A 49,241-nucleotide genomic window follows, 5' to 3' on the forward strand; every position below is an offset into this window, starting at 1 on the left:
AACTGCGCAACAGCACCCCCACCCACCTCACGCCCGAACCCACCTCCCCCCAACCCACCCAGGGGCGCGGGGAACTGCGCAACAGCACCCCCACCCACCTCACGCCCGAACCCACCTCCCCCCAACCCACCCAGGGGCGCGGGGAACTGCGCAACAGCACCCCCACCCGCCTCACGCCCGAACCCACCTCCCCCCAACTCACCCAGGGGCGCGGGGAACTGCGCGACCAGCCACAATTCACCCGCACCCGCGAGACGACCGCACCCGGCACCCCCACACCGCACCCGGACCGCACACCCCCGACCGAACCACCCCCCGGTGGACCACCGCACCGCCCAGACGCCGCCCCGCGCCCGCCCGACCCAGGCGGTACCGCACGATTTCCGGCGCCGCCGCCACCGTTCCGCGCGGAAGTGTGCGCAGGCCGGGTGAGAACCTTGTGATTTCCCGCGCGCCGTCCTGTGATCAGCCCCTCCACAGCTGACGCATCCGCCGTGGACAAGGCAGACTGACGGGGTTGTAAACAGGCCCTAGGGGGACGGCGATGGACGGTGTACCGCGGGTGCCGGAGCAGAGGCGTCCCGGCTCCTCGGCGGGGGCCGGAGCAGAGGAGCCGGCGTCGCTGCGCTTCAGCGTGCTCGGCCCGGTGCGAGCCCGGCGCGGCGAGGAACTGCTGAACACCGGCTCCCCGCAGCAACGCGCCCTGCTCGCCGCCCTGTTGCTGCGCGAGGGCCGGACCGCGACCGCCGCCGAGCTGATCTCCGCACTGTGGGGCGAGGAGCCCCCGGACCAGGCTCTGGCCGCCGTGCGCACCTACGCCTCCCGGCTGCGGAAGGTCCTCGATCCCGGCATCCTGGTCAGCGAGTCCGGCGGCTACGCGATCCGCGGCCTGCACGAGACCGATCTGGACCTTGCCGCCGCCCAGGAACTCGCCACCGAGGCCGAGAAGGCCAGGAGCGCCGGGGACCTGTGCCACGCGCGTGAGGTCCTGTCCCGGGCGCTGGGCCTGTGGGACGGCGAGGTGCTCGCGGGGGTGCCGGGGCCGTACGCCGAGGCACAGCGGGTGCGGCTGGAGGAGTGGCGGCTGCAACTCCTCGAATCCCGCCTGGACATGGACCTGGAGCAGGGCTGCCACGCGGAGGCGGTCTCCGAACTGACCGCCCTCACCGCCGAACACCCCCTGCGTGAGCGCCTGCGCGAGCTGCTCATGCTGGCGCTGTACCGCTCCGGACGGCAGGCGGAGGCCCTCGCGGTCTACGCAGACACCCGCCGTCTGCTCGCCGACGAACTCGGCGTGGACCCGCGCCCCGGCCTGCGCGAGCTCCAGCAGCGGATCCTGCGGGCCGACCCCGGTCTCGCGGAACCCTCCTCCCCGCAGCCCGAACCGGTCGCCGCCCCGGTCCGTCCCGCACAACTCCCCGCGACGGTCCCGGACTTCACCGGCCGCGCGTCCTTCGTCACCGAACTGAGCGAGGTCCTCGCCTCCGGATCCGACGGCCGGGTGATGGCGGTCTCCGCGCTGGCCGGCATCGGCGGTGTCGGCAAGACCACCCTCGCCGTGCACGTGGCCCACAAGGCCCGCACCGCCTTCCCCGACGGGCAGCTCTACGTCGACCTGCAGGGCGCCGGCGGGCGGGCCGCCGATCCGGAGACGGTCCTCGGCGCCTTCCTCAGAGCCCTCGGCACCGCGGACTCGGCGATACCGGACTCCCTCCAGGAGCGGGCCGCGCTGTACCGCTCGGTCCTGGACGGCCGCCGGGTGCTGGTCCTCCTCGACAACGCGCGCGACGCCGCCCAGGTACGGCCCCTGCTGCCGGGCACGGAGGGCTGCGCGGCCCTGGTGACCTCCCGGGTCCGGATGGTCGACCTCGCGGGGGCGCACCTCGTGGACCTGGACGTGATGTCCCCCGAGGAGGCGCTCCAGCTGTTCACCAGGATCGTCGGTGAGGAGCGGGTCGCCGCCGAGCGCAAGGCCGCCCTGGACGTGGTCGCCGCCTGCGGCTTCCTCCCGCTCGCCATCCGCATCGCCGCCTCCCGGCTGGCGGCCCGCCGCACCTGGACGGTGTCCGTCCTCGCGGCGAAGCTCGCCGACGAACGCCGCCGCCTCGACGAACTCCAGGCCGGCGACCTCGCCGTGAAGGCGACCTTCGAACTCGGCTACGGCCAGCTGGAGCCCGCCCAGGCCCGCGCCTTCCGCCTGCTGGGCCTCGCCGACGGCCCGGACATCTCGCTGGCCGCCGCAGCGGCCGTACTCGACCTCCCGGCGGAGGACACCGAGGACCTGCTGGAGGCCCTGGTCGACACCTCGCTGCTGGAGTCGGCGGCGCCCGGCCGGTACCGGTTCCACGATCTCGTACGGCTCTACGCGCGTGCGTGTGCCGAACGGGACGAGTGGCCCCCTAGTGAGCGGGCTGCGGCCCTGTCCCGGCTCCTCGACTTCTACCTGGCCACCGTCGCCGGCGTGTACCTCATCGAACGGCCCGGCGACCGGCTGGTCGACCACCTGGCCACACCGGAGTACCCGGGGCTGGTCTTCGCCGACCGGCACGCGGCGCAGGACTGGCTGTACGCGGAGGCGGTGTCGCTGCTGGCGTGCGTGCGCCAGTCCGCGGGCTCCGGGTTCCTGCCGCGGGCGGTCGACCTCCTGTGGGCGGCCGTGGACCTCGCGGAGTCCGGCACCAACTCCAAGGCGTACGAAGGGGTCGCCTCCGCCCTGCGGGAGGCCGCGCGCGAGGCCGGTGACCCGACGGCGGAGGCCAGGGCCCTGATCACGCTGGCCTACGCCCACAGCCTCACGGGACGTTTCGACCTCGCCGGCGAGGAGGCCGCCCGCGCCCACGAACTCACCGTCGTCGCCGGGGACCCGCTGGCCGGCAGCTGGGCGACCAACATCCTCGGTGTGCTCGCGGTCTACCAGAACCGCAACGACGACGGGGAGGCCCACCTCACCCGGGCCATCGAGGGCTTCCGCGCCTGCGACGACCCGTCCGGCGAGGCGAGCGCCCTGTGCAACCTCTCGCGCATCCACCTGGCGGGCGGCCGGACCGAGAGTGCGGTCTCCCTGGCCCAGCAGGGCATGGAGATGTACGACGCGATGGGCCACGCCCTCAAGGGGGCCAACGCCCGGTACGCGCTGGGCCTCGCGCTCACCCAGCACGGCAGCCTGTCCGAGGCGACCGCCCGCCTCCAGGAGGCCCTGACGGTGTTCCAGGACAGCCGTCAGCGCCTGTGGGAGGGCATGTCCCTGTTCCGGCTGGCGGAGGCCGACCTGGCGGCCGTGCGACCGGCGCAGGCCGCGTCGAACGCCGAGACCGCACTGACCGTGCTGCGCGGCATCGGCGGCGACTGGCGCCGGGCCAACGTCCTCGTGGTCCTCGGGCACGCCCTGCGCGGCATCGGGCAGCCCGGCCGCTCACAGGTCTGCTGGCGGGAGGCCCTGGACCTCTTCGAGGCCCTCGACGCCCCGGAGGCCGAGTCGGTCAGGGTCCTGCTCGCCCCGCTGGCCCTGGCCTGAGGGCGGTTTCCGCGGGGGCGCGGGCGGACGTTCATCGTTCGTTTATCGCGGCCCGGCACTCTCGTCTTGTCGTCGCGTCGCGTCGGGGGGCAGACGGGACGACCTGGACCGTTGCACTACGGTGAGCGGTCGCGGAGTCGGCCCGGCGACCCTCGGGGGAGTCGCCGGGCCGGCCATCACACGAGGTATCCGAACTGTCAGGGGAGGCAGTCCATGAGCGACGAGAACACCACCGACAACATCCACGCCACCGACGTCGAGGACGAGACGTCCGTGGGCACGGACAACATCCACGCCACGAGCGAGCCGCTCAAGGCCGCCACGCTCAAGGCCGACAAGGGCACGGCCGAGGACGGCACGGACAACATCCACGCCACGGACGAGCCCGTCTGACAGGGCTCCTTTCCCGCACGGGGATCGGCCGCGGCGGCGCGGAGGGGGAGCCGTCGCGGCCGAGGCGTGTCCGGGGGCCGGCCGTTCAGGCCGGCCCCCGGCGCAGTTCGCCCTTGACCACCTTGCCGCTCGCGTTCCGCGGCAGCTCGGCCACGAACTCCACCGTCCTCGGCACCTTGTAGTTGGCCATCTCCCGGCGGGCCCAGGCGATCAGGTCGTCGGCGGTCAGGACCGAGTCCGGGCGGCGCACCACGTACGCCCGGCCGACCTCGCCCAGTCGGGTGTCGGGGACGCCGACGACCGCCACGTCGGCCACCGCCGGGTGCAGGCCGAGGAGTTGCTCTATCTCCGCCGGGTAGGCGTTGAAGCCGCCGACGATGAACATGTCCTTCAGCCGGTCGGTGATCCGCAGGTTGCCCGCCGCGTCCAGGACGCCGATGTCGCCGGTGCGCAGCCAGCCGTCCTCGCTCACCGCCTCCGCCGTGGCGGCCTCGTCCTCGTAGTAGCCGCGCATCACGTTGAAGCCGCGGACCAGGATTTCGCCGGGCTCGCCTGCCGGCGCCTCGATCCGTACCTCCGTCCCGGGGATGGCCCGCCCGGACGTCGAGGCGATCACCGGCAGCGGGTCGCCCTGTCTGCACATCGTCACGATGCCGCTCGCCTCCGAGAGGCCGTACGCGGTCAGGACCGTCTCCACGCCCAGCTCGCCGCGCAGTTGCTCCACCAGCCGCAGCGGTACCACCGCGGCTCCCGTCACCACCAGGCGCAGCGCGGACAGGTCGTGGGAATCCCGGGCCGGGTGGTCCAGGAGTGACTGGTGGAGGGTGGGCGGGCCCGGCAGCACCGAGACCCGTTCCGCGGCGATGTTGGCCAGCACGGTGTCGACGTCGAACACCGGCTGCGGGATCATCGTCGCGCCCCGCATCAGACAGGCGATCACCCCGGCCTTGTAACCGAAGGTGTGGAAGAACGGGTTGACGATGAGATAGCGGTCGCCGCGCCTGAGCCCGGCCAGTTCGCACCAGACGTCGTACGCCCGCAGCGTCTGTGCGTGGGTGATCACGGCGCCCTTGGGGCGGCCCGTGGTGCCGGAGGTGAAGACGATGTCCGAGGCCCAATCCGGGGAGACGGCCGCGGCCCGCGCCCGCACCCGCGCCTCCCCCACGGTGTCCCCGCTCGCCAGGAAGTCCTTCCAGGTGCGGTAGTCGGCGGGTGCGTCGTCCGACAGCACCACGACCTGGTCGAGGTCCGGAAGGCCGGGCCCCTCGGCGACGGCCCGGCGCAGGGACGCCACGTACGACGTGCCGAGGAAGGTGCCGGTGACGAACAGGAGTCGGGCCCCGCTCCTGCGCAGTACGTCGGCCGCCTCGGTGCCCTTGAAGCGGGTGTTGAGGGGGACCAGGACCGCGCCCGCCGACACCGCGCCGAGCGCCGAGACCATCCAGTCCAGGGAGTTGGGGGCCCAGATGCCCACCCGGTCGCCCTCTCGGACGCCGTTGGCGATGCAGGCCGCCGCCGCGCGTTCCACGCGGGAGCCCAACTCGCCGTAGGAGACCCGGTTCCGGCCTTCCACGACCGCCTCCGCGCGGGCGTAGCGCTGCGCCGCCCACCGGACCAGCTCCGGGATGCTCTGCCACTCCACATCGGCCTCCCCGAAAGCGGAAACGCATTAGCTGACTACCCGTCAGATTAGCTGTACCCTGACGGGCTGTCAGCAGGCCTCACAGTGTGTGGAGGTGCGTGCAGCGTGACCCTCAAGGACGCCACGGCGATCGTGGGTATCGGGCGGACCCCCTTCGCCAAACAGCTCGCCGAGGACGAGAGAACCCTGGCCTGCCGGGCCGTTCTCGCCGCCCTCGCCGACGCCGGGATCGCCCCCGGCGAGGTCGACGCCCTGGCCTCGTACACCATGGAGGAGACGGACGAGGTCGAACTCGCCAAGGCCGTCGGCTTCGGCGACCTCACCTTCTTCAGCAAGGCCGGCTACGGCGGCGGCGGTTCGTGCGCCACGGTCGCGCACCTCGCGGCGGCGATAGCGAGCGGCCAGGCCACGGTCGGTGTCGCCTGGCGGTCACGCAAGCGCGGCTCGGGGCCCCGCCCCTGGACCAACACCAGCGTCCAACTCCCCACGCCCGCCCAGTGGACCCGGCCCTTCGGACTGCTCCGGCCCGCCGACGAGATCGCGATGCTCACCCGCCGCTACATGCACGAGTACGGCGCCACCCGCGACCACCTCTTCAACGTCGCCCTGGCCTGCCGCAACCGCGCCAACCAGAACCCCGCCGCGATCATGTACGACCGCCCCCTGACCCGCGAGATGTACATGACCTCCCGCTGGATCAGCGAGCCGCTCTGCCTCTTCGACAACTGCCTGGAGACGGACGGGGCGTTGGCCTGCGTGGTCGTCAGCAGGGAGCGTGCCCGCGACTGCCCGAACACTCCCGTCTACGTCCACTCCGCCGCCCAGGGCCTGCCCGCCCAGCACCACGGCATGGTCAACTACTGGAACGACGACCCGCTCACCGGACCCGCCTGGACGGCCGCCCGGCACCTGTGGAAGAACGCCGACTTCACCCCGCAGGACGTCGACGTGGCCCAGATCTACGACGCGTTCACCGCCCTGGTCCCGCTCTCCCTGGAGGGCTACGGCTTCTGCGAGCGCGGCGAGGGCGGTTCCTTCACGGAGGGCGGGGCCCTGGAGATCGGCGGCCGCCTGCCGATCAACACCGGGGGCGGCGGGCTGTCCGAGGCCTACGTGCACGGCTTCAACCTCATCGACGAGGGCGTCCGGCAACTGCGCGGGACCAGCACCGCCCAGGTCCCGGACGCCGCCACCTGCCTCGTCACCGCCGGCGAGGGCGTCCCCACCTCCGCCCTGCTGCTGACCAACAGGAGCTGACATGCTCGAACCGGTGAAGGACGCCACGGGCGCCCCCTTCTGGCAGTACGCCGCCCAGGGCCAACTCCGCGTCCAGGCCTGCGCCGACTGCGGCGAACTCCGCTTCCCGCCCCGGCCCTGCTGCCCGCACTGCCAGTCCTTCGCCGAGGAGTGGCGCCCCGTCTCCGGCCGCGGCCGGATCTGGTCCTACGTCGTCCCGCACCCGCCGCTCCTGCCGGACTACGCGGCGCAGGCGCCGTACAACGTGATCGTGGTCGAGCTGGAGGAGGCGCCCCGGATACGGCTGGTCGGCAACCTGGTCAGTGCGGCCGGGGCGCCGCTCAACTCCCTCGATCCGGCCCGGATCCGCATCGGCGCCCGGGTGCACGTGGTGTTCTCCGACGGGCTTCCGCAGTGGGTGCGCTCGTGACGGCCCTGCGGGTCGCCGCCGACAAGGACACCGGCGTCGCCGTCGTCACCCTGGACCGCCCGCACCGGCTCAACGCCATCGACCTCGCCCTGCGGGACGAACTCATCGCCGCCTGGCGGGAGTTGCGCTTCGACGACACCGTACGGGCGATCGTGCTGACCGGAGCCGGGGAGCGGGCCTTCTGCACCGGCCTGGACCGGGACGCCGAGGTGCCGCAGCCGGACTCCCCCTACATGGCGGACGATCCGCTCCTGCACGTCGGCCCGAAGTCCAACGACCTCTGGAAGCCGGTGATCGCCGCCGTCAACGGCATGGCCTGCGGCGGGGCGTTCTACCTGCTCGGCGAGTGCGACTTCCTCGTCGCCGACCCGGCCGCCACCTTCTTCGACCCGCACACCACCTACGGCATGGTCAGCGCGTACGAGTCGGTGCTCATGGCGCAGGTCATGCCGCACGGGGAGGCCGCGCGCACGGCGCTCATGGGCAGCGCGGAACGGCTGTCCGCGGCACGTGCCCACACCATCGGGCTGGTCACCGAACTCACCGGGCCGGGCGGGTCGTTGGCGGCGGCCACGGCCGCCGCGTCGGTCATCGCCGGGCATCCGCCCCAGGGGGTGCAGGGCACGGTCCGGGCGCTCTGGGCCGCCAAGGAGGCCGCCGTGCGGCAGGGGTTCGCGCAGGCGCCGCACCTCGTCGCGCTGGGCAATCTCCCCCTGGACCGGCAGGCCGAACTGTTCCGTTCCCGGCAGTCCGAGTTCAGGTTGCGTTAGCAATGTCGATGCATCATACAGGCGTATGCTTACCCCATGGTTGAACATCGCACGGTCGACGTGAACGGCATCCGGCTGCACATCGCGGAGGAGGGCGAGGGGCCCCTCGTGGTGCTGCTGCACGGGTTCCCGGAGTCCTGGCACTCCTGGCGCCATCAGTTCGGCCCGCTGGCCGCGGCCGGATTCCGGGTGGTCGCCCCCGACCAGCGCGGCTACGGCGCCAGCGACCACCCCGAGGACGTGTCGGCGTACAGCATCCTCCACCTGGTCGGGGACGTCGTCGGGCTGATCCACGCGCTGGGCGAGGAGACGGCGTTCGTCGTCGGGCACGACTGGGGGGCGCCGGTGGCCTGGCACACCGCGCTGCTGCGCCCCGACGTGGTGCGCGGGGTGGCGGGGCTGAGCGTGCCGCCGCCGTTCCGGGGCGAGCGGCCGCCGCTGGAGACCATGCGGGAACGGTTCGACGGGCACTTCTACTGGAACTACTTCGAACAGCCGGGCCCGGCCGACGCCGAGTTCGGCGACGACCCCCGGTCCGCGCTGCGCAGGCTGCTGGTGGGCGCCTCGGGTGACGGCGTGGGCGGCGGCCGCTACGAGCAGGCCCTGGTGACCGACCTGGACCGCGGCTGGCTCGCCGACATGCCCGACCCCGAGGTGCTCCCCGACTGGCTCACCGAACAGGACCTCGACGAGCTCACCGAGAGCTACGCCAAGGGCTTCACCGGCGCCCTCAACTGGTACCGCAACCTGGACCGCAACTGGGAACTGACGGCCCCCTGGCACGGTGCGAGGGTCACCCCGCCCGCGCTCTACATGTACGGCGACCGCGACCTGGTCCCGGCGTTCCCCGGCACACCGGAACTGATCGAGGCGCTCCCGCGGCTGATGCCCAACCTGGTCCGCGACCCGGTCCTGCTCCCGGGCTGCGGCCACTGGACCCAGCAGGAACGCCCCGACGAGGTGAACGCCGCGCTCGTGGAGTTCCTTACGGCGCTGCGGGACTGACGGGACTGCGGGGCTGACGACCGGTCAGCTCACCACGTCCGCCTCCGGTGCGACCCGGCAGTGGCCGAGCTTCGCCAGGACGGCCCGACTCGCCTGCACCCGGACGTTCGACGTGCCGCTCGCGGGCACCGTGACCCTCTGCTCCGTGGAGCGCAGCGCCGTGCCCGCGGCGTCGTCGAAGGCGAAGTCGACCGTGAAGGTGGCCTGACGGCTGTTCGGGTTGCTGACCTCGACGGTGGCGTAGGGAATCGCCTGCGTCGCACAGCTCACCAGCACCGCCGTGCCGTCCCGGAGCGCGGAGCTGCTGCGGGTGCTGTTGCTCGTGGTGCGGGGTGTATAGCTGTCGTGCCGCTGGCGGGAGCTGCTGCACCCACCGCCGCTGTCACTGTCACCGTGACTGCTCTTGCTCTTGTGCCGACCGCTGCTGTGACCGTGACCGGTGGAGAATCCCGTCAGCGACAGAACCACCAGCACCGACACAGCCGTGAACTTGAGAACGCGCCCCCGTGAATGCATGCGATCACTCTAACGGGGGCCACCGACACCGCCGGACGGCAGCAGGCGACGCCGCTCACGTCGTCCGGGCCGTCCCCGTCCCCTTCTCCGCGTCCAGCGCGTACACGCAGCGGTCCTTGCTGCACGCGTACACCACGCCGTCCTTCACCACCGGCGACCCGGTGATCTCCCCGCCGGTCGCCAGCTTCCACCGCAGCCGGCCGTCGTCGGCCTTCAGCGTGTACAGCAGATGGTCGGTCGACCCGAAGTGGATCCGCCCCTCGGCGACCGCGGGCGCGCCCACGATGTCCCCGCCCGCCTGGAACCGCCACTTCGGCGTCCCGGTGACCGCGTCCAGCGTGTACAGGCCCTTGCCGCTGCCCACATGCACATGGCCCGCGGCGACGAGCACCGGCTCCACCGACGCCCGGGCCTCCGTGGCGATACGCCACCGGTCGCGGCCGTCGGCGGCGTCGAGGGCGTACACCGTGCCGAGGTAGTCGGCGAGGTACACCCCTCCGCCCGTCACCGCGGCGCCCGGCACGAAGGTCGGCGGGCACAGGAAGACCGCCGGGGCCTCGAAGTGCCAGCGCACCCGGCCGCTCGCCACGTCGAGGGCCATCACGCGGGTCCCGGCCGAGATGTACACGAACCCGTCGTGGGCCTGGGCCACCCGGACCGGCACCCCGCCGCAGGAGGACGCGTCGCCGATGGGGAACGCCCAGCGCTCGTCGCCGGTGCGGGCGTCCAGGGCACGCAGACGGCCGTCCTGCCAGACGTAGACCGTGCCCTCGTGGAGGGCGGGGCCCGCCTCGGAGGACTCGAAGTCGGTCTGGCAGCCGGAGAGCTCCCAGAGCTTGCGCCCGGTGGATGCCTCCCAGGCCTGGACGCCGCCACCGCGGGTGCCGGTGATGACCGTGCCCCGCTCGGCCTTGAGGGAGTACACCCAGGCGTCGGTGTTCAGCCGCCACTGGTCGCCGCCCTCGCGGGCGTCGAGGGCGAAGAGGGTGGGGCCGTCGGAGGCGTGGATACGGCCGTCCGCGACCGCCATCGACCAGGCCACGTCCCGCGTCTTGAAGCGGCGGCGGCCGGTGCCGACGTCGAGGGCGTGCACCTCGAAGGAGGTGACGTAGACGAGGTCACCGGCGACGGCGGGGGTGCCCCAGACGTCGTTGGACATGCGGAACCGCCAGGGCCGCCAGCCGGCCGCGGTCTCCGGGGGCGCGGCCTGGACCGCCGGGACCGCGGGGCCCACGGCGGGTTCCGTGCCGTTGACGCCGGGGCGGGGGCGGGACCAGGAGGCGACCAGGCCGGCCTCCGGCGGGGGCGCCTTCACGGCGGCGGCACGGGCGTCCGAGACGCGCGGTCCCGGTCCGATGGGCACCTGGGCGCCGGCCAGCCGGACGGGGCCGGTGCCGGGGCCGCCGACGGGGACGGCCGCGGGCGGCAGCGGGTCGTAGGCAGGCGGGGGCGGCAGCGCGGGAGTGGGGCGGCCGCCGCCGCTGCGGCCCCCGGAGGGCGGGGGCGGCGCCGCACGGCCACCGCGGCGGGTCTCGATGAGGGCGACCGCCTTCTCGGGCAGCCACGCCGACGCCGTACCGCTGTCGTCCGAGCCGGAGCCGTAGAGGTGGGGCGCCAGCTGGGCCTGGAGGTCGGCGGGGTTGGGACGCCCGGTGGCCTCCATCTGCATACAGGACTCGATGAGCGGACGCAGTTCGTCCGGGAGTCCTTCCAGGTCGGGGCCCTCGCGCAGCAGCATGAAGACCGTCTCGACCGGGTTGGCGCCGTGGAAGGGCGGGTGGCCGGTGGCGGCGAAGACCAGCATCGAGCCGAGCGAGAAGACGTCACTCGCGCCGGTGACGCTGCGGGAGTCCTTCGCCTGCTCGGGGGACATGTAGGCGGGGGTGCCGACGGCGACGTTCGTCATCGTCAAACGGGTGTTCGAAACGCCGGACGCGATGCCGAAGTCGATCACCCGGGGGCCGTCCTCGACGACCAGGACGTTGGAGGGCTTGAGGTCGCGGTGGACCAGACCGGCGCCGTGGATGGACTGCAGGGCCTCGGCGACGCCCGCGGCGAACCAGCGCACCGCCTGGGCCGGGAGCGGCCCGCACTCGTTCACTATCTCTTCGAGGGAGGGCGCGGGGACGTACGCGGTGGCCAGCCACGGCACGGCCGCACGCGGGTCCGCGTCGACCACGGCCGCCGTGTAGAAGCCGGAGACCGCCCGGGCCGCCTCCACCTCACGGGTGAAGCGGACGCGGAAGAGCTGGTCCTCGGCGAGCTCCGTACGGACCGTCTTGATCGCCACCCGCCGGCCCGAGGCCGAACGCGCGAGATAGACCAGCCCCATGCCGCCGGCACCCAGCCGTCCCAGTACCTCGAACGGCCCGATCCTGCGCGGATCGTGCTGCGTCAGCTGATCCACCACTCTGCCTGCCACCTCCCCGTACAAGCCGCGCCACCCACATATGTACGCGACCCCGTGCAGCGTCTCACCACCGCACCGCCATGGCGGCACGCGACCCTGATTCTTCCTGGCCGGAGGCCTGGTGGCGAACCCGGGGTCAAATGGGGTGTCTCACCTCAAAGCGGCACCCTTCTACCGCTCGGACCGCTCCAGGACGGCGAACGACGCCCCTTGATTGTCCGTGACGACGGCCACTTTCCCGTACGACGTCTCGAATGGCGGCGCCTGGACCCGTCCACCGAGACGGCTGACCGTCCCGAGCACGGACTCGCAGTCCTCGACGCCGAAGTGGACGAGGAAGTGGGGCGGCATCTCGGCGGGGAACACGTCGGAGACGAGGGCGCGGCCGAAGTCGGGGTGGGCCTCGGGGCCGAAGAGGGCGTCGTGGAAGAGCTCGCCGTAGAAGGTGTTGGCGGCCTCGGTGTCCCGGGCGTACAGCTCGGCCCAGGCGAAGGTGCCGGGCTCGTGCCGGATGCCGAAGCCCTGGTGGCCGCCCGGCTCCCAGAGCCCGAAGACGGCCCCCTCCACGTCGGTGACCAGCGCGGACGCGCCCAGCCCGGCCACCGGCACGGGTGCGGTGACGACCTGTCCGCCGGCCGCCCAGATCCGGTCGGCGAGCGCCTCGATGTCCGGGGTGGCGAAGTACACCGTCCACACGGTGGGCATGCGGCCGTCCGTCTTGCGGGCGAGCCCCGCGACGGGCTCACCCTTGCGGTGGGCCCACAGGGAGCCCTCCTGCGCCGTGGGCGCCTCCTCGAAGGTCCACCCGAAGAGCTCACCGTAGAACCGCCTCCCGGCGGCCACGTCGGGAAGCTGCGCGTCCACCCAGCAGGGGACGCCCTCGCCGTATCCCGTTCCGTCTGCGGATGCCCTGTTTTCGGCCATACCGTCAAAGTAACGGCGACTCACGCACCCCGCAGGACCAGGCACACCCGCCTCCCGGACCCCGCGCACCCCATTTGCAGTCGGCCGAATCGCGCTCCGATCACCCCTCGGTAAGCTGACGGCATGACAGGACAAGTGCGTACCGTCGACGGCCGTGTGGCCGGCCGGCGTGGGCAGGCGACCCGGCAGAAGCTGCTCGACTGCCTCAGCGAGATGCTCAGCTCCTCCCCTTACCGGGACGTCAAAGTCATCGATGTCGCCCGGAAGGCGGGCACTTCACCCGCGACCTTCTACCAGTACTTCCCGGACGTCGAAGGCGCCGTCCTGGAGATCGCGGAACAAATGGCCACCGAGGGCGGCCAGTTGACCCAGTTGCTCGACGGCCGGTCGTGGGTCGGCAAGGCCGGCTGGCAGACCGCGCAGGAACTCGTGGACGGCTTCCTGGAGTTCTGGCGCAGGAACGACGCGATCCTGCGTGTGGTCGACCTCGGTGCCGCCGAGGGCGACAAACGCTTCTACAAACTCCGTATGAAGATCCTCAACTCGGTGAACAACTCCCTTGCGGACGCGGTCTCCGAGCTCCAGTCCAAGGGCAGGGTCGACAAGGACGTCAACCCGGCGGCGGTCGCCGGTTCGCTCGTCGCGATGCTCGCGGCGGTGGCCTCGCACCAGAAGGGCTTCCAGGCATGGGGCGTCAAGCAGGCTGAACTCAAGCCGAACCTGGCGCTGTTGGTGCACCTGGGCGTGACGGGCAAGAAGCCGACGAAGTAGCGTCCCGATGCGAGTCCTGTCTGGCAGGCGGCTGTTCACACGGGTGAACGGCCGCCTGTGGTGCGTCTACTTCCGGACGATCCTGAAGAGCCGGATCTCCCGCTCGACCCGCGCCTGGTAGGTGGCGTACGGCGGCCAGAACGCCAGCGCCCGCTTCCACACGGCCGCCCGCTCCTCCCCCGTCAGCAGCGTCGCCGTGACCGGGATGTCCGCGCCCTTCCAGCTGACCTCGGCCTCGGGATGCGCGAGGAGGTTGGCGGTCCAGGCGGGATGGCCGTCACGGCCGAAGTTGGAGCCGATGAGGATCCAGGTACGGCCGGGATCCTCGGGCATACAGGCCAGCGGGGTACGGCGGACGAGTCCGCTCCTCGCGCCGGTCGAGGTGAGAACGACACCCGGCAGCATCTGCGCGCTGAGCAGGACCCTCCCCCGCGTGATCCGGTGAACGGCCCGGTCCAGCGCCGGAATCACATGCGGCGCGACCTTGGCGAAGCCGCGCGTGGACGACACCTTCTGCACGACCCTCTGTCCGATCACACCGACACCTCCGCCTTCTCGAAAAGCCGCGCCGCGTCGGCCGCGTGGGCCCTGAGCCGGTGCGCCGGGCCGAAGAGCAGTTCGTCACCGGTGGCGCGCTTGAAGTACAGATGCGCCTCGTGCTCCCAGGTGAAACCGATGCCCCCGTGCAGCTGGATGCCCTCACCTGCGGCGGTGCGCAGCGCTTCCAGGGCCTGCGCGAGGGCGAGTCCGCCGACCCGCTGCTCCCCCTGGCCGGTGGCCCAGGCGGCGTAGTAGGCCGCCGAGCGGGCCGCCTGGAGCTGGACGTACACATCGGCCAGCCGGTGCTGCACGGCCTGGAAGGACCCGATCACCCGCCCGAACTGCTCGCGCTGCTTGACGTACTCCACGGTCCGCTCCAGCACACGGTCGGCGGACCCGACGGCCTCGCAGGCGAGGACGGCGGCGGCGGTGTCTCCGGTGCGGGCGAGCGCGCCGAGCACATCACCCTCTTCCTCATCACCCAGCAACTCAGCCTCCACATCACGGAGTTGGATACGGGCCCGGGGCCGGGTGGAGTCCAGGGCGGTCTGCCGGGTGCGGACGACCCCGGGAGCGTCACCGGGGACGAGGAACAGCAGGGTACGGGAGCGGGCGAACCCTCCGACGTGAGCGGCCACCAGGAGGAGCCCGGCGCTGTGCCCGTCGAGAACCTGATCGACCTGCCCGTAAAGCCGCCAGGCCACCGGGGTACCGGGCCCGCCTGCGGTTCGCGGCCGCGCGGCGGGGGCGGACGTGGCCGCGGGGGCGGTCCCCGCATCGTTCTGGTCGTAGAGCCGCCGATCCGAGGTACGGGCCTCGCCTGCGGTTCGCGGCCGCGCGGTCGCCGGGGCGGACTTGGGCGCGGGGGCTCCCGCGGCAGGGGCGGGAATCACACCGCCACCGACGCGCCGGGCCTGTACCCCGCCCGCGCGTCCTCCCCCCGCCCAGTCGCCGGTGTTGCTCCCGGTCAGGGCGAGGGCTTCACCCGGCGGGACGGCGAGGGCCATGGTCAGAGCGCCGGAGGCGATGCGGGGCAGCAGACGGGCGCGCTGCTCCTCCGTGCCCAGCGCCAGTACGAGCGGCGCCGTGAGCACCGCCGTTCCCAGCAACGGCGTGGCCGCCAGCACCCGTCCCGTCTCCTCGCAGGCCAGCGCCAGTTCGGTCACCGAGCACCCCGCGCCCCCGTACTTCTCGGGCAACGCCAGCCCCGGCAGCCCCAGTTGTCCGGCGAGGACCTCCCACAGCGCGGGGTCGTGACCGGCCGGGGTGTCGACGGCGGCCCTCAGCTCCCGTGGCCCGCAGCGGTCCCGCAGCACCGCGCGGAGCGCCCCGCGGATCTCGTCCTGTTCGGCGGTGAAGCGAGCGTCCATGGCTCTTCCTCTTCCCTCCGGATCTGACGGTCCGTCATATTAGGAGCGCCCGCACCAGATGCCCAGAGGCAGGAGGCCCCTCATGCCCCCCGGGAGCCGGAAAGTCGCGATCATCGGCGTGGCCCTGTCCGACTGCGGCCGCGTCGACGACGCCACCCCCTACGCCCTGCACGCCCAGGCGGCCCGCCGCGCCCTCGCCGACGCCGGTCTGGACCGGGGGCTGGTCGACGGCCTGACCTCGGCCGGCACCGGCACCCTCGCCCCCGCCGAGATCGCCGAGTACCTGGGGCTGCGCCCCACCTGGGTCGACTCGACCGCCGTCGGCGGCTCCACCTGGGAGGTCATGGCGGCCCACGCGGCCGACGCGATCGCCGCCGGACACGCGAACGCGGTGCTGCTGGTCTACGGCTCCACGGCCCGCGCCGACATCAAGGCGGGCCGCCGCACCGGCACCCTCTCCTTCGGCGCCCGCGGCCCGCTCCAGTTCGAGGTGCCCTACGGCCACACCCTGATCGCCAAGTACGCGATGGCGGCCCGCCGCCACATGATCGAACACGGCACGACGATCGAGCAGTTGGCGGAAGTGGCGGTCCAGGCGCGTGCCAACGCCGCCCTCAACCCCGAGGCGATGTTCCGCGACCCGATCACGGTCGACGACGTCCTGTCGGGGCCGGTGATCGCGGACCCCTTCACCAAGCTGCACTGCTGCATCCGCTCCGACGGCGGCGCGGCGGTGCTGCTCGCGGCCGAGGAGTACGTACGGGACTGCCGTACCGCGCCCGTCTGGGTGCTCGGCACCGGCGAGTACGTCTCGCACGTCAGCATGTCCGAGTGGCCCGACTTCACGGTGTCCCCGGCGGCGGTCAGCGGCCGCCTGGCCTTCGAACGCGCCGGAGTCCGCCCCGAGGAGATCGAACTGGCCCAGATCTACGACGCGTTCACCTATATGACGCTGGTGACCCTGGAGGACCTCGGCTTCTGCGCGAAGGGCGAGGGCGGTTCCTTCGTGGAGAAGGGACGCCTGAAGGTCGAGGGCGGAGACCTGCCCGTGAACACCGACGGCGGCGGGCTGTCCGCCCAACACCCGGGAATGCGCGGGCTGTTCCTGCTCGTGGAGGCCGTACGGCAGCTGCGCGGGGAGGCCGGGGGCCGGCAGGTCAGACGCCGTGACGGCTCGGCACCCGGGCTCGCGGTGGCGTCCGGGACGGGAGGCTGGTTCTGCTCGTCGGGGACGGTGGTGCTGGGGCGGAACTGAGGACGGATCACAGGGCGACGCCCTGGGCGCACGGGCATGACTCGGACCTCGTACTGCGGGATCCGCTTGTCCCGCGTCACCAAGGTCATCCCCCTCGGTCTGCGCCTGGGCGACCAATATCCGGTCCTCCCTCGGAACCACGGCGAGGGGTGATCAGCCGACTGCGGCCCGAACGACGGCTGACGTGCGACCTCGGTACCGTCTGAGGCATGGCAACGGATCTTCACGAGCTGCTGAGGTCACTTCGGGTGTGGGACCCGCAGGTCACCACCCTGCCCTCCTTCGACCCCGGCACCGCGCCCGCGACCCCGCTGGAGCTGTTCACCACCTGGTTCGCGGACGCGGTGGCCGCCGGCCAGACCGAGCCGCACACCATGTCCCTCGCGACGGCCGACGCGGAGGGCCGGCCGGACGTACGGACCGTGATGCTGCACGGCGCCGACGCGGACGGCTGGGCCTTCGCGAGCCACGCCCACAGCCGCAAGGGCGGACACCTGTCGGCCCGGCCGTATGCCGCCCTCGGCTTCTACTGGCCGGTCCTCGGCCGGCAGGTGCGGGTGCGGGGGCCGGTGACCGCCGCACCCTCCGAGGACGGCCAGGCGGATCTGCACGCCCGCTCGACCGGAGCCCTCGCGGCTGCGCTCACCGGCCGGCAGAGCCAAGTCCTGGGCTCACTGGCGGAGTTGGCGCGAGCGTCCGAGGACGCCTGGGAGCAGGCACAACGGGAACCCACCGCACCCGTCCCGTCCTGGACCCTGTACCGGCTCGCACCCGAGGAGGTGGAGTTCTTCCAGGGCGACGGGCAACGACGGCACGTACGGCTCATCTACCGGCGCACGCAGGGGCGTTGGGCTCAGGAACTGCTCTGGCCCTGAAAGTCGTACACCGCGAAGTCCGCCACCGGCCGGTAACCGATGCGCTGGTAGAGGCGGTTGCTGGTCGGGTTGGCCAGGTCGGTGAAGAGCAGCACCTCGTCGGCGCCGCGCTCCCGGGCAAGCCGGCTGACCTCGGCGGTGGCGGCACCGGCGTAGCCGCGTCCGCGCAGCGGGTCCGGGGTGTAGACGGGCGCCACCCGGATCTGGCCGGCGACGGGCGGGGTGAGGCCGGCCATGGAGAGGGGGGTGCCGTCGGGGGCCTCCCAGAGGGCGACCCCGCCGTAGGCGAGGCGGGCGTCGGCCCAGGATTCGGCGCGCACGCCCTGGCTCTCGCCGATGTCCCTGCTGAACTCGCCGAACCAGCGCACCACCAGCTCCCGGTCACCCTCCTCGGCGATCCTCGCCCGCCCCTCCGGCACCGGCTCGGGCACGGTCAGCGTGTCCAGCCGGTACAGCCGCAGCCGCTGGTGGAGCAGGGCCGTGGCGCCGGTGTGCCGTTCCCGGGCCCGCGCAAGGAGCGCTGCGGTCCCGGCCTCCGCGCTGACCCCGGGGAGCGGGCGGCCGGCCAGGTGCACGGCGAGGGAGTCGGCCTGCGCGTCGGTGAGGGGCGTGAGGAACAGCCGGTACGGCGGCGTCCGGAAGCAGGCCGCCCTGACCTCCCCGCCCTCCTCCAGCAGCCCGAAAAAGGGCGCCTCCCTGCCGTACGCCTGGAGCCCCCGCGTACGCAGGACCTCGGTCACGGTGAGCAGGACGGTGTGCAGGTCCGGACGGGAACGCAGGAAGTCTCCGGCGCGGCAGAGGAACTCGTCGAGGTCTTCGGTGGTGTGCCAGTCGTCGGGGCGCATGCTCCATGCTCCTGCGCGACCGGGCTTGACGCCTTCGAATTACGTCGGCTCCGGATCCGTCGCCAGTCGCGCGTGCATGTGCATGTCGCGGAACGCGTCGCGCCGGCCCGCCTCGAACATCGCGCCTCGCAGCGTGCCCTCGTAGCGGAAGCCGCACTGTTCGGCGATGTGGCAGGAGGCGTCGTGGCCGAGGGCGTGGTCGAGTTCGAGGCGGTGCAGGCCGAGGTCGGTGAGGGCCCAGTGCGCGGCGAGGCGGAGGGCGCGGGTGGCGATGCCCCGGCCGCGGGCCTCGGGCAGCACCCAGTACCCGACGCGGGCGCTGCGCAGGACGTGGTCGATGACGTTGACGCCGATGTGGCCCAGTGTCGTACCGCCCGACGCGTCCGTGATCCGGTACGAGGCACTCGTGCCGTCCGCCGCCAGCCGGGCCTTGCGGCGCAGGGACTCGCGGGCGTCGACGAGGTCGTCGACCGGGACGAGCGGGGTGTTCCAGCGGGCGAACTCCGGGTCGATCGTCCCCCGGAGCCAGAACTCGGCGTGGGCGTCGGGGTTCCAGGCGCACAGGCGCAGGCCGTGGCCGTGCAGGTCCGGGAAGGGGCGGTGTGCACGGGGGTGGTCGTCGGCTCGGGGCATCGGCCCATTCAAGCCGTCGACGCCTGCCCGCGTGGCCTGAACTTCGGTACGCCGTCCGGGAAGACGGCCTCCAGGTCCATCCCCGGGCGCAGGTCCTCGTGCGCGCAGTCGACGATCTCCGTCATCATCCGGGGGCCCTCGGCGAGGTCGACGACGGCGGCGACGTACGGGGTGCGGTCCTTGAAGGGCGGCAGGTCGTTGCGGTGGACTACGGACCAGGTGTAGAGGGTGGCCCGGCCCGTCGCGGTGCACCAGGAGACGTCCTCGCTCCAGCAGTGCGGGCAGAACTCCCGCGGGTAGTGGTGGATCCGCGCGCAGGTGTCGCAGCGCCTGAGCAGCAGAGCGCCCTCGGCGGCCGCCTGCCAGAAGGTGTGGGTGAAGGCGTCGGCCTCCGGGAGGTCGTGGCGGGCGCTCATCGGAAGAGGCCCAGGGCGGCGTCGAGCGACCATGCCTGCCAGGACATCGCGAACAGGGCCACGACGGAGATGAGGGCCATCATCGCGTTCTGTCCCTGTTCGGCCCAGTCGTGGATCATGAGGGTGAAGTAGAGGACGTTCAGGAGCAGGCCGCCGACCAGCGCGAGCGGGGTCAGGAAGCCGAGGATCAGGCCTGCGCCCAGGGCGAGTTCGGCGTAGGCGACGACGTACGCCATCGTCCTGGGGCGCGGTGCGACGAGCACGCCGAAGCCGCTGCGGACCGGGGTCCAGCGGTGTTTGGCGGCGATGTCCGCGGCCCAGGTGATGCCGCCCCCTTCGAACCACGTGCTCTTGTCCTTGTGCCGCCAGCTCTCCAGCCACCACAGGCCGAGGCCTATGCGCAGGACGGCCAGCCATTGCGCGCCGGTCAGCCAGATCGTGTCCATGAAATCTGACGGTACGTCAGATCCCTTGCTCCGGGAAGGTGGTGGAACCGCGAAAGGCGGCGGCTCCGGGTGAGGCCGCATGAGGGAAACCTGTGCGCCCGCCATGAAGCTGTGGGTCGCCCGTGAATACCCCGGGATTGTTGGCAATTTTGTCCACACGTCGTCTACGTTCACTGACGCAAGCCGAAACCGCCGAGGGAGCGAACCGTGAAGCACAGGGCAGTCAAGCGCAGGAACGTCGTCATCGGCATCGGTGCGACGGCGGGGTTCGCGGCCGTCGGAGGGCTGGCCCTGAATGCGAGCGCGGCGACCGCCGGCTCCTCCGGGAGCAGCGCCGGCAGCCTCGCCTTCGACCCCGAGGCCTACACGGAGCTGACGACGACGGTCACGGACACGGAGGGCGCCGAACACGCGGTCACCTACCACTTCTGGAAGGCGATCACCTACGTCGCCAAGCCGGTCGACGAGACCTACCAGTCCCTGAACGTCAGCGTGCCGGTCGAGATCGACGGCACGGCGGTGGACGCGAGCGACGCCCCGATCCTGTTCGCGAACTCCGTCGGCGGGTACCTGCCGTCCTCCGTGGCGGACGCCACCGGCATCGGGGGCGCGAGCATGGGCGGCGGCGCGGGCGGCGGCACCCCGAGCGGGGCTCCCACCGCGAGCCCCTCCGCCTCGGCGCCGGGTGCCAACGGCAACACCAACGCCACCGGCGGCGCCATGAACGCCAACCAACTCCTGGCCCTGGCCGCCGGTTACGTCGTCGTCGAGCCCGGCGCCCGCGGCCGTACCCTCAAGAACTCCGCCGGCGAGTACTACGGCACCGCCCCCGCCGCGATCGTCGACCTCAAGGCCGCCGTGCGGTACGTGCGGGCCAACAAGGGCCGCATCCCCGGCAACGTCGAGCGGATCGTCTCCGCGGGCACCAGCGCGGGCGGCGCCCTGTCCTCCCTGCTCGGCGCGTCCGGCGACAGCCCGATCTACGACAAGTACCTCAAGGAGATCGGCGCCGCCGACGCCTCCGACGCGATCTTCGCGACCGGAGCCTGGTGCCCGATCATCGACCTGGAGCACGCCGACGGGGCCTACGAGTGGTGCTGGGGCACCAACGACCTCAGCACCGGCAAGCAGGTCGACCAGACGGTGTCCAGGGAACTCCGGTCGCAGTTCGCCGAGTACCAGGCGAAGCTGCGGCTGCGCGGCCTGAAGGGCTCCGGGTTCGGCACGCTCACCGCCCGCAACTACGACGACTACCTGGTCAAGCAGTACCTGGAGCCCTCGGCCACCACCTACCTGGCCGCCCTCTCGGACGCGGACCGCGAGACCTATCTCGCCGCGAACACCTTCATCACCTGGTCCGGCGGCAGGGCCGGCTTCACCTGGGCCGACTTCCTCACCCATGTCGGCGCCCGCAAGAAGGGCGCGCCCTCCTTCGACGCCTGGGACCTGTCCGCCGGCGAGAACAACGAGTTCGGCGCCGGCACCACCGGGACCCGCCACTTCACGGCGTACGGCACGAAGAACGACACGACCGGCCTGAGCACCAAGCGCGTCGCGAGCGACATACCCGCGAAGCTCGACCTGATGAACCCGATGCACCACCTCACGGAGAAGGCCGACGCCAACCGTTCGAAGCACTGGTGGATCCGCCTCGGCACGAAGGACTCGGACACCTCGCTGACGATCGCCGCGAACCTCGCCGCCGCGGCCGAGAACCTCGGCGACGACGTGAACCACCTCTACTACTGGGACCAGGGCCACGGCGCCAACACCGACCCGGGCGACTTCATCAGTTGGATCGCCGAGGTCACTGGCTACAAGAAGGCCAAGAAGGCGGGGAAGAAGTAGCCACCGACCCCCGAGGACACCCCGACCGCGGCCCCGGTTTCCCGTCGGTTTCCGGCCGCCGCCCGCCACGGCGCCGAGCTCCGCATCCGCGGACCCGGCGCCGTGGCCTTTTCCGTACGCGCACAACCAGGTGACCTACGTCACGAGCCCCACCCGTGCCTCCTACAGGCGTGATCGATCCGCAACCAATTCCCGTCTTGACCGAGACCCATCAACGCGCTGTCTGATTACGCTCGCGCTCATGGCCCACTCCAGACCCGCAGACCACCCGGACCAGCCCGACCAGCCCGATCGCCCCGTGTACGTCATCGGCGGCGGCCCGGCCGGGCTCTCCGTCGCGTACGCGCTGCGCGCCCGGGGTGTCCGTGCGGTCGTCCTGGAGAAGTCCGAGCACGTCGGAGCGTCCTGGCGGCGCCACTACGACCGGCTGCACCTGCACACCACCCGCCGCCTCTCGGCCCTGCCCGGACTGGCGATGCCACGCCGCTTCGGGCGCTGGGTGTCCCGCGACGACGTGGTGCGCTACCTGGAGAAGTACGCCGAGATCCACGAACTGGAGACCGTCACCGGCGTCGAGGTCTCGCGCGTCGAGCGCACCCCCGACGGCACCGGCTGGCTGCTGCACGCCACCGGCGGCCGTGAGCTGACCGGCGCCGCGGTCGTCGTCGCCACCGGCTACAACCACACCCCGCTGGTGCCGGACTGGCCCGGGCGCGAGGAGTACAAGGGCGAGCTCCTGCACGCGGGCGAGTACCGCAACCCGGCGCCCTACGCCGGCCGTGACGTGCTCGTCGTCGGCGTCGGCAACACCGGCGCGGAGATCGCCGTCGACCTGGTGGAGGGCGGCGCCTCGCGCGTACGGCTGTCCGTGCGCACCGCCCCGCACATCGTCCGCCGCTCCACGGCCGGCTGGGCCGCCCAGTACACGGGTGTCCTCGTACGGCGGCTGCCGGTCGGCCTGGTGGACCGGCTGGCCAGGCCCATGGCGAGGCTCAGCGTGCCCGATCTGTCCGCGCACGGCCTGCCCCGTCCCGACACCGGCCTCTACAGCCGGGCCAAGGAGGGCGCCATCCCGGTCCAGGACGTCGGCCTCATCGACGCGATCCGCAAGGGCCGGATCGAGGTCGTCGCTGCCGTGGAGGGCTTCGAGGAGGGCGAGGTGCTCCTCGCCGACGGCACCCGGATCGGCCCGGACGCGGTGATCGCGGCCACCGGTTACGCCCGCTCCCTGGAGGGGCTGGTCGGCCATCTCGACGTCCTCGACGCGCGCGGCGGCCCGGTCGTCAACGGCGCCCTGGCCCCACAGAATGCCCGCGGACTCTTTTTCAGTGGCTATACAACTCCCATCAGCGGCACGTTCCGCGAGGTGGCGATCGACGCCGAGAAGATCGCGAAGGCCGTCGTCAGAGACGGTTCGGGATCGCTCTCCCGGCTCCCGGGATGACGTAGAGACCCCCAACTCCCCTCAGTAAAGCTCCTGTTACGTGTGCGCAAGATGTGACAGGAGCGTTGTCCTGTGCCCACATGCGGGGCCAGAATGTGAAACCTGCTCATCTTTCAGGATCACTTCCGGCTCGACCGACCTGCTCTCCCCCGACGGAGGATGCACGTGGCACGCGAAAGACAGCTCCCCCCGCTCTCCCGGCGCTCCCTGCTCGGCGGTGCCGCCGCCGCGGCCGGTGCCGTCACCCTGACCGGCACCGCCTCCTCTCCCGCCTTCGCCGCCACCCGTGACGTGGACGTCGCGATCGTCGGCGGCGGCCTCGCCGGACTCACCGCGGCCCGTGACCTGGTCGCGGGCGGAAAGACGGTCGCCGTCCTCGAGGCCCGCGACCGGGTCGGCGGCCGGGTGCTCAACCTGCCCCTGGCCAACGGCGGAGTCACCGAGGGCGGCGGCGAGTTCATCGGCCCCACCCAGGACCGCATCAAGGCCCTTGCAGACTCGCTCGGAGTGGGCACCTTCCCCACCTACAACACCGGCAACAACCTGCTCTACAAGGACGGCAAGAAGACCGCCTACGCCACCGACGGCCTCCTCGGCTCGGTCCCGCCGATCGACGCGGCAGGCCTCGCCAACGCGGCCATCGTCCAGGCCTCCCTCGACGACATGGCCAAGACGATCCCCGTCGACGCGCCCTGGACCGCCGCGAAGGCCCAGGAGTGGGACCGGCAGACCTTCGAGACCTGGCTGCGCGCCAACGCCGTGATCCCGTCGGCCAAGTTCCTCCTCGACGTGGCCTGCACGTCGATCTTCTCGGCCGAACCCCGCGAACTCTCCCTGCTGTTCGTCCTCTTCTACATCGCCGCCGCCGGCAACGAGACCACGCCCGGCACCCTGGAGCGCCTCACCGAGACCGCGGGCGGCGCCCAGGAGCAGCGCTTCGTCGGCGGCTCCCAGCAGGTGCCGATCAAGCTCGCCGCGACCCTCGGCGACCGCGTGGTGCTGAACGCCCCGGTGCGCACGATCACCAAGTCCGGCTCGAAGTACGTCGTCACGGCCGACGGCGTCACGGTCACCGCCAAGCGGGTCGTCGTCGCCGTACCGCCGCCGCTCGCGGCCCGCATCACCTACGACCCGCTGCTGCCCGCCGCCCGCGACCAGCTCACCCAGCGCCTCCCGATGGCCTCGGTCGGCAAGGCGATCGCGATCTACGACACCCCGTTCTGGCGGGCCGACGGCCTCAACGGCCAGGTCGTCAGCGACACCGGTGTGGTCAGCTCGACCTTCGACAACTCCCCGCCGGACGCCTCCTACGGCGCCCTGATGGGCTTCATCGAGGCCGACGAGGCCCGCAAGTACGACGCGGCGAGCGAGGCGGAGGTCAAGGCGGCCGTCCTCAAGGACTACGTGACCTACTTCGGCTCGAAAGCGGCCTCCCCCACCTCCTTCGTCCTGCAACGCTGGAACAACGAGGCCTACACCCGCGGCGGCCCCGTCTCCATCGGCGCCCCCGGTGTGCTGACCCAGTACGGGCCCGCCCTGCGCACCCCCGTCGGCGGCATCCACTGGGCGGGGACGGAGACCGCCGTCCACTGGAACGGCTTCATGGACGGTGCGGTGCGCTCGGGCGAGCGGGTGGCCAAGGAGGTCCTGGCCGTGCTGTAGGCCCGGGGGGCGCCGGTCCGCTCCTTTTGTGTGCACACCCATTCCTGACATCCCGTCAGTTCTGTAATCTGACAGAGCGTCAGTTAATGGAGCTGTCACACAGGAGCGGGCGGACCGATGCTTGGATCAACCCACGGCACCCTCACCACCGACTCCCGCCGGGCCCGGGTCATCGCGTGCGGCGAGCAACCCGGGCCCGCCGTCCACGGCAGGCCTGCCGACGTCGACGATCTCGACGTCAGCGGGCGGCCGTTGTATGCCGACGTCCCCGATCTGGACCGCTTCTTCCGGCCGGAGTCGGTCGCCGTGATCGGGGCCTCGGACACCGAGGGCCGCCCGAACACCGGCGTCACCCGGCAGCTGATCGACTGGGCCGACCGGGTCGGCGCCCGGCTGCACCCGGTGCACCCGACCCGTCCGGCGGTCTTCGGCATCCCCTGTGTGGCCGCCGTGTCCGATCTGCCCGAGCAGGTCGACCTCGCGGTCCTGCTGGTCGCAGACCCCCTCCCCGTGATCGAGCAACTGGCCGAGGCCAAGGTGAAGTTCGCGGTCGCCTTCGCCTCCGGCTTCGCCGAGACCGGAGAGGAGGGGGCGGCCGCCCAGGAGCGTCTCGCGGCCGCGGTGGCGGAGTCGGGGATGCGCCTGCTGGGCCCCAACACCAACCTGAACGCCTTCTCGTCGTTCCGCAAGGATCTCGACGGTCCCGGCATCGCCCTGATCACCCAGTCCGGCCACCAGGGCCGCCCCGTCTTCGCCCTCCAGGAACTCGGCATCCGCCTCACCCACTGGGCCCCCACCGGCAACGAGGCCGACCTGGAGACCTCCGACTTCCTCTCCTACTTCGCCGAGCGGCCCGAGGTCGGCGCCATCGCCTGCTACGTCGAGGGCCTCAAGGACGGGCGCTCCTTCCTGCTCGCCGCAGACCGGGCGGCCCGCCGCAGGATGCCGGTGGTCGCGGTCAAGGTGGGCCGCACCGAGACCGGCGCCCGCACGGCCGCCTCCCACACCGGGAAGCTGACCGGCGCCGACGCGGTGGTGGACGCGGCGATGCGGCAGTACGGCGTGATCCGCGTCGACGGTCTCGACGAACTCCAGGACACCGCCACCCTGTTGGCCCGGGCGAAGCCGCCGGTCGCCGAGGGGGTCGTCGTCTACTCGATCTCGGGCGGCACCGGCGCGCACTTCGCCGACCTGGCGACGGAGGCGGGGCTGAGGCTGCCGCCGCTGTCCGAAGCCAAGCAGGCCGAACTGCACCAGTGGATACCGGAGTTCCTGAGCGTGGCCAACCCCGTCGACAACGGCGGGCACCCGGTCGGCGACTGGCGGGGCCGGAAGATCATCGACGCGATCCTCGCCGACCCCGCCGTCGGAGTGCTGATCTGCCCGGTCACGGGACCCTTTCCGCCCCTGAGCGACCGGCTCGTGCAGGACCTGGTGGACGCGGCCGAGCAGACCGACAAGCTGGTGTGCGTGGTGTGGGGCTCGCCCGTCGGCACCGAACCGGCCTACCGCGAGGTGCTGCTGGGCTCCTCCCGGGTGGCCACCTTCCGCACGGTCGGCAACTGCATCACCGCGGTCCGCGCCTACCTCGCCCACCACCGCTTCGTCACCGGCTACCGCTCTCCCTTCGACGAGGCCCCGCGCACCCCTTCGCCCTCCTTCCGCAAGGCGCAGGCACTGATGCGCCCGGGCCAGCAGCTGAGCGAGCACGCGGCGAAACAGCTGCTGCGGGCGTACGGGATCCGGGTGCCGCGCGAGCAGTTGGTGACCAGCGCGGCGGCGGCCGTACGCGCGGCGGGCCTGGTCGGCTACCCGGTGGTGATGAAGGCGTCCGGGGCGAGGATCGCCCACAAGACCGAGCTCGGCCTGGTGAAGATCGGCCTGACATCGGCCAGCCAGGTCCGGGACGCCTACCGGGAGTTGACCGACATCGCCCGCTACGAGGACGTCCCGCTGGACGGGGTCCTGGTGTGCCAGATGGTCGAGCGGGGCGTCGAGATGGTCGTCGGGGCCGCGCACGACGAGCTGTTCGGGCCGACGGTGACGGTGGGGCTCGGCGGGGTGCTGGTCGAGGTGCTGCGCGACACCGCCGTACGCGTGCCGCCCTTCGGGGAGGAGCAGGCCCGGGACATGCTGGAGGACCTGCGCGGGCGGGCCCTGCTGGACGGGGTCCGGGGGCGGCCCCCCGCGGATCTCGACGCGCTCGTGGAGGTCGTCCTGCGCGTGCAGCGCATGGTGCTGGAGCTCGGGGACGAGGTGGCGGAGCTCGACATCAACCCGCTGATGGTGCTGCCCCGGGGGCAGGGGGCGGTGGCGCTGGACGCGTTGGTGGTGTGCCGGTGAGCGAGGTCCTGCACACCCTCGACGGCCAGGTCTCGTACATCACCCTCAACAGGCCCGAGGCCCTGAACGCCCTCGCCCCCGGCCAACGGGACCGGATCATCGAGCTGTTGGCGCAGGCTTCGGGTGACCCGGACGTACGGGCCGTCGTCCTCACCGGAACCGGGCGCGGCTTCTGCGCGGGGGCCGACCTGCGGGGCGGGGCGGGCGCGGGGGACCCGGTCGCCGGTGACGTGGCCCGCGTGATCCGGCTCGGCGCCCAGCGGCTGATCGCCGCCGTCCTCGACTGCGAGAAGCCGGTGATCGCGGCGGTGAACGGCACCGCGGCCGGCATCGGCGCGCATCTGGCCTTCGCCTGCGACCTCGTCCTGGCCGCCGAATCGGCGCGGTTCATCGAGGTGTTCGTACGCCGGGGCCTGGTCCCCGACGGTGGCGGCGCCTACCTGTTGCCCCGCCTGGTCGGGCCCCGGCGCGCCAAGGAGCTGATGTTCTTCGGCGACGCGCTCTCCGCCCCGGACGCCGAACGCCTGGGCCTGGTCAACCGGGTCGTCCCGGACGGGGAGCTGGACAAGACAGCCCGCGAGTGGGCGGCCCGTCTCGCCACCGGCCCGACGCGCGCCCTCGCCCTGACGAAACAGCTCGTCAACGCCTCCCTCGACAGCGACCGCAGCACCGCCTTCGCCGCGGAGGCCACCGCTCAGGAGATCAACATGACGACGGCGGACGCGAAGGAGGGCCTGGCGAGCTTCGTGGAGCGCAGGAGCCCGCGGTTCAGGGGCCGTTGAGACTCAGTCCCGGGTCAGGATCCGCAGGTCCGGCGCGTCCGGGTCCCCGAACGGCACGAACAGCTCGGGCTCGGCCGCCGTCCCGCCGATCCTCCAGTACGTCTCCTGCCCGCACCGCCCGTCGAACCGTACGACGACTCCGGCGCGTCCCTCGGGGCCGTCGGTGTCGGGGTCGTAGCCGCCCTTGTCGTCGAGCAGCCAGGTGCCGGTGCCGTCGCACACGGTGAAGGCCGTCGGGTCCGCCGACTCGTCCACCTCCGTGCCGGATTCGGCGGGCAGGGCGGTGAGGTCGGCCCGCCCGTCCTCACGCAGCCGCAGCACCGCGTCGTCGGCCCCGTGCCATTCCCCGGCGAGTTGCGCGGCGGACAGGTGCGGAGGCTCGTACTCCTCGACGATCCCCGTGAGCGAGGCCAGCACCCCGCCGACGAACACCAGCAGGAACAGCCCGACGGAGGCGAACAGGGCGGGCAGCCATACGCCCCAGAAGCTACGGACACGTCTGCGAAGCCGGCCCAGGCCGAGCATCGGCAGCAGGCCGAGGGCCGCGAGGAGCGGTGCCGTGGTGAGGAACGGCCACCCCCACAGCAGCCCGGCGAGGCCCGCCCACACCACACCGAGGCCTGCCGCGCACACCAGGTTCCAGGCCCACACGGGCCCCCGCGCGCGGCTGACGACGAGCCGCGCCAGTGCCTGCGCCGGCACGACCTGGGCCACCGCGTGCGCGAGGCCGAGGACCGGCAGGATCAGCGGCATCACGACGAGGAGGCATGCGAGGGCGAACACGGAGAGGAACCCGTACGCGCCCGCGTACGCGTAGTCGTCGCCCAGCCTGACCTCGGTCCACCAGATCAGACCGATCGCCGGAACCTGCGCCGCGCACACCGCGGCGGCCTCGTTGAGCCGTACGTTCCCCCACCCCATGAACGCACCCTATGTGCGGCCTCACGCGCGCGTGCCCGACCCCTTTTCATCTGACACACCGTCAGCTTCAATGGAGAGGTGATGGGACAAGCAGGAATGGCGGAGGCGGCCGTCCGCTACCTCCGGTCCGGAAAGGCCCTCGCCGTCGAGGCGCTGCCCCGCCCGGAGTTGAGGTGTGTCCGCGAGGACGAGCGGGCACCGGTCGACCCGGCCGAGTTCCGGCGTGTGCTGGGGAGCTTCGCGTCCGGCGTGACCGTGGTGACGGCACCCGGGGCGGACGGCGAGGGCCCCGCCGGCTTCGCCTGCCAGTCCTTCTCCTCCCTCTCCCTCGACCCGCCGCTCGTCGCCTTCATGGTGGGCCGTACGTCGACGACCTGGCCGCGTATCGCCCGGGCGGGCGTCTTCTGCGTGAACGTCCTGAGCGCGGACCAGGGCGACCTGTGCAGGGGGTTCGCGAGGAGCGGCGCGGACAAGTTCGCGGGCGTGGCGCACGATCCGGCACCGGTCTCCGGCTCCCCCCGCCTCGCGGGCACGCTCGCGTGGATCGACTGCACGATCCACGCCGTCCACACCGGCGGGGACCACCTCATCATCGTGGGGCGGGTGGACGCGCTGGGAACGGGCGAGGGCGAGGCGCCGCTGCTGTTCCACAACGGGCGGTTCGTCTGAGGCACCGCGGCGACCGCTCGTTCATCGGGCTGCCCCGCCTGCGGACCCTCAGCGCGTATCCCGGTCCCCTCGCCGACGGACTCCTCGCCGCTAGGCCACCGCGAGGACAGCGGCAGCCGGCCTGCGCCGGATCACCAGTGCCATCAGCGCCGCCACCGCGCACAGCGCTCCCGACGCGTACCAGACCATGTCGTACGACCCGAACACGTCCCGTGCGACACCGCCGAGGAAGGCGATGAGGGCGGCGCCGACCTGGTGGGAGGCGAGGACCCAGCCGAAGACGATCGCGCTGTCGTCGCCGTACTGCTCGCGGCACAGGGCGATGGTCGGCGGGACGGTGGCGACCCAGTCGAGGCCGTAGAAGACGATGAAGAAGAGCATCGGCGGGTGGACCGACGGGCCCAGCAGCATGGGCAGGAAGAGGAGCGAGACACCGCGCAGGGCGTAGTACACGGCGAGCAGGCGGCGCGGTTCGAAGCGGTCGGTGAACCAGCCGGAGGCGACCGTGCCGACGACGTCGAAGACGCCGATGACCGCGAGCAGCGAGGCGGCGGCCGTGATGGGCATGCCGTGGTCGTGTGCGGCGGGCACGAAGTGGGTCTGCACCAGGCCGTTGGTGGAGGCGCCGCAGATCGCGAAGGTGCCGGCGAGCAGCCAGAAGGTGCCGGTGCGGGCGGCCCGGGACAGGACCGTCACCGTCCGGCGCGCGGCGCCCTGCACCGGTTCCGGCTTCGGTACGAACTCCTTGGCGCCGTACGGCCGCAGGCCCACGTCGGCCGGGTGGTCGCGCAGCAGCAGCCACACGAAGGGGACGACCGCGAGGGCGGCGAGGGCGACGGTGATCGCGGCCGGGCGCCAGTCGTGGTTCTCCACCATCCAGGACAGCGCCGGCAGGAAGATCAGCTGGCCGGAGGCGGAGGCGGCGGTCAGGATGCCGGTGACCAGGCCGCGCCGCTCGGTGAACCAGCGGTTGGTGACGGTCGCGGCGAACGCCAGTGCCATCGAGCCGCTGCCCATACCGACCAGCAGGCCCCAGTACAGCATCAGCTGCCAGGCGGCCGTCATCCACACGGTCAGGCCGGAGCCGACCGCGATCACGGTCAGCGCGACCGCGACCACCCGGCGGATGCCGAAGCGGTCCATCAGCGCCGCCGCGAAGGGCGCGGTCAGGCCGTACAGCGCGAGGTTCACGGAGACGGCCGCGCCGATGGTGCCGCGCGACCAGCCGAAGTCCTCGTGCAGAGGATCGATGAGGAGGCCGGGCAGGGAGCGGAAGGCGGCCGCGCCGATGATCGTCACGAAGGTGACTGCGGCCACGAACCATGCCCGGTGGATGCGGGTCGGCGGCTTCTCCGGCTGGGGCGCCCGGTCGACGGCCTCGGTTGTCTGGGTCACGACATAGAGCTTCCGTCCTGCGCCGCCCCGAATCCATTGGCCCGGAGGACATCGTTCGTTAGGATCGGGCCATGAGCCAGGACCGTGATGACCGTCGTGAGCCGGACTTCCGCCCGCACCGCGTCGTCGTCCTCGCCATGGACGGTGTCCTCCCCTTCGAGCTGGGCATCCCGCACCGGATCTTCGGCCGCCCCAGGGACGCCGAGGGGCGCTTCCTGTACGACGTCGTCACCTGCTCGATCCGCCCGCCGGGCCCGGTGCGGACCGACGCCGACTTCGCCATCCAGGTCGAGCACGGCCCGGAGATCCTGGCCACCGCCGACACCGTGATCGTCCCGGCGTCGTACGAACTCGGCCCGGTCTTCGAGCAGGGCGTGCTGACCGACGAACTGGCCGCCGCCCTCGCCCACATCCGCCCCGGCACCCGGCTCGCCTCCATCTGCACCGGCGTCTACGTCCTGGCCGCCGCCGGTCTCCTCGACGGCCGCCCCGCCACCACGCACTGGGCCGACTCCGACCGACTCCAGGAGCTCTTCCCGCAGGTCAGGGTCGACCCGGACGTCCTGTTCATCGACGACGGGGACGTCCTGACCTCCGCGGGCGTCGCCGCCGGGCTCGACCTGTGCCTGCACATGGTTCGCCGCGACCACGGCACTGCGGTCGCCAACGACGTGGCCCGCCGCACCGTCGTACCGCCGCACCGCGACGGCGGGCAGGCGCAGTACATCCACCGGCCCGTGCCCGACCCGCAGCAGTCGACCACGACCTCGGCCCGCGCCTGGGCACTGGGCCGCCTCCATGAGCCGATCCAGCTGCGGGACATGGCCGGACAGGAGGCGATGTCGGTGCGCACCTTCACGCGCCGTTTCCGCGAGGAGGTCGGCGTCAGCCCCGGCCAGTGGCTCACCCAGCAGCGGGTGGAGCGCGCCCGGCACCTGCTGGAGTCCACCGACCTCTCCGTCGACCAGGTCGCCCACGACGCGGGCTTCGGCACCGCCCAGTCGATGCGCCAGCACCTGCAGACGGCCCTCGGGGTCACCCCGACCGCGTATCGCCGCACCTTCCGGGCCGGGGGCGGCTGCTTCGCGGGGCCCGTCGGCACCCCGTACGCGGAAACACCCGTACCGGCGGCCTAGAACGTGAGCACCCCCCGGGCCACCCGCCCCGCCTCCGCGTCGGCCACCGCCTTCTCGAAGTCCTCGACCGGGTAGGTCTCCGTGACGAGTTCGTCGAGGAACAGCCGGCCCTGCCGGTAGAGGTCCGCGTACAGCGGGATGTCCCGCTGCGGCCTTGAGGAGCCGTACCGGCAGCCCAGGATGGCCTTGTCGAGGAACATCGACGACACGACGAAGGACGCCTCCGCGCCCGCCGCCGGGACTCCCAGCAGGACCGCCTGCCCGTGCCGGTCCAGCAGGTCGACGGCGGCACGCACGAGTTCGACCCGGCCGACGCATTCGAAGGCGTGGTCCACTCCGCGCGGCAGCAGTTCCCGCACCCCGTCCACCGAGGTCAGGAAGTCGGTCGCGCCGAACTGCCGGGCCATCGCCTCCTTCGCCGGATTGGCGTCCACCGCCATGATCCGCGAGGCACCCGCGATCCGCGCGCCCTGGATGACGTTGAGCCCGATGCCCCCGGTCCCGATCACCAGCACGCTCTCCCCGCGGTCCACGCGGGCCCGGTTGAGCACGGCCCCCACCCCGGTCAGCACCCCGCACCCGATGAGCGCGGCGGACGTCAGCGGGATGTCCTTCGGGATCCGTACCGCCTGAACGGCCTTCACGACCGTCCGTTCCGCGAAGGCGGAGTTGCACGCGAACTGGAACACCGGCTCCCCGCGCCGCGAGAAGGGCTTCTGGGGCCGCCCGATGGCCTTGCGGCACATGGTCGGCCGCCCCCGGTCGCAGTCGGCGCAGGCACCGCAGTTGGCGAGCGTGGACAGCGCCACGTGGTCACCGGGCCCGACATGCGTGACCCCCTCCCCCACCGCCTCGACCACGCCGGCGCCCTCATGTCCCAGCACCACCGGAACCGGGAAGGGTATGGTCCCGTCCACCACGGACAGGTCGCTGTGGCACAGCCCGGCCGCCGAGATCGCGACCTGCACCTCCCCGGGTCCCGGGTCCCGCACCTCCAGATCGTCGACGACCTGGATCTGCCTCCCGTCGAACAGCACGCCTCGCATCAGACGACCCCCTTGGGTTCCCTGGGCAGACCGAGCACGCGCTCGGCGATGATGGTGCGCTGGATCTGGTCCGAACCGCCGTAGATGGTGTCGGCCCGTGAGAACAGGAACAGCTGTTGCAGGGCGTCGAGTTCGTACGGCGCGGCAGGGGACCAGTCGGGTCCGGCCGCCGCCTCCGCGCCCCGCACGAGCATCGCCAGCTCCCCGAGCCGCTGATGCCACCCCGCCCACAGCAGCTTGGCCGCGCTGGAGGCCCCGGCGTCGCCCGAACCCCCGAGCGTGCGCAGGGCGTTCCACCGCATGGTCCGCAACTCGGCCCACTGGCGCACGAGCAGGGCGCGCACGGCCGGATCAGCGATCGCGTCGGTGCGCACGGCGGCCTGGATGACCTGCGTCAACTCCTGTGCGAAACCCACCTGTTGGGCCAGCGTGGACACCCCGCGCTCGAACCCGAGCAGGCTCATCGCGACCCGCCAGCCCTGCCCCTCGCCCCCGACGACATGCTCCGCGCGCGCGTGCGCCCCGTCGAAGAAGACCTCGTTGAACTCGCTGGTCCCGGTCAGCTGCCGGATGGGCCGCACCTCGATGCGTCCCGGCTGGTCCATGGGAACGAGGAGGAACGACAGTCCGTGATGGCGACGGGACTGCGGGTCGGTCCGGGCGAGCACGAAACACCAGTCCGCCTCATGAGCGAGGGACGTCCAGATCTTCTGCCCACTGATCCGATACGTCCCGTCCTCGCCGCGCGTGGCCCTGGTCCGCACCCCGGCGAGGTCGGAGCCCGCCCCGGGTTCGCTGTACCCCTGGCACCACAGCTCCTCCCCGGCGGCTACGGGAGGGAGGAAGCGGGCCTTCTGTTCGTCGGTGCCGTGGGCGATGAGCGTGGGCGCGAGCAGTTTCTCCCCGATGTGCCCGGACCGCGCCGGTGCCCCCGACCGCGCGTACTCCTCGGCCCAGGCGACCTGCTGGGTGAGGGTGGCGGTCCGGTTGCCGTAGCCGCCTTCGTCCCAACCGAGCCCGATCCAACCGGACTTGCCGAGGGTCCGCTCCCAGGTACGACGGTCCTGGGAGCCGTCGGCATGCCCGGCGAGCCACTCCCGTGCTTCCCCCCGAAACGCCTCGTCCTCAGCCATGAACCCGAACTCCACAGCGACCTCCCAACGCCCGCACACCGGCCACACCAACCCACCCAGAGGCGCGAGGAACCGCGCGACAGCACCGACATCCGGCGCACGACCGAACCCACCTGGCGAGGACCCACCCAGGGGCGCGGGGAACTGCGCGGCCGGCCCCCACGGACCCGCACCCACCAACCAAGCGCACCCCGACCCAGGGGCGCGGGGAACCGCTCGACGGCACCGACATCCGGCGCACGACCGAACCCACCTGGCGAGGACCCACCCAGGGGCGCGAGGAACCGCGCGGCCGGCCCCCACCGACCCGCAGCCGCCGACAACGCGCACCCCCCGGCCTATCCGGCATTGGGCCGCGCCCCACCCCGCGCCGCCCTCTCCATCTCCGCCAACCGCTCCAGCATCGGCATCGGATCGACACCGACGCTCCCCGGCAGGGACTCCGCGATCGTTTCCGGCGTCCACCCGCCGGAGGCGTACGCGGCACGCAGTTCCCGGGGCTGGGCCCACACCGCGATCTTCGGCCCCGCGACCGTGTACACCTGCCCGGTGACCTCGCGGGCCCGCTCCGACAGCAGGTAGACCACCATGGCGGCCACGTCCTCGGGCTCCCCGATCTCGGAGAGCTCCATCGGCACGTTCGCCGACATCCGCGTACGCGCGACCGGCGCCACCGCGTTGGCGGTCACCCCGTACTTGTGCAGCCCGAGCGCCGCACTGCGGACGAGCGAGATGATCCCGCCCTTCGCCGCGCTGTAGTTCGCCTGCGAGACCGACCCCTGATGGTTCCCGCTGGTGAACCCGATCAACGTCCCCGCCCGTTGTTTCCGCATCACCGCGGACGCCGCCCGGAACACCGTGAACGTCCCCTTCAGATGGGTGGCGAGCACCGGATCCCATTCCTCCTCGGACATGTTGAACAGCATCCGCTCGCGCAGGATCCCGGCGACGCACACGACACCGTCGAGCCGCCCGTACGAGGACAGCGCGGTGTCGACGACCCGCTGCCCGCCCGCCATCGTCGAGATGTCGTCGGCCACGGCGACGGCCTCGCCCCCGGCCGCCTCGATCTCCTTCACCACGCCCGAGGCGACCTCGCTCGCGGGCGACGCCCCGTCCATGGCGACGCCGTAGTCGTTGACGACGACCCGCGCACCCTCGCCCGCGGCGGCCAGTGCGACGGCCCGCCCGATGCCCCGTCCCGCGCCCGTCACGGCGACGACCCTGCCTGCCAAGAAGTTCCCCATGCCCGGCCCCTTCCCGCGGTTTCTGACGGACCGTTAGATTTTATGACCCGTCAGATGTGCGGACACAAGCCCCGGGGAGGGCCCGATGTCACTTCCGGCCGCGTTCCACGACATCGCCAAGCGCGTGAACAACTGGGGGCGTTGGGGCTCCGACGACGAGATCGGCACGTTGAACCTGATCACCGACGAGGTCGTCCGCGAGGCCGCCGCAACCGTGCGCACGGGTCGCCGCATCCCTCTCGCCCTGCCCCTGCAGCAGGACGGCGTGCAGACCGGGATGATGCCGGGCCGGGTCAACCCCCTGCACGCCATGGTGCAGATCAACCAGGAGATCTTCGGCCCGGGCACGGTCGCGTGCAGCGACGACGCGGTGACCATGGGCCTCCAGGCGGCCACGCACTGGGACGCGCTCACCCATGTCTCGCACTCGGGCGTGCTCTACAACGGGCGCCCGGCCGGCACCATCACCCCGCACGGCGGCGCCGGGTTCGCCGGTATCGACAAGGCACGGCACGTCGTCTCGCGCGGGGTTCTCCTGGACGTGGCCCGCGCGCGGGGCGTGGACCGGCTGGACGGGGGGCACGCCGTGACCCCCGAGGACCTGGACGCCGCCGAGGATCTCGCGGGCACACGCGTGCGTGCCGGTGACGTCGTGCTCGTACGGACCGGGCAGATCCAGGTGTATCTCGCGGGGGACAAGGAGGCTTACGCCTATCCGTCGCCGGGCCTGTCGGTGCGCACTCCGGAGTGGTTCCACGCGCGCGATGTCGCGGCGGTCGCGAACGACACGCTCACGTTCGAGATCTTCCCGCCCGAGGTCGAGGACCTGTGGCTGCCGGTGCACGCGCTGGACCTGGTGGAGATGGGGATGCTCCAGGGCCAGAACTGGAACCTGGAAGAGTTGTCCACAGCCTGTGGACAAGAAAACCGCTACGCGTTCCTGCTGTCGGCGATGCCGGAGCCGTTCGTCGGCGGCACCGGAACGCCGGTGGCCCCGGTGGCCGTTCTGTGAGGACGTCGGCCGGCGGCGCGCGGACCCGCCCCGAGCTCGGCACCGCGCGCCGCCGTCATCGACTCCCCCCTGCCCGGGGGACATCGACACCGCTCACGGCCCGCGCCCGTCGAGGACCTCCGTCACCGAAGCCCTCGGCGTCCCCTCACGGCGGACCGCCCACTCCAGCGTGATCAGTCAAACACGGTGAGTCAACACGTCAACGGGGACTTGTTGCCCACGACTTGTCGGTCCGGGCCGCGCATCGGCGCATCCCCCGGCGCACCGGGCCGTCGCAGGGCGAGGCAGGCGGCGGTTTCTGCGACCGTGCGCCGGTCACACGGCCTCGAACGCCAGCCCTTCATAGGCCGAGGCGTCGATGTCGTAGGTCTCCGCGGCCTTCTGCGACTGCGCACAGCGGTCCAGTTCGCACCAGATGCTCTTGCCGCCGCCCTCGCGGCTCCAGCCCCAGCGGTCGGCGAGTCCGTCGACGAGGGCGAGGCCGCGGCCGCCGGTCGCGTCGCCGTCCACGCACCGCGGAACGGGGGCCCGGCCGCTGCGGTCGGCCACCTCCAGGCGGACGGTGGCCGCCTCGGCCGTCGCGTCCGGCAGGGACAGCCGCAGGACGGCCGGCCGACCGGTGTGCACCACGGCGTTGGTGACCAGTTCGGACACGAGCAGGATCAGGTTCTCGGCGAGTGGTTCGTCCGCCCCTATCCCGGACACGGCGAGTCGCGAGCGGGCCCACCGCCGAGCTCGACCCACCTCTGCGGGGTCGGGCCGGATCTCCAGCTGCACTTGAAGCACCTGCACCGCTCACACCATCCGAACCGGCGGGCACATGGCCTCGCGCCTCACGAGGGCCACGATCGTAGCCATTTTTTGCATGACCAGGAACAACGACCAGCAATGACCAAAGCCGGGATTACGCAACGTGAATCCCTTACTGGACAGCATGGTTGACGTACAGTCACGCCAACAAGCGCTTCGGGCATATTCCAGCGCGAAGGAGTACCCGTGCGGGATACTGTGCGACGCTCGCCCCGGGAAGTCGAACAGGCGGCGGACGAAGGCCCTCCCACCCTGCGATCTGCGGCGCGCATCGCCGGGTCCGGGGCCGCCCCATCGGCAACACCGGCATGGCTCATGCTCCGAACCACTCGCATCTCACACAAGGTACCGGAGCAGGCCGCCGACTCCAGGACGTGACGAGTCACACATAGGACACAACCCGATATCAACGCTCCGTGATTCCGGTATGCCACAATCCGCGACATCCACTCCGGGCGGCGGCGGCTCAGACCAGCAGATCGGCGGCGAGCGCCTCCTCGCTCCCCGCGCCGCCACCGCTCCGTCGGGCCCGCACCCAGGCCCGTTTCAGCAGCAGCTGCACCTCGCACTCCCAGGTGAACCCCATTCCGCCGTACACCTGAAGACAGTCCCGGGCCCCCCGCTCGGCCGCCTCGTCGGCCAGCAGCCGGGCCGCGGCGATGTCCGTGGGGTCCCCGGTCACGGCAGCCGCGTACACCGCGGCCCGCGCCGTCTCCGCCCGCACCAGCAGCTGCGCGCACAGGTGCTTGACCGCCTGGAAGGCCCCGATCGGCTGCCCGAACTGCTCTCGCGTCCTGGCGTGTTGCACGGCCAGCTCACACGCGCGCGTGGCGGTGCCGAGCTGCTCGGCGGCGGTGAGGAGGACGGCGACGGGATCGGCCGCCCCCGCACGTGCGCCCGGCACCCGGTGCAGCGGCGTCAGCGGATCGACCGACTTCAGGGGTACGGCCCCAAAGGCGTCGCCGCGTACGACGTCCGCCTCCTCCAGCCACTCCACCAGCCCGCCGCCGTCGACGTCCGTGACGACGGTCTCCCCCTCGGCAGCCCCGTCCACCACCCCCGCCGCGAGGTGGGTGGCCACCAGCGGCCCCGGCAGCAGAACCCGCCCGGCCTCCTCGAAGACCAACACGGCCTCCGCCGACCCGAGTCCGACCCCGCCGTCCGCCTCCGGCACCCGCAGCGCGAAGAACCCGGCCGCTCCCAGCTCCCGCCACAGCGCGCGGTCCAGCCCAGGAGAGTCCACGGCCGCCCGCAAGGCATCGCCGTCGAACCGCCGAGCGAGCATCTCCCGCACGCCGGCCTGCAAGGCCTTCTGATCCTCGGTCAGTTGAAACCGCATGTCACAGCCCCTTCTCCACACAGGCCGCGTCGGCCACCTCAGGGGTACGGGACCGCACCCGTCGGCCCACAAGCACCCCGCACCCCATCAGGCGCTCACCGCCCTTTCGGCAGCCCGAGAATCCGCTCGGCCACGATGTTCCGCTGGATCTGCGAGGTCCCGGCCGCGATGGTGTACGACAGGGAGGACAACCGGTCGAGCACCCAGGGCCGTTCGAGATCCAGTGACTCAGGGCCCAGGACCTCCGCCGCCGTGTCGTACAGCTCCTGGCGCGCGTGCGAGTAGCTCAGTTTGAAGACCGACCCCCCCACGCCGGGCACCCCGCCGTTCGCCTCCGCCTCGCTCACGTTCCACTGCGTCAGCCGCCACAGCGCCCGGAAGTCGGCGTTGAGCCGTCCAAGTCGCCGCCGCAGCACCGGATCGTCCCAGCGCCCGTTGTCCCGTGCCGTACGGGCGAGTTCGCCGAGCACGCGACGGCAGGCGACCACCTCGCCCACGAAGGCCGTACCGCGCTCGAAGGACAGCGTCACCATGGTCACGCGCCAGCCGTCGTTCTCGTCCCCCACCCGGTTCGCCACCGGCACCCGCACCTCGTCGAGGAACACCTCGGCGAACTCGGCGGACCCGGCGAGCGTCCGCAGGGGCCGCACCACCACGCCGGGGGCGGACATCGGCATCGCCAGCCAGGTGATCCCGCGGTGCTTGGGCGCCTTCGGGTCCGTCCGCACCAGCAGCTCGCACCAGTCGGCGACCTCGGCGTGCGAGGTCCAGATCTTGGAGCCGGTCACCACGTAGTCGTCGCCGTCCCTGCGCGCGCGGGTGCGCAGGGACGCCAGGTCGCTCCCGGCCTCCGGTTCGCTGAATCCCTGGCACCAGACCTCCTCGCCGCGCAGGATCGGCGCCAGCCAGCGTTCCCGCTGCGCGGCGCTGCCCTCGGCGGCGATCGTCGGCCCCGCGTGGAGCAGTCCCACGAATCCTGCGCCCACGTACGGCGCGCCCGCGGTCTCCGTCTCCTCCAGGAAGATCAGCCGGGTGGTCGGCGAGGCGTCCCAGTGCACATGCGCGTACCCGGCGTCGTACAGCATGCGCTGCCAGCCGAGGTCGTAGGCCCGGCGCCCCGGCCAGTCCTCCGGGGACGGCTTCGGCGGCAACGCGGGGAGCGCCTTGGCGAGCCACTCGCGCAGCCGTGCCCGGAACTCCTCCTCCTCCGGCGTGTACGCGAGATCCACGGCAGCCCCCTATCTGATGACCCGTCAGACAGCGCTCGTGGACGAAGGCTAGGCCCCGCACCCCTGGACCGACAAGGCGTCGAGCCCTACGCTCTGCCCACGATCTGACTACCCGTCAGTTCCACAAGGGGGCCGCCGTGACCGACACCGCCCACGCGCTCAGCGCATCCCGCACCCTCTGGGATCTCCTCGCCCGCCGCGCCGACCTGACCCCCGACCGCCCGGTCCTCCTCCAGGACGACCGCACCCTCACCTTCGGTGAACTGCGCGCGCGTGCCGAGCGGGTGGCGGCCGGCCTCCACGGCATGGGCGTACGCCCCGGAACGGTCGTCGCCTGGCAGCTGCCCACCCGGATCGAGACGGCCCTGCTCTCCTTCGCCCTCGCCCGCCTGGGCGCCGTGCAGTCGCCGGTCATCCCGTTCTACCGGGACCGCGAGGTCGGCTTCGCCCTCAGGGAGTCGAAGGCGGAGTTCTTCGCGGTGCCGGGCGTCTGGCGCGGCTTCGACCACACCGAGATGGCACGGCGGCTCGGCGCCCGGGGCGTCTTCGAGGCGTACGACGACCTCCCTGACGGTGACCCGGAGGTCCTGCCCGCCCCGCCCGCCGACGGCACCTCCGTGCGGTGGATCTACTGGACCTCGGGGACCACCTCCGACCCCAAGGGCGTTCTCCACACGGACCGTTCACTGATCGCGGGCGGCTCCTGCCTCGCGCACGCGCTGCGGCTGACGGCCGACGACGTGGGGTCGATGGCGTTCCCGTACGCGCACATCGCGGGCCCCGACTACACCGTGATGCTGCTGCTGTACGGCTTCCCCGCGGTGATGTTCGAGCAGTTCGCGCTCCCGGACGCGCTGGAGGGCTACCGCAAGCACGGGGTGACGGTGGCGGGCGGGTCCACGGCGTTCTACTCGATGTTCCTCACCGAGCAGCGCAAGCAGCCGGGAGTGCGGATCATCCCGAGCCTGCGGCTGCTCGCCGGCGGCGGGGCGCCCAAGCCGCCGGAGATCTACCACGCCGTCGTACGGGAGTTGGGGGCGCAGCTCACCCACGGGTACGGCATGACCGAGGTGCCGATGATCACGATGGGGGCGCCGGACGACACCGTGGAGAACCTGGCTACGACGGAGGGACGGCCCCCGGAGGGGATGTCCGTGCGGATCGTGGACGGGGAGGTGCGGCTGAAGGGGGAGGCCGTCTGCCAGGGGTATCTGGACCCGGCGCAGACCGCGGAGGCCTTCGACGAGGACGGGTTCCTGCGCACGGGCGACCTGGGGTTCGTGAAGGACACCGGCCACCTGGTGCTCACCGGACGGCTCAAGGACGTGATCATCCGCAAGGGCGAGAACATCTCGGCCAAGGAGATCGAGGACCTGCTGGCCGCGCATCCGGCCGTCGGGGACGTGGCGGTGATCGGGCTGCCGGACACCGAGCGCGGGGAACGCGTGTGTGCCGTCGTGGAACAGCCCGAGGGCGCCGAGGAGTTGACCCTGGACGCCGTGACCGCCTATCTGCGCGCGGAGGGCCTGTCCCCCCACAAACTGCCGGAGCAGCTGGAGGTGGTGGAGGCCCTTCCGCGCAACGAGGCCCTGCGGAAGGTCCTGAAGTACAAGCTCAGGGAGCTTTACTCGGGGACGGTGAAGTAACGGGCGAAGGCGGGCACGATCTCGGCCTCGCCGACCTTGCCGTCCCCGTCGGCGTCCAGGGACGCGGCGGCGGCCCGCGCGATGTCCTCGCCCACGCCCAGGATGGTGAGCACACGCGCGGTGTCCTCGACGGTGGCGCGTCCATCGCCGTCCTGGTCGGCGACGGCGAGCGCCGCGTGCAGGAAGGGGCGGGCGATCTCGGCGAACCGGTCCGGGTTGTCGCGCAGCCGCTTCAGGGCGCCGTTGACGAACTCGTCCCGGGTGATCCGCTGGTCGCCGTCCCGGTCCGCGATCCCGGCCATGCCCTGCCAGAACGCCTCCGCGCCCGCGTACAGCGCCTGCCCCTTGTCGGAGCGTGCCGTCGTGGCGAACTCGGTGAGCAGCGCCTTGGCCGCCACGTTGAAGTCCTCGCGGTCGATGTAGCCGTTGCCGTCCTGGTCGAAGGTGGCGAACCGGCCGGCGATACTGCGCTCGTACTCGCTGCTGACCATGTCTTTTCGGACCGCCTCACATCACATCGGGTGCGTCTCGCACGGAGCGTACGACGCGAGCGGCGCCCCGCGGGCCGGAAGACGGCGCCTGTGCCAGGACCGGGGGAATTTCGGGACACCGGTGTGGCAGTCGGGGTGCCCCAGGTCACAGCCGTGCGGGCCCACTTGTACCGGCGTACAGGGCCGGCGCGCTCAGGCGGACAGGGGTTTCGCCTCGTCGTCGGTCGCCGAGTCCAGGTCCGGGTGGACCTCGAACAGGCGGCGCACACCCAGGGCGCCGAGGACGCGGTTGACGTGGGAGCCCTCGGCGGCGCCCTGTTCCGGGAGGATCAGACGCATTTCGCCCTGGCAGGAGCGGATCAGACGGCGGGAGGCAATGAGGACCCCGACGCCGCTGGAATCGCAGAAGTAGACCTCCGAGAGGTCCAGGACGAGACTGTGGCGCCCCTCGGCCACCACGTCGTGGACGTGCTGGCGGAGCACCGGAGAGGTCACCAGATCCAGCTCGCCCGACACACTGAGCACGGCCCAGTCGCCCTGCTCGTCGCCGGTCACATTGAACGCCACCACCATGCCCCTCGCTCGCCGGAGAACAACCGGAAGCCTTTCCTTCGCTTCCTTGCAGCGCGGCTGCCCAGCGGCCGTTCCCTGAAACTCCGACCGAGAAACGGGAATCGTTCGCAAGAGGCTTGTTTTAGTCGACTTCGATCCTGTTCGATCGAGTCTGATCAACGAGTGCGCGGGTGGACAAGGTCCACTACCACCTGAGGCCCCTCGGGGGCGCGCATTGGAACAAAGGGGCGTGCGCTGCCGGAGGTGCCGACTACATTCGAGGAGACAGTGGGCGCAGGCTTGACTCGGACACTTCCAGGGGTGAGGGGGCCGCATGGCGAAGAAGGACGCACCGCCCCGTTGGGACCGCAAAATGCAGCAGCGGCTCGCACGCGGTGAGGCGGCCGCGCTCGGTGAGCTCTACGACCGTTTCGCTTCACTCGTGTACGGGCTTGCCCACCGAGTGCTCGAAGACGAACGCGCCGCCGACGGCATCACCCGGGACGTCTTCATCCACGTCTGGGAGCACCCCGAGGCCTACGACCCCAAGCAGGGCCCGCTGCGCTCCTGGGTCGCCGGTCTGACCCACCGCCTGGCCGTGCAGCGGCTGCGCGTCACCGAGACCGCCGCACTCACCCAGGGCGGCGAGGGCGCGGTCGCCGACACCGAGGAGCTGGAGCGCAAGGTGCATCGCGCCTCGGTCGCGGCCCGCGCCGACTACATCGTCCAGGCCATGCCCACCCCGCTGCGGGCCGCCCTGGAACTGGCCTACTTCCAGCGCCGCGACTACCGCCAGACCGCCGCCGACCTCGGCGTCACCGAGGACGAGGCCCGGCGCCGCCTGCGCCTCGGCCTCCAACTCCTGTCCACCGCCCACGACACCGGAGCGCCGGGGGCTCCGCCGGGATACGGGGGCGCGGCGTGAGCGACCGTTCCGAGGAACACGACGACCACGAAGAACCCGAGAACCAGGGTCCCGATCCCGGCCGGCCGGCCCGCATACCCCTGCCCCGGGCCTCCGTGGAGGACACCGGCCTTCCCCTGCCCGCCCTGGACGAACTGCCCGATCCCGCTCCCCTCGTTCTGGAGCACCGTGTGCTGAAGTCACTGCTCGGGGCGTGGGCACTGGCCGCCTGCTCCGCGCAGGAGACGGCCGCCGTGGAGGATCACCTCGGCGACTGCGGCTCCTGCGCCGACGAGGCACTGCGGCTGCGCGGGGCCGTAGGACTGCTCCAGCGCCCGGAGAGCCTCGACCTGGACCCCGGCCTGCGCACCCGCGTCCTCGACGGCTGCCTCGACCGGCGCCCGCCGCGCATCCCGCTGCCCGGGTGGGCCATGCCGTACGACGCCGAGACCGCCCGACTCGACGCGCTGCTCCAGGACTTCGGCGACGCCGAGTGGCACGCCCCGGTCAGGCTGCGCTGGTTCGACGCCGACGAGGCCACGAGCCGCCGTACGACGGTCGCCGGGGTCATCGCCCACCTGCTGTCCGTCGACGGTCTCGTCGCGGTCGCCCTGGGCCTGGACGATCCGATGGGCGAGGTCCCCGCGGTCGCGCCCACCCCGGCGGGCCGCACCGAGGCGTACTGGCGCGCGTCCCACTTCCCGCCGACCCGTTCCGTCCGGGCCCCCTGGCGCGAGCAGAGCCACGACCTCGTCCGCACGGTGTCCTTCACCGGCGGCACCGCGGGCAAGCTCGCGGTGGCGTACGGCGACTTCGAACTCCCCCTCCACGACGCGATGCTGGACCGCGCCTTCGAGTGCTGGGTCCACGCGGAGGACATCGCGGAGGCGGTCGACTACCCCTACCAGCCCCCGTCCCCGCGCCACCTCAACCGCATGATCGACCTGGCGGCCCGCGTGTTGCCCGGAGTGCTGGCGGAGCGGCGGCAGAAGGGGCTGGCGTCACCTGTCCCCGGACGGCACCTGGCACCTGCCGGGGAACCGGGGCGCAGTCTGCGGCTGGAGATCGAGGGCCTGGGCGGTGGCGAGTGGCTGATCCCCCTCGACTCCCCCGCGGCGGTGGGTTCGGCGGCACACGAGGTCGCCCATGTGGCGCTGGACGGGGTCGAGTTCTGCCACCTCGCCGCGGGCCACGTGTCTCCTGCGGAGGCTGCGGCGGGTCAACTGGGTGATCGTGAGGCCATCAGGGACGTGCTGCGGGCGGCGGCGAGCCTGAGCCGGATGTAGCGCCGTCGGCTGCGGGCCGGTGGGGGCTGGTCGCGCAGTTCCCCGCGCCCCTTGAAGCACCTTCGGTGCATCCACTCGGGGCCGGTGGGGGCTGGTCGCGCCCACGCGGCGGAGCCGCAGATCGAAACAGCCCCGCGCCCCTAGGCAGACGCACCGAAGGTGCCCAAGGGGCGCGGGGAACTGCGCGACCAGCCACAGACGGCCCGCAGCCGTCCTACGACGGACAGACCCGCGCTCCTAGGCGAACACGACCGTCCGGCGCCCGTTCAGCAGAATCCTGCGCTCGGCATGCCACTTGACCGCCCGCGCCAGCGCCTGGCACTCCACGTCCCGCCCGATCGCCACCAGTTGGTCCGGCGTGACGTCGTGCGCCACCCGCTCGACCTCCTGCTCGATGATCGGCCCCTCGTCGAGGTCGGCGGTCACGTAGTGCGCCGTCGCGCCGATCAGCTTCACACCCCGCGCGTGAGCCTGGTGATACGGCTTCGCGCCCTTGAAGCTCGGCAGGAACGAGTGGTGGATGTTGATGATCCTGCCGCTCAGCTGCTTGCACAGGTCGTCGGACAGCACCTGCATGTACCGGGCGAGCACGACCAGCTCGACGTCCTGCTCCCGCACCAGCTCCAGCAGCCGCGCCTCCGCCTCGGCCTTGTTCTCCCGCGTCACCGGAATGTGGTGGAAGGGAACGTCGTACGACTTCACCAGCTCGGCGAACTCGGTGTGGTTGGAGACCACGGCGGCGATCTCCACCGGGAGGGCCCCGATACGGGCGCGGAACAGCAGGTCGTTCAGGCAGTGCCCGAACTTGCTGACCATGAGCACGACCCGCATCCGGTCCTCGGCCCGGTTGAGCTGCCAGTCCATGTGGAAGGAGTCACCGATCGCCGCGAAGGACGCCCGCAGCTTGTCCACCGTCACCGGGGACTCCGCCGAGAAGTGGACGCGCATGAAGAACAGACCCGTGTCGTGGTCGCCGAACTGCTGGCTGTCCTCGATGTTGCAGCCCGTCATGAAGAGATAGCTCGACACGGCGTGCACGATGCCCTGCTTGTCGGGGCAGGACAGCGTCAGGACGTACTGCTCAGCGGGGGCGGACTGCTCGTTCATGCAGGACAGGGTCGCATATCCACCGGTGCCGGAGACATCGCGTCCGTCACGCGGACCGGGTCATGAGCTGGAGCAGCTGGAGCGTGCGCGGCGGCGCCTCGGGGTCGTCCCCGTCGGCCGCGGCCATCCGCACGTGCGCGTCCCGGGCGGCCCGCACGGCGTCCGGCCACCCCGGGTTCTCCATGTATACGGAGACGGGGGCGTCGGGCCCGACCTGGTGCATGATCCGCAGCACCCGCAGGACGGCGGTGTCGACGAGGGCGGCCTCCTGGGAGTCCCGGAAGATCGTGCCCACGTATTTCTCGGCGGACCAGCTGTCCAGCCAGGTGTCCTCGACGAGGCGGTACACGGCGTCGGTGACGTCCCCGTACCCCTCGACGCCGGCCAGCCAGACGCTCTGCTGGAACCCTGGGTCGGAGAGCATGTGCAGCGCGGAGCGCACATTGCTGCGCCAGCGCCACCACGGCATGTCGTTCAGTGGCATGCCGCCCATGGTGGGGGAGCGACGGCCGCGACGGGAAGAGTTCTCCGAACCTTGCACGGTCATCGATCGTACGTTCTTCCCACGTATGTACCTCACAGCCCCCCGTTGTTCACCTTTACGTCACCCTTCATTGACCGAGAGTCACTTCCGAGTTGGCGATGTGACGGAAGCGTGTGTGCCCATGACCGGCAGGCGACGCATCCGCAGCACCTTCCTCCCCGAGCACCACCGGCCCGTCAGAGCCACCGTCCGAGCGGCGGGAGCGCTGCTGGCGTGTGCCACGCTCGCCGCCGGCTGCGGGGTCGTCCCAGGTACCACGGGGGGTTCCGGGGACACCTCGATCAAGGTCATGACCTGGGCACCCACGGACACCAACGCGACCAACAAGCCCGGCATGCCCGCCTTCGCCCAGGCCTACGCCCGCTGGATCAACTCCAAGGGCGGCATCAACGGCCACAAGCTCACCGTCCTGACCTGCAACGACCACAACAACGGGGTGGCCGCCGCGAAGTGCGCCCGGCGCGCGGTCAAGGAGAACGTCGTCGCGGTCGTCGGCTCCTACAGCCAGTACGGCGACTCGTTCTTCCCGCCCCTGGAGGGCGCGGGCATCCCCTACATCGGCGGCTACGGCGTCACCAACGCCGAGTTCACCAGCCCGCTGTCCTACCCCGTCAACGGCGGTCAGCCCACACTGCTGGCCGGCCTCGGCAAGGAGCTCGCCTCGGCCTGCGGCGCCGTCACCCTCGTACGGCCCGACACCATCGCGGGCGACGAGCTGCCCGTGCTGCTGGACTCGGGGCTGACCACCGGCGGGCACAGGGCCGCGAGCGACGTGCGGGCGGCGGACGACGCCACCGAGTACTCGGCGCAGTCGACGAAGGCCCTCGACAGCTCGGCCTCCGCCACCTCGGGCTCCGCGTCCGGCTCGGCGAAGGACGGGTGTGTGGTGCCCGCGCTCGGCGACCGCACCAGCACCTTCATGGACTCCTTCCGGCGCGCCCGCAAGGACTACCCCGCGGTGCGCACGGCCATGGCGATGGGCAGCGTCGACCAGACGGTGATCGACGCGTCCGGCGGGGCGTCGGGGCCGTACGAGGGGTCGTACATCAGTGGCTGGTACCCGGTGGAGGGCGATGCCCGCTGGGCCGCGATGAAGAAGGTCATCAGCAAGGAGGCCTTCGGCGACAACCGCATCGACTCGGCGGACGCGGGTGTGCAGACCACCTGGATCGCCTACACGGTGTTCCGGAAGGCCGTCGAGTCGCTCGGCGGTGGCGAGGTGTCCGCCGACAGCATCCGCGGCGCCCTCAACGACGGGCTCAAGGTGCCGACCGGCGGGCTGACGCCGACCCTGCGGTGGGCCACCCGGGCCACCTGGAGCGCATCCGACGACCTCGCCTCGGTGGGCTTCCCGCGCATGGTGAACGCCAACGTGACGCTCCAGGTCGTGCGGCAGGGCCAGCTCGTGGCGGCCCGCCAGGGCTTCACCGACGCGACGAAGACGCTCAGGAACGCCGACCTCGACTGACCGGGTGGGGGCGCGCGCCGCACCCCCACCCGGGCACCTACAGCTGGGTCGCCGAGCGCTCGGTCAGGCTGTACTTCTTCGCGATGGCGTTCCACAGCCGGGCCGCCCTGGCCTTCTCGGTGCTGGCGGTGCCGCTGTCCCGGTTGCCTGCCGCCGTCTGGCCGGTGGTGCGGGCCTGGCCCTTCTTGCAGCCCTTCTTGCCGGCCGACTGGTCGGCCCAGGCCGCGTAGTGGTTGTCGGCGGACGCGGACGCCTGCCAGGCCCTGGTGAGCGCCGCGGTCAGCTCGGTGTGGCTCGGCAGCCGGTCCACGGAGAGCGCCTTCAGCCGGGTCACCAGCTCGGTGCGCTGGGTCGCCGCGTCCCGCAGGTCCTTGGCGGCCTGGGGGAGGTTGTTGCAGGACTTCACGTTCGCCACCGCGCTGATCACCGAGGAGCGGCTGTTGCCGCTGTCCGCGAGCAGCTTGTCCAGCTCGGTGGCCTGTGTCTTCGCCGCGTCCGTGGACGGCGAGGCGGACCCGTCGCTCGCGGGGGCCGTCGCCGACACGGTCTGGTTCTTGTCGCCCCCGTCGTCGCCCCCGCCCCCGTTCCCGGCGAGCAGCGCGCCCGCGCCGACACCGAGCACGACGATGCCGATGCCCACGGCGGCGATGACGGGCACCCGCGATCGCCTGCCCCCGCCCTGGTCGCCGTGGTCGTCATAGTCGTCGCCGCCCGGCGGGACGTACGGCGGCTGCTGCGCGGCGTACGACGGCTGCCGGCCCCCGTACCCGAGCGACACAGGCTCGGGCTGGGCGAAGCGCGGCAGTTGCTGCGTGGACGCGGGACCGCCGTCGCCGCCGGATCCGCGGAAGAGGTTGTCGAACTCGGAGGGCGGCTGCCGGTCCCCGCCGTAGGCCGCACCGGGGTCGTGCCCGGGCACGGGGGCGATGAACTGCGTCGCGTCGGCATCGGAGCCGGCCGGGGCGGCGGGCGGGTACGGGGCCGCGTGCTGCGCGCCGTACGGGGCCTGCCTCGGGTAGTGGGCCGCCTCGGCGGACACCTCGGGCGGGAGCGCGCCGGGGCGGACGGGCGGGATGTACTGGGTGGCCCCCTCGTAGGGGGCGGGGCCGGCCGCGACCGGCGGGATGAACTGCGTGGCGCCTTCGTCGGCGGGCAGCGGCTGGGACTGGGGGGCCGGGGCCGACGGGAGCGGCTGACCCACCGGCGGCAGGTAGTACGACGTCGGCTCATCGGTGT

General features: G+C 72.1%; 44 protein-coding genes. 21 read left to right on the plus strand and 23 right to left on the minus strand.

All coding sequences use genetic code 11. The features are described from left to right. Positions 1–544: 544 nt before the first annotated feature. Entirely contained in the window at positions 545–3,514 is a 2,970-nt protein-coding gene (afsR, locus tag ACZ48Z_RS14060; protein WP_468736083.1) for an SARP-family global regulator AfsR, read from the plus strand. Positions 3,515–3,727: 213 nt separating this feature from the next. Then, the gene (locus ACZ48Z_RS14065) at positions 3,728–3,907 is read left to right on the plus strand and encodes a hypothetical protein (RefSeq protein ID WP_468736084.1); all 180 of its coding nucleotides are present in this window, start codon (positions 3,728–3,730) and stop codon (positions 3,905–3,907) included. A gap of 85 nt (positions 3,908–3,992) precedes the next feature. Here the strand turns inward: ACZ48Z_RS14065 and ACZ48Z_RS14070 are convergent, their stop codons facing one another. After that, the gene (locus ACZ48Z_RS14070; protein WP_468736085.1) at positions 3,993–5,549 is read right to left on the minus strand and encodes a FadD3 family acyl-CoA ligase; all 1,557 of its coding nucleotides are present in this window, start codon (positions 5,547–5,549) and stop codon (positions 3,993–3,995) included. A 105-nt stretch (positions 5,550–5,654) separates the two neighbouring features. Here ACZ48Z_RS14070 and ACZ48Z_RS14075 point away from each other — a divergent pair, with 105 nt between their 5' ends. The 4 genes from ACZ48Z_RS14075 to ACZ48Z_RS14090 are packed head-to-tail and all read left to right on the plus strand — an operon-like array spanning position 5,655 to position 8,990. After that, positions 5,655–6,806 (plus strand): lipid-transfer protein, encoded by a 1,152-nt coding sequence (locus ACZ48Z_RS14075; protein WP_468736086.1) that lies wholly within the window; start codon positions 5,655–5,657, stop codon positions 6,804–6,806. Position 6,807: 1 nt separating this feature from the next. Further along, complete coding sequence (locus ACZ48Z_RS14080) at positions 6,808–7,215, plus strand: Zn-ribbon domain-containing OB-fold protein (RefSeq protein WP_468736087.1); 408 nt, start codon at positions 6,808–6,810, stop codon at positions 7,213–7,215. Continuing rightward, a complete protein-coding gene (locus ACZ48Z_RS14085) occupies positions 7,200–7,985 on the plus strand; it encodes an enoyl-CoA hydratase/isomerase family protein (RefSeq protein WP_468736088.1) in 786 nt (261 codons plus the stop codon). Before ACZ48Z_RS14080 ends, ACZ48Z_RS14085 begins: the two co-directional genes overlap by 16 nt. 36 nt (positions 7,986–8,021) lie before the next feature. Beyond that, a complete protein-coding gene (locus ACZ48Z_RS14090) occupies positions 8,022–8,990 on the plus strand; it encodes an alpha/beta fold hydrolase (RefSeq protein WP_468736089.1) in 969 nt (322 codons plus the stop codon). A 24-nt stretch (positions 8,991–9,014) separates the two neighbouring features. Here ACZ48Z_RS14090 and ACZ48Z_RS14095 read toward each other — a convergent pair whose 3' ends face one another. From ACZ48Z_RS14095 to kbpA, 3 genes are all read right to left on the minus strand, one after another. Continuing rightward, on the minus strand, positions 9,015–9,506 hold the full coding sequence (locus ACZ48Z_RS14095; RefSeq protein WP_468736090.1) for a hypothetical protein: 492 nt from the start codon (positions 9,504–9,506) through the stop codon (positions 9,015–9,017). Between the two features lie 55 nt (positions 9,507–9,561). After that, complete coding sequence (locus tag ACZ48Z_RS14100; RefSeq protein ID WP_468736091.1) at positions 9,562–11,916, minus strand: outer membrane protein assembly factor BamB family protein; 2,355 nt, start codon at positions 11,914–11,916, stop codon at positions 9,562–9,564. A gap of 171 nt (positions 11,917–12,087) precedes the next feature. Then, positions 12,088–12,840, minus strand: a complete 753-nt coding sequence (kbpA, locus tag ACZ48Z_RS14105; protein WP_468736092.1) for an AfsK-binding protein KbpA — start codon at positions 12,838–12,840, stop codon at positions 12,088–12,090. A 123-nt stretch (positions 12,841–12,963) separates the two neighbouring features. Between kbpA and ACZ48Z_RS14110 the strand changes: the two genes are divergently transcribed. Next, positions 12,964–13,611: a TetR family transcriptional regulator gene (locus ACZ48Z_RS14110; RefSeq protein WP_468736093.1), complete on the plus strand. Its 648-nt coding sequence runs from the start codon at positions 12,964–12,966 to the stop codon at positions 13,609–13,611. Positions 13,612–13,677: 66 nt separating this feature from the next. Here the strand turns inward: ACZ48Z_RS14110 and ACZ48Z_RS14115 are convergent, their stop codons facing one another. Then, the gene (locus ACZ48Z_RS14115) at positions 13,678–14,148 is read right to left on the minus strand and encodes a nitroreductase/quinone reductase family protein (protein ID WP_468736094.1); all 471 of its coding nucleotides are present in this window, start codon (positions 14,146–14,148) and stop codon (positions 13,678–13,680) included. Beyond that, positions 14,145–15,521, minus strand: coding sequence for an acyl-CoA dehydrogenase family protein (locus ACZ48Z_RS14120; protein ID WP_468736095.1), 1,377 nt, complete (start codon positions 15,519–15,521; stop codon positions 14,145–14,147). The genes ACZ48Z_RS14115 and ACZ48Z_RS14120 overlap by 4 nt, the downstream gene beginning before the upstream one ends. An 82-nt stretch (positions 15,522–15,603) precedes the next feature. Between ACZ48Z_RS14120 and ACZ48Z_RS14125 the strand changes: the two genes are divergently transcribed. Together ACZ48Z_RS14125 and ACZ48Z_RS14130 are read left to right on the plus strand one after the other, a co-directional pair. After that, entirely contained in the window at positions 15,604–16,776 is a 1,173-nt protein-coding gene (locus ACZ48Z_RS14125) for a thiolase C-terminal domain-containing protein (RefSeq protein WP_468736096.1), read from the plus strand. A 209-nt stretch (positions 16,777–16,985) separates the two neighbouring features. Next, entirely contained in the window at positions 16,986–17,651 is a 666-nt protein-coding gene (locus ACZ48Z_RS14130) for a pyridoxine/pyridoxamine 5'-phosphate oxidase (protein ID WP_468736097.1), read from the plus strand. On the opposite strand, the gene ACZ48Z_RS14135 is transcribed toward ACZ48Z_RS14130, so the two are convergent. The 4 genes from ACZ48Z_RS14135 to ACZ48Z_RS14150 are packed head-to-tail and all read right to left on the minus strand — an operon-like array spanning position 17,630 to position 19,991. Further along, a complete protein-coding gene (locus ACZ48Z_RS14135; protein WP_468736098.1) occupies positions 17,630–18,496 on the minus strand; it encodes a GNAT family N-acetyltransferase in 867 nt (288 codons plus the stop codon). The two genes, ACZ48Z_RS14130 and ACZ48Z_RS14135, sit on opposite strands and share 22 nt — an antisense overlap. A gap of 39 nt (positions 18,497–18,535) precedes the next feature. Next, entirely contained in the window at positions 18,536–19,129 is a 594-nt protein-coding gene (locus tag ACZ48Z_RS14140) for a GNAT family N-acetyltransferase (protein WP_468736099.1), read from the minus strand. 8 nt (positions 19,130–19,137) lie between these two features. Continuing rightward, positions 19,138–19,545, minus strand: coding sequence for a Zn-ribbon domain-containing OB-fold protein (locus ACZ48Z_RS14145; protein WP_468736100.1), 408 nt, complete (start codon positions 19,543–19,545; stop codon positions 19,138–19,140). Further along, positions 19,542–19,991, minus strand: coding sequence for a DoxX family protein (locus tag ACZ48Z_RS14150; protein WP_468736101.1), 450 nt, complete (start codon positions 19,989–19,991; stop codon positions 19,542–19,544). The genes ACZ48Z_RS14145 and ACZ48Z_RS14150 overlap by 4 nt, the downstream gene beginning before the upstream one ends. 207 nt (positions 19,992–20,198) lie before the next feature. Between ACZ48Z_RS14150 and ACZ48Z_RS14155 the strand changes: the two genes are divergently transcribed. From ACZ48Z_RS14155 to ACZ48Z_RS14175, 5 genes are all read left to right on the plus strand, one after another. Then, positions 20,199–21,839 (plus strand): subtype B tannase, encoded by a 1,641-nt coding sequence (locus ACZ48Z_RS14155; RefSeq protein ID WP_468736102.1) that lies wholly within the window; start codon positions 20,199–20,201, stop codon positions 21,837–21,839. Between the two features lie 241 nt (positions 21,840–22,080). Then, positions 22,081–23,283: a flavin-containing monooxygenase gene (locus tag ACZ48Z_RS14160; protein ID WP_468736103.1), complete on the plus strand. Its 1,203-nt coding sequence runs from the start codon at positions 22,081–22,083 to the stop codon at positions 23,281–23,283. 159 nt (positions 23,284–23,442) lie between these two features. After that, positions 23,443–24,945 carry a flavin monoamine oxidase family protein gene (locus tag ACZ48Z_RS14165; protein WP_468736104.1) on the plus strand — a complete coding sequence of 501 codons (1,503 nt, stop codon included), beginning with the start codon at positions 23,443–23,445 and terminating at the stop codon, positions 24,943–24,945. A 117-nt stretch (positions 24,946–25,062) separates the two neighbouring features. Beyond that, on the plus strand, positions 25,063–27,288 hold the full coding sequence (locus ACZ48Z_RS14170) for an acetate--CoA ligase family protein (protein WP_468736105.1): 2,226 nt from the start codon (positions 25,063–25,065) through the stop codon (positions 27,286–27,288). Further along, complete coding sequence (locus ACZ48Z_RS14175) at positions 27,279–28,070, plus strand: enoyl-CoA hydratase/isomerase family protein (protein WP_468736106.1); 792 nt, start codon at positions 27,279–27,281, stop codon at positions 28,068–28,070. Before ACZ48Z_RS14170 ends, ACZ48Z_RS14175 begins: the two co-directional genes overlap by 10 nt. Positions 28,071–28,073: 3 nt before the next feature. Here the strand turns inward: ACZ48Z_RS14175 and ACZ48Z_RS14180 are convergent, their stop codons facing one another. After that, positions 28,074–28,991: a hypothetical protein gene (locus tag ACZ48Z_RS14180; protein ID WP_468736107.1), complete on the minus strand. Its 918-nt coding sequence runs from the start codon at positions 28,989–28,991 to the stop codon at positions 28,074–28,076. A gap of 81 nt (positions 28,992–29,072) precedes the next feature. Between ACZ48Z_RS14180 and ACZ48Z_RS14185 the strand changes: the two genes are divergently transcribed. Continuing rightward, positions 29,073–29,660, plus strand: a complete 588-nt coding sequence (locus ACZ48Z_RS14185; RefSeq protein ID WP_468736108.1) for a flavin reductase family protein — start codon at positions 29,073–29,075, stop codon at positions 29,658–29,660. Between the two features lie 90 nt (positions 29,661–29,750). On the opposite strand, the gene ACZ48Z_RS14190 is transcribed toward ACZ48Z_RS14185, so the two are convergent. Then, positions 29,751–31,055, minus strand: a complete 1,305-nt coding sequence (locus ACZ48Z_RS14190) for an MFS transporter (RefSeq protein WP_468736109.1) — start codon at positions 31,053–31,055, stop codon at positions 29,751–29,753. 71 nt (positions 31,056–31,126) lie between these two features. Here ACZ48Z_RS14190 and ACZ48Z_RS14195 point away from each other — a divergent pair, with 71 nt between their 5' ends. Further along, positions 31,127–32,191: a GlxA family transcriptional regulator gene (locus ACZ48Z_RS14195; protein ID WP_468736110.1), complete on the plus strand. Its 1,065-nt coding sequence runs from the start codon at positions 31,127–31,129 to the stop codon at positions 32,189–32,191. On the opposite strand, the gene ACZ48Z_RS14200 is transcribed toward ACZ48Z_RS14195, so the two are convergent. From ACZ48Z_RS14200 to ACZ48Z_RS14210, 3 genes are all read right to left on the minus strand, one after another. Then, complete coding sequence (locus ACZ48Z_RS14200; protein ID WP_468736111.1) at positions 32,188–33,237, minus strand: Zn-dependent alcohol dehydrogenase; 1,050 nt, start codon at positions 33,235–33,237, stop codon at positions 32,188–32,190. The two genes, ACZ48Z_RS14195 and ACZ48Z_RS14200, sit on opposite strands and share 4 nt — an antisense overlap. After that, positions 33,237–34,385: an acyl-CoA dehydrogenase family protein gene (locus ACZ48Z_RS14205; RefSeq protein WP_468736112.1), complete on the minus strand. Its 1,149-nt coding sequence runs from the start codon at positions 34,383–34,385 to the stop codon at positions 33,237–33,239. Before ACZ48Z_RS14205 ends, ACZ48Z_RS14200 begins: the two co-directional genes overlap by 1 nt. A gap of 323 nt (positions 34,386–34,708) precedes the next feature. Next, entirely contained in the window at positions 34,709–35,617 is a 909-nt protein-coding gene (locus tag ACZ48Z_RS14210) for an SDR family oxidoreductase (protein ID WP_468736113.1), read from the minus strand. A gap of 85 nt (positions 35,618–35,702) precedes the next feature. Between ACZ48Z_RS14210 and ACZ48Z_RS14215 the strand changes: the two genes are divergently transcribed. Continuing rightward, positions 35,703–36,629, plus strand: coding sequence for a cyclase family protein (locus ACZ48Z_RS14215; protein ID WP_468736114.1), 927 nt, complete (start codon positions 35,703–35,705; stop codon positions 36,627–36,629). A 315-nt stretch (positions 36,630–36,944) separates the two neighbouring features. Here ACZ48Z_RS14215 and ACZ48Z_RS14220 read toward each other — a convergent pair whose 3' ends face one another. The 3 genes from ACZ48Z_RS14220 to ACZ48Z_RS14230 form a co-directional block, all read right to left on the minus strand. Further along, a complete protein-coding gene (locus tag ACZ48Z_RS14220; protein WP_468736337.1) occupies positions 36,945–37,406 on the minus strand; it encodes an ATP-binding protein in 462 nt (153 codons plus the stop codon). 499 nt (positions 37,407–37,905) lie between these two features. Continuing rightward, positions 37,906–38,778 carry an acyl-CoA dehydrogenase family protein gene (locus ACZ48Z_RS14225; protein ID WP_468736115.1) on the minus strand — a complete coding sequence of 291 codons (873 nt, stop codon included), beginning with the start codon at positions 38,776–38,778 and terminating at the stop codon, positions 37,906–37,908. Between the two features lie 95 nt (positions 38,779–38,873). After that, a complete protein-coding gene (locus tag ACZ48Z_RS14230; protein WP_468736116.1) occupies positions 38,874–40,007 on the minus strand; it encodes an acyl-CoA dehydrogenase family protein in 1,134 nt (377 codons plus the stop codon). 137 nt (positions 40,008–40,144) lie between these two features. Between ACZ48Z_RS14230 and ACZ48Z_RS14235 the strand changes: the two genes are divergently transcribed. Continuing rightward, positions 40,145–41,653: a class I adenylate-forming enzyme family protein gene (locus tag ACZ48Z_RS14235; protein ID WP_468736117.1), complete on the plus strand. Its 1,509-nt coding sequence runs from the start codon at positions 40,145–40,147 to the stop codon at positions 41,651–41,653. Here ACZ48Z_RS14235 and ACZ48Z_RS14240 read toward each other — a convergent pair. After that, a complete protein-coding gene (locus ACZ48Z_RS14240) occupies positions 41,632–42,144 on the minus strand; it encodes an EF-hand domain-containing protein (protein ID WP_468736118.1) in 513 nt (170 codons plus the stop codon). The genes ACZ48Z_RS14235 and ACZ48Z_RS14240 overlap by 22 nt on opposite strands. Before the next feature lie 192 nt (positions 42,145–42,336). Continuing rightward, entirely contained in the window at positions 42,337–42,717 is a 381-nt protein-coding gene (locus tag ACZ48Z_RS14245) for an STAS domain-containing protein (protein WP_468736119.1), read from the minus strand. 313 nt (positions 42,718–43,030) lie between these two features. On the opposite strand from ACZ48Z_RS14245, the gene ACZ48Z_RS14250 reads away from it, so the two are divergent. Further along, the gene (locus tag ACZ48Z_RS14250; protein ID WP_468736120.1) at positions 43,031–43,621 is read left to right on the plus strand and encodes a sigma-70 family RNA polymerase sigma factor; all 591 of its coding nucleotides are present in this window, start codon (positions 43,031–43,033) and stop codon (positions 43,619–43,621) included. After that, positions 43,618–44,886 (plus strand): MDMPI N domain containing protein, encoded by a 1,269-nt coding sequence (locus tag ACZ48Z_RS14255; protein WP_468736121.1) that lies wholly within the window; start codon positions 43,618–43,620, stop codon positions 44,884–44,886. The genes ACZ48Z_RS14250 and ACZ48Z_RS14255 overlap by 4 nt, the downstream gene beginning before the upstream one ends. A gap of 237 nt (positions 44,887–45,123) precedes the next feature. Here the strand turns inward: ACZ48Z_RS14255 and purU are convergent, their stop codons facing one another. Together purU and ACZ48Z_RS14265 are read right to left on the minus strand one after the other, a co-directional pair. Further along, the gene (gene purU, locus ACZ48Z_RS14260) at positions 45,124–45,993 is read right to left on the minus strand and encodes a formyltetrahydrofolate deformylase (protein ID WP_468736122.1); all 870 of its coding nucleotides are present in this window, start codon (positions 45,991–45,993) and stop codon (positions 45,124–45,126) included. Between the two features lie 46 nt (positions 45,994–46,039). Further along, positions 46,040–46,540 (minus strand): SCO4402 family protein, encoded by a 501-nt coding sequence (locus ACZ48Z_RS14265; protein ID WP_468736123.1) that lies wholly within the window; start codon positions 46,538–46,540, stop codon positions 46,040–46,042. 118 nt (positions 46,541–46,658) lie between these two features. Between ACZ48Z_RS14265 and ACZ48Z_RS14270 the strand changes: the two genes are divergently transcribed. Further along, a complete protein-coding gene (locus ACZ48Z_RS14270; RefSeq protein ID WP_468736124.1) occupies positions 46,659–48,005 on the plus strand; it encodes an ABC transporter substrate-binding protein in 1,347 nt (448 codons plus the stop codon). A gap of 37 nt (positions 48,006–48,042) precedes the next feature. On the opposite strand, the gene ACZ48Z_RS14275 is transcribed toward ACZ48Z_RS14270, so the two are convergent. Continuing rightward, positions 48,043–49,241 (minus strand): hypothetical protein (locus tag ACZ48Z_RS14275; RefSeq protein WP_468736125.1); only part of this gene is annotated, 1,199 nt, incomplete at its 5' end.

It is taken from the genome of Streptomyces sp. NPDC031225 (genome assembly GCF_055570355.1).

Coding starts and splice junctions, on each gene's coding strand:
- ACZ48Z_RS14170 (WP_468736105.1), top strand. CDS start 25,063: ATGCTTGGATCAACCCACGGCACCCTCACCACCGACTCCCGCCGGGCC.
- ACZ48Z_RS14125 (WP_468736096.1), top strand. CDS start 15,604: ATGCCCCCCGGGAGCCGGAAAGTCGCGATCATCGGCGTGGCCCTGTCC.
- ACZ48Z_RS14130 (WP_468736097.1), top strand. CDS start 16,986: ATGGCAACGGATCTTCACGAGCTGCTGAGGTCACTTCGGGTGTGGGAC.
- ACZ48Z_RS14225 (WP_468736115.1), bottom strand. CDS start 38,778: ATGCGGTTTCAACTGACCGAGGATCAGAAGGCCTTGCAGGCCGGCGTG.
- ACZ48Z_RS14195 (WP_468736110.1), top strand. CDS start 31,127: ATGAGCCAGGACCGTGATGACCGTCGTGAGCCGGACTTCCGCCCGCAC.
- ACZ48Z_RS14065 (WP_468736084.1), top strand. CDS start 3,728: ATGAGCGACGAGAACACCACCGACAACATCCACGCCACCGACGTCGAG.
- ACZ48Z_RS14140 (WP_468736099.1), bottom strand. CDS start 19,129: ATGCCCCGAGCCGACGACCACCCCCGTGCACACCGCCCCTTCCCGGAC.
- purU (WP_468736122.1), bottom strand. CDS start 45,993: ATGAACGAGCAGTCCGCCCCCGCTGAGCAGTACGTCCTGACGCTGTCC.
- ACZ48Z_RS14150 (WP_468736101.1), bottom strand. CDS start 19,991: ATGGACACGATCTGGCTGACCGGCGCGCAATGGCTGGCCGTCCTGCGC.
- ACZ48Z_RS14200 (WP_468736111.1), bottom strand. CDS start 33,237: ATGCGAGGCGTGCTGTTCGACGGGAGGCAGATCCAGGTCGTCGACGAT.
- ACZ48Z_RS14135 (WP_468736098.1), bottom strand. CDS start 18,496: ATGCGCCCCGACGACTGGCACACCACCGAAGACCTCGACGAGTTCCTC.
- ACZ48Z_RS14185 (WP_468736108.1), top strand. CDS start 29,073: ATGGGACAAGCAGGAATGGCGGAGGCGGCCGTCCGCTACCTCCGGTCC.
- ACZ48Z_RS14270 (WP_468736124.1), top strand. CDS start 46,659: ATGACCGGCAGGCGACGCATCCGCAGCACCTTCCTCCCCGAGCACCAC.
- ACZ48Z_RS14080 (WP_468736087.1), top strand. CDS start 6,808: ATGCTCGAACCGGTGAAGGACGCCACGGGCGCCCCCTTCTGGCAGTAC.
- ACZ48Z_RS14165 (WP_468736104.1), top strand. CDS start 23,443: ATGCACGTGGCACGCGAAAGACAGCTCCCCCCGCTCTCCCGGCGCTCC.
- ACZ48Z_RS14160 (WP_468736103.1), top strand. CDS start 22,081: ATGGCCCACTCCAGACCCGCAGACCACCCGGACCAGCCCGACCAGCCC.
- ACZ48Z_RS14145 (WP_468736100.1), bottom strand. CDS start 19,545: ATGAGCGCCCGCCACGACCTCCCGGAGGCCGACGCCTTCACCCACACC.
- ACZ48Z_RS14250 (WP_468736120.1), top strand. CDS start 43,031: ATGGCGAAGAAGGACGCACCGCCCCGTTGGGACCGCAAAATGCAGCAG.
- ACZ48Z_RS14180 (WP_468736107.1), bottom strand. CDS start 28,991: ATGGGGTGGGGGAACGTACGGCTCAACGAGGCCGCCGCGGTGTGCGCG.
- ACZ48Z_RS14110 (WP_468736093.1), top strand. CDS start 12,964: ATGACAGGACAAGTGCGTACCGTCGACGGCCGTGTGGCCGGCCGGCGT.
- ACZ48Z_RS14210 (WP_468736113.1), bottom strand. CDS start 35,617: ATGGGGAACTTCTTGGCAGGCAGGGTCGTCGCCGTGACGGGCGCGGGA.
- ACZ48Z_RS14265 (WP_468736123.1), bottom strand. CDS start 46,540: ATGACCGTGCAAGGTTCGGAGAACTCTTCCCGTCGCGGCCGTCGCTCC.
- ACZ48Z_RS14090 (WP_468736089.1), top strand. CDS start 8,022: ATGGTTGAACATCGCACGGTCGACGTGAACGGCATCCGGCTGCACATC.
- ACZ48Z_RS14215 (WP_468736114.1), top strand. CDS start 35,703: ATGTCACTTCCGGCCGCGTTCCACGACATCGCCAAGCGCGTGAACAAC.
- ACZ48Z_RS14240 (WP_468736118.1), bottom strand. CDS start 42,144: ATGGTCAGCAGCGAGTACGAGCGCAGTATCGCCGGCCGGTTCGCCACC.
- ACZ48Z_RS14245 (WP_468736119.1), bottom strand. CDS start 42,717: ATGGTGGTGGCGTTCAATGTGACCGGCGACGAGCAGGGCGACTGGGCC.
- ACZ48Z_RS14120 (WP_468736095.1), bottom strand. CDS start 15,521: ATGGACGCTCGCTTCACCGCCGAACAGGACGAGATCCGCGGGGCGCTC.
- ACZ48Z_RS14095 (WP_468736090.1), bottom strand. CDS start 9,506: ATGCATTCACGGGGGCGCGTTCTCAAGTTCACGGCTGTGTCGGTGCTG.
- afsR (WP_468736083.1), top strand. CDS start 545: ATGGACGGTGTACCGCGGGTGCCGGAGCAGAGGCGTCCCGGCTCCTCG.
- kbpA (WP_468736092.1), bottom strand. CDS start 12,840: ATGGCCGAAAACAGGGCATCCGCAGACGGAACGGGATACGGCGAGGGC.